This window comes from Rhizobium sp. CB3090, assembly GCF_029714285.1.
GTDB lineage: Bacteria > Pseudomonadota > Alphaproteobacteria > Rhizobiales > Rhizobiaceae > Rhizobium.
The window spans coordinates 3,190,414-3,248,084 of the sequence record NZ_CP121662.1; the positions used below are offsets into that span (position 1 = coordinate 3,190,414).

A 57,671-nucleotide genomic window follows, 5' to 3' on the forward strand; every position below is an offset into this window, starting at 1 on the left:
ATCGGAAGCCAGCTTGTTGCGGCCAAGTGCGACGCCGACGAGAACGCCGGTGACCGAGCCGATGACGAAGCCGATCAACGCTTCTTCCATGGTGACGCCGAGATGATACCAGAGCGAGCCGCTCTCGGTGCCCTCGCTGATCCAATCCCACAGACGCAGCGCAATGCCATAGGGGCTCGAATAGAAGAACGGATCGATCCAGTGCAGATCGGAGGCGACTTGCCAAAGGCCAAGGATGGCGAGCAGAATGCCGATCTGCCAGGCGACGACGATGTACTTGCGGCGGGTGAGCGCTTTCAGCGCTGCGGCTTCGATTTCCGCGTCCGAGGTGCCGGCGCGGAAGATCGGGGCGTTGCCTGCTTCGAGAGCTGTGTTTGCCATGATCAATCCTCCCTTATGCCGCTTCCGCAGCACGGCGATAGCTGGTTTCGACCTCTTCGCGAAGATCGTCCCAGATCGTCTTGCAATAATCGATGAAGTTCTGCTCGTAGCGGATCTCTGAGACGACGCGCGGGCGCGGCAGCTCGATCGTATAGACCGACTTCACCGTCGCCGGGCCAGCCGTCAGCACGTAGACCTTGTCGGCGAGCGCCACGGCCTCTTCAAGGTCGTGCGTGACGAAGACGACCGAAGCCTGGCGTTCGGCCCATAGCTTCAGGAGCTCTTCATGCATCACCGTGCGGGTCTGCACGTCGAGCGCGGAGAAGGGCTCATCCATCAGCAGGATTTCCGGCTCGTTGATGAAGGTCTGCGCCAGCGAAACGCGCTTGCGCATGCCGCCCGAGAGCTGATGCGGATAGTGATGCAGAAACTTCGAAAGCCCAACGCGGGCAAGCCAGTCCTTTGCACTCTTTTCGGCTTCCGCCTTCGATTTGCCGCGAAACAGCGGGCCGGACATGACATTGTCGATGACGTTCTTCCAGGGGAAGAGCGCATCCGTCTGGAAAGCGAAGCCGACGCGTGGGTCGATGCCGTTGACAGGGCCGCCCATCAGGCGAACTTCGCCGGCGCTGGGCTTCGCCAGCCCGGTGACGAGATTGAGCGTCGTCGACTTGCCGCACCCGGTCGGGCCGACGACGGCGACGAATTCACCGCGCTCGACGGTCATGTTGAAATCGCGCAGTGCCGTCAGCGATTTGCCGGTCGGGGATACGAAACGGCGGCTGACATTGATGAGCTCGATCGCCGGCGTGCGGCGTTCATCCTGTTGCATGGTGCTGATCCTGACGCGTGCCTTCGGGGCGTGCACGCAAAGCCCAGTGAACTGCAAAGTCTCTTGAGCTGCCGCTTCCGGAACCGGCCAGAAGCGGCATTATGACTGCTTACTTGACGTTCTTGACGAATTCCGTCGTGTAGGTCTTCGACAGGTCGATCGTCTTGCCTTTGACGTTCTTGGAGAACTGCGAGAGTACCGCAAGAACGGTCTTCGGACCATCTTCCGGCATCACGCCATCGGCGGTGAACATTTCCTTGCCGGCATCGAGAGCCTTGATGTAGCCCTCCTTGTCGCCGACGTAGAAATCCTTCGGCATCTTCTCGGCAATCTCCGCACCGGAATGGGTGTTGATGAAACGCAGTGTCTTGACGAAGGCGTTGGCAAGCTTCTGCACTTCTTCCTTATGGGCATCGACCCAAGCTGCATCCATATAGAGCGACGCGGCCGGATAGGTGCCACCGAGCGCGGCTTCGGTGCCCTTCACGGTTCTGAGATCGACAAGAACCGAAGCTTCGCCGGTCTTCAGCAGGCGCGAGATCGTCGGTTCGGTGGTCATGCCCGCCTGAATGGCGTTCTGCTGCATGGCGGCAATGAAGGTCTGGCCGGCGCCGACCGGAACCGGGGTAACGTCAGCCGGCGACAGGCCTGCCTTGGACGCCATGTAAAGCGTCAGGAAGTTGGTGGACGAACCGAGGCCGGTAACGCCGACGCTCTTGCCCTTCAAATCGGCGAAGGACTTGATTTCCGGATGCTTGGTCGACACCAGCTCGACTTCGCCCGGCGCCTGGCTGAATTGCACGACGGATTCGATGAACTTGCCCTTGGCCTGCAGATCGACGCAGTGATCGTAGAAACCGACGACACCCTGGACGGCACCGGCGAGAAGCTGGTTTTCGGCGTCGACGCCAGCGGATTCGTTCAGAAGCTCGACGTCGAGGCCTTCGTCCTTAAAGTAGCCGAGGGATTCCGCAAGTTTGGCCGGCAGATAGATCTGCTTTTCATAACCGCCCACCATGATGGAGATCTTGTCGGCGGCATGCGCCGCTGTCGCGCCGAGGGATGCGGCGGTCATGACGAGGGAAAGGGCTACGGAATGAAAAAGCGTGCGCGATGAACGCATGAATGTCTCCTCCTGTTAGGATGCCTGCGTCACATGTTCGCGCATGGCATGTGCTTCCTCCACGAAGCTTCACGAGCCTAGCGCGGGCAACCTTTCAGTAAGCTTTCAGCGAAAATTTCGCAGGACGGCATTGCGATTTTTTTCTCGGCGCCGCCTGCGGGCAGGGTCGAAACGGCAAATCCGAGACGATGACCGCCGCCGGCATTTGCCGGAGGCGGCGCGATGCAGCGCCTTACTTGGCGTTCTTGACGAACTCCGTCGTATAGGTCTTCGACAGGTCGATCGACTTGCCCTGAACGTTCTTGGAGAACTCGGAAAGCACAGCGAGGACGGTCTTCGGCCCATCTTCGGGCATCACGCCATCAGCGGTAAACATCGCCTTGCCGTTTTCAAGCGCCTTCACGTAACCCTCCTTATCGCCGACATAGAAGTCCTTCGGCATCTTGTCGGCGATCTCGGCGGCGGAATGGGTGTTGATGAAGTGCAGCGTCTTGACGAATGCGTTCGCAAGCTTCTGCACTTCCTCCTTATGATCCTTGACCCACGACGCCTGCATATAAAGAGACGCGGCAGGATAGGTTCCGCCTAGAGCGGCCCTTGTTCCATCCATCGTGCGCATGTCGATGAGCACCTTGGCCTCGCCGGTCTTCAGGAGGCGCGAGACCGTCGGCTCGGTTGTCATGCCGGCCTGAATGGCGTCCTGCTGCATGGCTGCGATGAAGGTCTGGCCGGCGCCGACCGGGACGGAGGTGAATTCACCAAGCTTCAAACCGCTTTTGACCGCCAGATATTGCGTCAGGAAGTTGGTCGACGAGCCGAGACCGGTCACGCCGAGGCTTTTGCCCTTGAAATCGGCAGGCGACTTGATCTCAGGATGCTTGGCCGACACAAGCTCGACTTCGCCGGGCGCCTGGCTGAATTGCACGACGGATTCGACGAATTTACCCTTGCCCTGCAGATCGATGCAGTGATCATAGAAACCGACGACGCCCTGGACAGCGCCGGCAAGCATTTCGTTTTCCGCGTCGACGCCCGCCGGCTCGTTCAGAAGCTCGACATCGAGACCTTCGTCCTTGAAGTAGCCGAGGGCTTCCGCAAGCTTGGCCGGCAGATAGATCTGCTTTTCATAACCGCCCACCATGATGGAAATCTTGTCGGCGGCGTGAGCCGCCGTGACGCCGAGCGAGCCGGCAGCGATGACGAGGGAAAGGGCTGCGGAATAAAGGAACATGCTTGATGAACGCATTAAATATCCTCCTCTCATTGGATGCCGAGCGCTTGATCGCCACCTCGGCATATGCTTCCTCCCGAAGCGGAACAGACTTGCACGAACAACCTTTCAGTGAGCTGAAAGGGCGTCAGTGACCTTCTGAGCGGGAAAAGCGTTCCGGTTCCCAATGCAGATGTTGCGAGTACCGGTGATTTACAATGCCTGTGCGAGTTGCATCATCGGCAATTAAAGCAGGGGTTTGTGGACGACAGCGGAGTTCTGTTGGATCGTCGTGCCGCCGTGCTTGGACGGCCGGGGCTCGCTGACCCCCCTGCTGTGTTGGCATGGCGGGCCCCGCAAAAAATCAAGAATAAAGGCGGAAAAAAGGACCCGCTGTTCTTGGTGCAGCGGGCCTAAAGACTCCAGCAACTGTCCGGGCGCGGGCACGACCGGACGATGGGCATTAAGACCATCTAATATAACAGGGTCAAGACGCGATTCCGACCAATTTTGGTTATGTCGCTCAACCATTAATAGAGCTGTCGCTTTACGAAATACGCTAGAGCGTTGATTTTATAATTAGAAAATATAACGGAGATCTTTTCAAAAGGAATGAGCTTTGCGGAGAAAAATTTACTTCTAGGCTCCTTCGACTCCTCCCCAGGATGCGCAATTTCCACCTATCCGCACGCTTAAAAAAACTAACGCAGCGTTAGTTGAGGGTAACACAGCAGGCAACTCCTGCAGCCGCGGATAAAAGACCTGAGAAAAATTTTTCCATCGAAAGAACGCGCAACCAGATTTCCGCGGTCTTCTCAAATCCTGAAGCTTTCTCAGGTCGAGCGGAAATATAGTCCAGTGCAGAACCGGTCACGATCCGGCTCCCGCCGGCATGCCTGCCAAGGATAACCCCATGCGTCCTCTGTAAAAATACTGATCGTTCTCAGTCTTTAGTCCAATTGACGCGAAGCTTCTTTTCTGCCGTTTATCTATCTGACGTTTGAAGGAAAAAACTCTGGCGTCAGGACTTTTGGTTGAAAATTATCGATATTTAATACACACTGAACGGGCAGATTGGGGACGTGTCCTTGCCTCTTCCCCGGGCATCTGTAAGGTGGCGCCCGCCGGGGTACCCCCGTTCGAATGAGGAGACTGCGCAGTGAGTGCAAAAGTACCAAATCCGATTGACGCCTATGTCGGCTCACGCGTGCGCATGCGCCGGCTTATGCTCGGCATGAGCCAGGAACGGCTCGCCGAACAGATCGGCGTTACCTTTCAGCAGGTGCAAAAATACGAAAAAGGCACCAACCGCATCGGCGCCAGCCGACTGCAGGCGATCGCAGGAGTTCTAGCCGTCCCTGTCGCTTTCTTCTTCCAGCAGGACAATACGCAACCGCTGACGACAGAAGGGCTGGGCGCGATCACCGGCCTTGAAGACCTGTCCGATTTTCTGACCTCCAAGGAAGGCCTCAGCCTCAACAAGGCCTTCATGAAGATCAATGATCCCGGCGTCCGCCAATCCGTGCTGACGCTCATCAAGTCGCTGGCCAACGCCTCCGAGCCCACGGTCATGAATGCGCCGCCTGCGGCCGAAGTTCCTTTCGGCCTCAGAAACTGATCTCCATGCCTCGCCCTATGAAAAACGGGTGAGGCGCGGATCATGATCGAATGATAGATTGTCCCCATATCGACGATCGCGGCATCCGCAATCGCAGAAAAGGATTGAGCGCGGCGCGTTCGTTCGAACTCGGACGGATGGCTCCGGCTTTTTGAAAAAAGGGCATTCCTTCCGCTTTCAGGCAATTCATCTCAAAGCAGGATGTTCTAGCGATTGCGATAGGATAGCAGGCATCGTAGTGTGAAATTCATGAATCGTAGATGACACCTGTGATCACGCAGGGCGTTGGTGATCGCGAGCGATACCGGAATCGCGGTTGCGATACCGGGACGCTGCTAATGCAGTGGGGACGCATGGATTTCAGGCTGCTGACATTCGGAGACCTACGTCTCGTCGACGGAACAGGCTCTATTGTGCCTTTTCCCGAAAAGGGTCTGCTGTCGATCTGCTTTCTGCTGACGAGCCCCTCGCCGCAAAAGACCCGTGCGGAGCTTGCGGAATTTCTTTGGGGCGACATTCCCCTGGATAAGGCGCTTGCCAATCTGCGGCAGACCCTGTCGCGTGTCAAAAACCGGCAGGACGAACTTGGAGTAGCACTGCTGCTGATCGAGCAGGCGACCGTCAGCATCAATGTCCAAGCCTTCACCACCGATCTCGCACTGCTGAACGCGGTGTCGCAAACCAATCCCCACACCGCGCTGGACGGATTGCTGCAACTCGGCCGCTGGGATTTTCTCGCCCGCACCGAGGTCATCGGCGGCCAGGCTCGCATGTGGCTGCATGCACAGCGCGATCGCATCAAGACACAGATATTGACGACGCTTCGCGATGCCATCGCGGCCATAAGCGAAGATGCGGACGCGACGATTATCAAAGAGGCGGCGCTGCGGTTGTTCGAGGCCCACCCCGAAGATGAGGCGGTCTACCAGCTGCTAAGTGAGACCTATGCCGGCGAACCCCAGCTCGAAAGCGCCCGTCATATTTTCGAGAGCCGCAGAAAATATAAATGGGGCGAATTGCCCGTCGCCCCCGACCCACAGACGCTCAGCGTCGCGCGGCGGTTGTTCGAACGCCAGCGCAGCGTCGCGCCACAGCTTCGGCAGGAAGCAAGCCCACAATTGGAAATCGTTCCGCCGGCGCCGCGCGGGCCGCCCAAGCTTGCGCTGCTGCCGCCCGTGAACCTAGCGCTAGGCCATCAGGCGGCAGTCGTCCTTGCTTCCGCGCTGATGGAAGATATCACGGTCGGCCTTTGCGTCTTGAAGACCGTAACAATGGTGGCGCCCTACACGGCTGAGAAAATCGCGCTCGACTCCGACCGGATCGCGACTCTCGAGAGATACGGCATCAGCTACATTCTGGACACCAAACTCAGCTTTGATGGCGATGCCTATGGCCTGTTTGCGCAATTGATTTACGTCGGCAATGACGAGGTGGTCTGGGCCGAACGCTTCAGTATGGATGCCCATACACTGCCGCGCCAGCACCGCGAAATCGCTCAACGCATCGTCGCGACGGCCGCCAGCCATATCGAGCGCAACGAATTCTCACGGGATTATTTCGAACGCAATCCGGAAGCCTACCATCAGTATCTGCTCGGCCAGCGATATCTGAAAAACCTCGGCCTTCCGGACATCCGCCGTGCCCGCAAGGCTTTCCAGGCGGCACTCAAGGAAAATCCCTATTTCTCGCCAGCCTTGAGCGGAATAGCCCGTACCTATCATATGGAGTGGCTGGTAACGGCACGCGGCGATTCGCAATTGTTGAAGCAGGTGGAAGAAGAGGCTGGCAAGGCGATCGCCGCCGGCCAGGACCTTGCGGCCGGCTACCGTGAATTTGCCGCCGCGAAGCTCTATCAGAATGATTTTGACGAGAGCCTGAAGGCTTTTGACCTCGCCGAAACCATCAGCCCGCACCACGCCGATGTCATTGCCGACTATGCAAACACACTAGTTCATGCTTCACAACCGGCCGAAGGTTTGAACAAGATAGAGAGCGCCATCAAGCTCAATCCACTAAGCCCGGATCTCTATTTCTGGACAGCAGCCGGCGCCAGTTATCATCTGGAGCAATACGAGGATGCCATGAACTACATCGACCGCATGGCCGATCCTGCTCCAGCGGCGCGACTTGCAGCCGCCACTGCCGCGATGGCGGGAGATACGCGCAAGGCCAGAGCTCTTGTGCGCAAGGTCAAAGAGACCTATCCAGATTTCGAGATCGATACATGGCTCTCCATCGTGCCCATCCGCGAACAATGGCAGAGAGACCATTATCGGGAAGGACTGCGACGTGCAGGTTTTTGAGAATATCTTTTGACAAGAGAGGGGACTGAGCATGGCAAATTTCGTAGTAATTGGAATTCCCGGCGATCCGCAACTTTATCTCGCCGATCTCGGCGCAGGCACAGTATCGCCACTCCAGGCACCGGCGGGCACCACTCTCGGTACCGCCGATCAGTTGCGGAATGCTGGCGCAATCATCGTCAAGGGCGTTAATCTCGCCATTACGGTCGGCAGCTCTGCTCATGCCGCCAGTGGCCAATTCGACGACCAAGCCGCAACTATCCAATTCGACGAGGGGCCTGCTTCAGGCCAGTTTGATACCGACGTCAAACCGTGATCACAGCGTTGTCTCCGGCCGCGCTCATGCCGCGCAATTCGGGCCAGCAGGACGTTGCTGTCGGTCCATCCTATTCTGACCGCATCTGCGCGGCCGAAGAGACGTTTCGACGGATAGAACCCTGTCTTGCTAGCCACGGCGTTACTCGCCTTGGCCGGCTGACTGGACTCGACAAAATCGGCCTGCCTGTCTGGCAGGCCGTCAGTCCGAATGCCAGGTCGATCGTCATCAACAACGGCAAGGGCATCACGGATATCGACGCCAAGGTCTCTGCCGCCATGGAGGCGCTGGAACGAACGGTCGCCGGCGCCCCTGCGATCAAGCCCATCTACACCAGCCGACAGGAACTGCTGGCCAAAGAACACCATGCTGACTCGCTTCCGTCTCTCATCGGCCGCGGTCAGGCCGATATCGCCGATGGAGAGGAAATCGCCTGGGTAGAGGGTCACGATCTCATAGCCGGTCGAAACGCCTGGATTCCCTTCGAGGCCGTGACGCTCGACCGCACCCCCCGCAAATCACGCTTCTGGCAATGCTCCGACGGTCTCGCCTCCGGCAATGTCCTGACCGAGGCCATTCTGCACGGCTTGCTCGAACGCATCGAGCGTGACGCCAAGGTGCTGTGGGATATTTCCGAACCGGCCCTACGCGCGGATACGTGCATCGATCCCACCTCGCTTGCCGACCCGGTGATGGACGCACTGATAGGTAAGATTGACGTCGCTGATCTGGCGCTCAAACTATTCGACGTAACGAGCGATATAGGAATCCCGGCCTTCGCCGCCTTTCTCGGCCCGGTCGAAATCGCGCGGGCAAAACATGTCCGTTATCTCGACGTCACCATGGGCAGCGGTGCGCATCCCTCACCGGTGCGGGCGGCGATCCGCGCTGTGACGGAGGCGGCGCAATCGCGCCTCACCTTCATCAGCGGCGCCAGGGACGACATCCGACCCGATGATTTCACCCGGGAGCTGCCGGAAAGCATCCGCCGTTGTTTTGAAGCGGAGCCGAAGCCGGCGGCACGATCAGAGGAAGCCTTGCCGCACGGCGCCGAGCCGCTGTTGCATTTGACTCTAGAACGAATGCGCCAGGCCGGCATCAATTCCGCCATCGCACTTTCGCTCGGCCAAGCATCGCTTCCCTTTGCCGTTGCCAAGCTTATCGTGCCGCAACTCGAAAATCCTGCCGGCGAGCGCAAGCGTCGCTTCGGCTATCGCGCCATTTCCAAGACGTTGCGGCTGCTATGAAGTTCCTGTTCGTAGGCCCGACACTTCCCGACGCCGCCGATATCGCCGGCCCCGACATCATTCTCCGTCCGCCGGCGAGGCAGGGCGATATCGTCGGCGCAATGGAAGAGGGCGCCAATGTCATCGGTCTGATCGACGGCTTCTTCGAAAATGTCGCACCGGTCTGGCACAAGGAAATCCTCTTCGCCCTGTCGAAAGGCGTCCACGTCTATGGTGCGGCCAGCATGGGCGCGCTGCGCGCCGCCGAATGCGCGGCTTTCGGCATGATCGGCATCGGCCGCATTTTTGAGGCCTATGCCTCCGGTGCGATTGCGGACGACTCCGCCGTGGCGCAGATCCATGGTCCGGCCGAACTCGGCCACCTTCCGCTCAGCGAACCGCTGGTCAACGTGCAGACAACCTTGCACGCTCTGGCCGAGGCCGGCGCGATCAGTGAAGCCGAACATGCCGCCCTGCAGGCGCGCGCCGAAGCTATGTTCTTCAAATCGCTCACCTATCGCTCTTTGGCAAACACCGCGGATCTGCCGGATCCGACGCGGCGGCAGGAAATTTACGGTCTCCTGCGTGCCAATGCGGTCAACCAAAAACGCATCGATGCGCTGGAATTGCTTCACGCGGTTGCCGACTGCCCGAACGAACGGCAGCAACCGTCGCGCGATTGGACGTTTCAAGCCAATAGTTTATGGCGTTTCGCCTTTCATCGCCTTGAAATTGAACCGTAAAAGTCGTTTGCAATCCCGCATCGTGTCACGCTGTATGTCACGCGCCAATGCGCACGACATGGATTAAGCTCTTCTCATGTTCCTGGCGATGAGTATCTCGTTCACCAGGAACTGAGGTCATAAGGGGCATGACATGACAGCAATACTTCCCATCGAAATGGCAAGCCAGGATTCAGAGTCGCTGAAAGAGCTGGCGTCGATCGCACGGTTGATCACCTATGCGCGCCAGAGCGCCAAGAGCTTGAACGCCGAATTCCCGGTCTGGTGCCTCGATCTCGCACTCGGCGCCGTATTGCAGGAAATGTACACAAACGGCCTGCAGATGCCGCTTTTCGAAGAGGGTGTAGACAACATGAGTAGGGCTGTCGCACATTAGAGCGGTTCAGCGCTTCACGGAAACGTTGAACCGCTGCATCTTATTTACGCAATTCCGGACGGAAAACCGCTGCGCACTTTGTCCTGGAATTGCTCGAAGCGCAGTTTCTCGGATTTCTGGCGGGGGGCCGGAGAAAGATGCCGGTATGGTTCTTCGGAGCCATGCCGGCATCGCTCTTTTAGAGCAATTCCAGGAAAAGCGCGCAGCGGTCCCTGGAAGGCTGAAACCCTATCGCAGCTTCCGATGCGCCTGCACACCCGCCACGAAGATTGCGATGCACTGACGTAAGTGCCGCAGGCGGGTTTCGCGGTCGGGCCAGTCGTTCAGCTTGCCGGGATGCGAGATCATCGCGCCGAAGATCATATTCATCAGCATGCGCGCACCGCTGATGGCGTCGTCAATTTCGATCAGACCGCGCTTTTGCTGCAGGCGGAGCCAATCGGCCAGCATTTGCCGCGACTGTTCGGCGCCGTGCGTGCGCAACAGTGACGCCATTTCGGGGAACTGCTGCGCTTCGTTCACGGCAAAGTGAATGAAGGCCTCCCGCTCCCGCTCCGCCGCTTCATCGATATCGATCATGAAAATCTGTTCCAGCGCCTCATCGAGCGGCAGATCTTCCTCGGGATCGCGCGGCAAGGCCAACATCGAGGCGCGATGCTCGGCGATAATCGCCATGAAAAGCTCGGTTTTGCTCGAAAACAAGCGATAAAGCGTCTGTTTGGAGATCCTGCATCGCGCCGCGACGAGGTCCATGGTCGTGCCGCCATAGCCGAGTTCATGAAATGTCGCGCGGGCCTCGGCAACGATCTCTGCGCGCTTTGCGTCGTCACTCGCCGTCTTCGGACGGCCGCGTGGGCGGCGAGCGGCAGCTTGATCTGCGTCCCTTCCCCCCATCTCCGTCCGTGCTTCCATCTTCACCTCAAAAAGGCCAAATGAGATTGACATTTATAGCGGTGCCAATATTTTCCGTACTAATTGGTACTGTAATTAAGACAATGGGAAATAGCAACGTGGGAAAGCTCGCCTCTTCTACCGGTATATTCGTACGTCCGGCGACATCCGAACGCCTCCCGGCCGCACGGCTCTCGCTGATCGCAGCAGGGTTCGCCGCCACGTTGCTGCTGGCGGGCTGCAACGAGCAGAAGGCTGCTCAAAACAATGCGCCTGCCGTCAAGGCCGAAGTCAGTGCCATGACGCTGCATCCGCAATCGGTTGCGATCACCGCGGAGCTGCCCGGCCGCACCAGCGCCTATCTGATCGCTGAAGTGCGGCCGCAGGTCGGCGGCATCATCCGCAGCCGCAATTTCAAGGAAGGCAGCGAAGTCAAGGCGGGCGACGTGCTCTACGAAATCGACCCCGCCTCCTATCAGGCCGCCTATGACAGCGCCGCCGCCGCTCTGCAGAAGGCAGAAGGCGCCGTACCGAGCGCGCAGGCCAAGATGGACCGTTACAAGGGCTTGAGCGCCCAGAACGCTGTCAGCCAGCAGGATTACGACAGTGCACAGGCGGCCCTCGTCCAGGCACAGGCCGATGTCGCCTCCGCCAAGGCCGCGCTCGAGACCGCACGCATCAATCTCAATTACACGAAATTACGCGCGCCGATCGGCGGCCGCGTCGATGCCTCGACAGTCACCGTCGGCGCGCTCGTCACCGCCGATCAGACGACGGCGTTGACCACCATCCGCCAGCTCGATCCGATGAATGTCGACGTCACGCAGTCGAGCACCAACCTGCTCGAATTCCGCCGTGCCATTGCGGAAGGCCGGTTGAAGACCAGCGGCAACAACGTCTCGGTCCACCTGACGCTGGAGGACGGCACCGACTACAAGCAGACCGGCAGGCTCGAATTTGCAGAGGCCTCGGTTGCCGAAACCGTCGGGACGATCACCGTGCGCGCCGTCTTCCCAAATCCGGATCGCGTGTTGCTGCCCGGCATGTATGTTCGCGCCAGCATCGAGGAAGGGATTGCGGAAAACAGCTTCCTTGTGCCGCAGCGAGCAGTTACGCGCAATACGAAGGGCGAGCCGGTCGCGATGTTCGTCGGCGACGACAACAAGGTTCAGCAGCGTGTGCTGAAGGTGCAGAGAAGCATCGGCAACAGTTGGCTGGTCAATGAGGGCATGAAGGATGGCGACCGGATCATCGTCGAAGGCGGCCAGCGCGTCCGTACCGGCCAGGATGTCAACGTCGCCGCGGTGACCATCGACGATGCGACTGGCGAGGTGAAGCAAGCGGCCGCCGATGTCAAGCCCGCCGAACAGGTCCAACTGGAAAAGACCGACGGCAAAGCGGCCTCCGGCGCCCAGAAGTAAGGTGGTTTGATGTCTCGTTTCTTCATTGACCGGCCGATCTTTGCCTGGGTCATCGCCATCATCATCATGCTGGCGGGCGCGCTGTCGATCTTCACGCTGTCGATCTCGCAATATCCGCAGATCGCGCCGACGACGGTGCGCATAACCGCAACCTATTCAGGCGCCGATGCCCAGACGGTCGAAAACTCGGTGACCAAGGTCATCGAGCAGGGCATGACCGGCATCGACAATCTCGATTACATGGCCTCCACGTCGACGTCGACGGGCCAGGCCTCGATCTCGCTGACCTTCACCAATAAGGCCAATGCGGACGTGGCCCAGATGCAGGTGCAGAACAAGCTGCAGCTCGTCACCGCGCAATTGCCGCAGTCCGTTCAGAATACCGGCATCACGGTGTCGAAATCGACCTCGAACTTCCTGATGGTCATCGGCTTCGTCTCGACCGACGGCAAACTCAATTCCAACGACCTTGCCGACTACGTCAACAGCACCCTGAATGACACGCTGAAACGTGTCCCCGGCGTCGGTGACACCCAGCTCTTCGGCGCCGGTTACGCCATGCGCATCTGGATCGATCCGGACAAGCTTGCGAAATACCAGTTGATGACATCAGATGTCGTCTCGGCAATCGAAGCACAGAACACGCAGGTTTCGACCGGCCAGCTCGGCGCATTGCCACAAATGCCGGGCCAGCAGCTCAATGCGACGGTGACAGCCAAGAGCCGCCTGCAGACGCCGGAACAGTTCAACAACATCATCCTGAAGAGCCAGTCCAACGGTTCGCTGGTGCGCCTCAACGATGTTGCTCGCGTCGAACTGGGCGCCGACAGCTATACCAGCTCGAGCGCCTTCAACAATCAGCCGTCGGCCGGTCTTGCGGTGATGCTTGCCTCCGGTGCCAACGCCATCAATACGGCCGAAGCCGTCCAATCGACGATCAACAACCTGAAGCAGACTCTGCCGCCGAATGTCGAAGTCGTTTATCCCTACGACACGACGCCCTTCGTCAAACTGTCGATCGAGGATGTAGTCAAGACGCTGTTCGAAGCCATCGTGCTCGTCTTCATCGTCATGTTCGTCTTCCTGCAGAACATCCGCGCCACCCTCATTCCGACACTTGCCGTTCCGATCGTTCTGCTCGGCACATTCGGCGTACTCTCTGCCTTCGGCTACTCCATCAATACGCTCACCATGTTCGGCATGGTGCTGGCGATCGGCCTGTTGGTGGACGACGCGATCGTCGTGGTCGAAAATGTCGAGCGCGTGATGGATGAGGAGGGTCTCTCGCCGCGCGAGGCGACGATAAAGTCGATGCAGGAAATTACCGGCGCCTTGATCGGCATCGCCACCGTTCTGTCGGCCGTGTTCATCCCGATGGCCTTCTTCTCCGGCTCGGTCGGCGTCATCTACCGTCAGTTCTCGGTAACGATCGTGTCGGCGATGATCCTGTCGGTCATTGTCGCGCTCATCCTCACGCCTGCGCTTTGCGCCACCATTCTCAAGAAGCCCGAACACGGCGCCAAGGAGCGGGGCCTCTTCGGCTTGTTCAACCGCAACTTCGACCGCGGCGTCCGCGGATATCAGCGCAGCGTGCGCGGCATCATCAAGGGGACGCCCTTCTTCCTCGTCCTGTTCGTGCTGATCGCGGGCGTCGTTGGTTATCTGTTCAACCATCTTTCCAGCTCGTTCCTGCCGGATGAAGACCAGGGCATCCTGATCACCAGCGTGCAGCTCCCGCCGGGTGCAACGGACTACCGCACCAAGGACGTGCTGGCACAGGTCAGAAAGTACTATCTCGAAAAGGAAAAGCCTTATGTCGACGCCGTCTTCACCGTCGCCGGATTCGGCTTTAACGGACAGGGGCAAAACGTCGGCCTGGCCTTTATCAAGCTGAAGGATTTCACGGAGCGTCAGACAAAGGAAAGCAAGGCGCAGGCGATCGCCGGACGTGCCATGGCGACCTTTTCGAAGATCAAGGACGGCAGCGTCTTCGCACTGGCGCCGCCGGCAATCCCGGGCTTCGGCAGCTCGGCAGGCTTCGACTTCTTCATCAAGGACATCAACGGCGCAGGGCATGAACAGCTCATTGCCGCCCGCAACCAGTTGCTTGGCGCTGCGGGGAAAAACCCCAAACTATTCGGCACGCGTCCGAACGGTCAGGAAGATACGCCGCAATATTCGGTTGTGATCGACCAGGAAAAGGCAAGCGCCCTCAACATCAACCTCTCCGACATCGACACGACGCTCTCGACCGCCTGGGGCGGCACCTATGTCAACGACTTCATCGACCGCGGCCGCGTCAAGAAGGTCTATGTCCAGGCGGATAAGCAGTTCCGCATGCAGCCGGAGGATTTCGGCCGCTGGTATGTGCGCAATTCCGATGGCGCCATGGTGCCTTTCTCCGCCTTCTCGAAGGGCGAATGGACCTACGGCTCGCCGCGTCTCGAACGCTATAACGGCTCGTCCGCCGTGGAAATCCAGGGTGCCGCCGCCCCCGGCGTCTCCTCCGGCGACGCCATGAACGAGATCGACAAGATCATGGCGTCTCTGCCGCCTGGCTTCAGCCACGAATGGACCAGCCTGTCGGCCCAGGAAAAGCTTTCCGGCAATCAAGCGACCCAGCTCTATGCCATCTCCATCCTGGTGGTTTTCCTGGCGCTGGCCGCCCTCTACGAAAGCTGGTCGATCCCGCTCGCCGTCATGCTGTCGGTGCCGATCGGCATCTTCGGCGCCCTTCTCGCCGCCACCATTTTCGGCCAGTCGAACGACGTCTATTTCAAGGTGGGCCTGCTCACGACCATCGGTCTAGCGGCCAAGAACGCCATCCTGATCGTCGAATTCGCGATCGAACAGCAGGCGAACGGCAAGGATCTGATACCGGCGACCTTGGAAGCGGCCCGTCAGCGCCTTCGACCGATCCTCATGACCTCGCTCGCCTTCATCCTCGGCGTCATGCCGCTGGCGATCGCCAACGGCGCGGGCTCCGGCAGCCAGAACTCGATCGGCATCGGCGTCATGGGCGGCATGATCTCGGCGACCGTGCTCGGCATCTTCTTCATCCCCTTGCTCTTCGTGTCCGTACGTCGCATCTTCAAGGGCGGGATGCGGTCGGCAAGCGCCACGGCATCGGAACCAGCGCCGGACACCGCGCACTAGAACATGATCCCAAAAAGTGCGCGGCAGTTTTCCGTCCGGAATTGCGTCAAAACAATAGGGCGTCACCGGCAAGCGGTCTAAGGGAGGAGAATGCTGTGATCAGGGCTTTGATGATCGAGGCGGAAAACGTGACGTGCTTCCACGACGTCGCGGAAGCACCGCTCGGCGCCGGCCAGGTCCGTGTCGGCGTGCGGCACATCGGCCTCTGCGGCAGCGATCTCAACACCTTCAAGGGTCTCAACCCGCTGGTAAAGCTGCCCCGCATTCCCGGCCATGAAATCGGCGGCGAGATCCTTGCCGTCGGCCCCGGTGTCGATCCCGCCTATGCGCCCGGCCGCCGCGTCATCGTCATGCCCTATACCAATTGCGGCGAGTGTACCTCCTGCCGCAAGGGCCGGCTCAATGCCTGCCGTTACAACAAGACGCTCGGTGTTCAGCAAGATGGCGGTCTGGCCGAGGAGATCGTGCTACCGGCTGAAAAGCTGATCCTCAACGATACGCTGCCGCCACGCCATCTGGCCCTGGTCGAGCCGTTATCGGTCGGCTTTCATGCGGTCGAACGCGGGCGTGTCGCGAAAGGTGACCGCGTCATCGTGCTTGGCTGCGGCATGATCGGCATGGGCGTCCTGATCGCCGCCGTTGCCCGCGGCGCCGAGGTCATCGCCGTCGATCTCAGCGAGGAGAAACGCGCGCTCGCCCGGCAATTCGGCGCCGTCGAGGCGATCGATGCCGGCAGCGAGGATGTCGCCGCCAAGGTTAGCGAACTGACAGGCGATGACGGCGTGGACGTTGCTTTCGAGGCCGTCGGCCTGCCCGCGACCTTCACCCAGGCCATCGATCTCGCCTGCTTCGGCGGCCGCGTCGTCTATGTCGGCTATTCCAAGGCGCCGGTCACCTACCAGACGCAATTCTTCAACCTGAAGGAACTCGACATCATGGGTTCCCGCAATGCCCTGATGCGCGATTTTCAAAACGTCATCAGCCACCTCGAGAAGATCGGCGACAAAGCCGACGCGCTGATCTCGAAGGTCTTTCCTTTTGAAGAGGCTGAAAATGCGCTCCCCTATTGGGACAGTCACCGCAATGCACTGAAGATCGTGATTGAGCGCGGCGGCTAATCTATCTATCCGGGCCAAACTCCCATTTGAAAACTCCGCTATCAATGATTAATATGCAATCATTGATGACTGGAGAAGTCCCTTGGCCAGCATGACGATTCGCAATCTCGATGATCATCTGAAGACGCGACTGCGTGTTCGCGCGGCTGCACATGGGCGATCGATGGAAGATGAGGCACGCGATATCTTGCGAGCCGCATTGTCGACCGAGGAAAAACGGCAGCCTAATTTGGCCGAGACAATTCGTCGTCGTATGGCTGCCACCGGTGGCGTCGTATTGGAGATCGCGCCACGTGAACCGATTCGACCGGTCGACCTTGACCCATGATCATTCTCGACACCAATGTCATTTCCGAACTATTGGCGCCATTGCCTTCGCCAGCCGTTGAAGCGTGGCTTGCCTCCCAGCCTCCCCTATCGGTTTTTACGACGGCAACGACACAAGCGGAAATCCTTTACGGCCTCAGGCTGTTGCCCGCCGGCCGACGTCGCAGCCAATTGGAGGCTGCCATTCTACCAATATTCGAAGAGGATTTTGCCGGACGAATTCTGCCGTTCGACAGCGAAGCAGCGGACGTTTACTCTGTGATTGCAGCATCGCGTCGTCAGGCCGGCAAGCCAATCAGCCAGTTCGATGCTCAGATCGCAGCAATCGCCGCATCCCGTGGGGCAGCACTTGCAACCCACAACGTGCCGGATTTTTTGGACACCGGAATTGCGATCGTCAATCCGTGGGACCACCGCGACTGATTCGCTTGCCGCCCCCACTCAGGCCGATGTCGAGGATATCGGCGTCTGTACTTGCTTCTTCGTCGACCATCTGCTGTGCAGCTTGGCCAGCATCAGATAGATGATCGGCGTCGTGTAGAGCGTCAGCACCTGCGAGACGATCAGGCCGCCGACGATGGTGATGCCGAGGGGGCGGCGGAGTTCCGCGCCGGGGCCGGTGGCGATGATCAGCGGAATGGCGCCCATCAGGGCGGCGAGCGTGGTCATCAGGATCGGGCGGAAGCGTTTCATGCAGGCTTCATAGATCGCCTCTTCCGATGGCAGACCGAGCATGCGTTCGCCCTGCAGCGCGAAATCCACCATCATGATGCCGTTCTTCTTGACGATGCCGATCAGGAGAATGATGCCGATGAAGGCAATGATCGTCAGTTCCGTGCCGCTGATGACCAGCGCAAGCAGCGCGCCGAGACCGGCTGACGGCAATGTCGAGATGATCGTCAGCGGATGCGCCAGGCTCTCGTAGAGGATTCCGAGCACGATATAGACCGTCAGGAGCGCTGCCAGGAGCAACAGAGGCTGGCTGCTCGTCGATTGCGTGATGCTGGCCGCATCCCCGGCAAAATCCGCATGCAGCGTATCCGGCAGGTGCATTTGCAACACCGCCTGCTGAATGGCATCGTTTGCTGCTTCCAGCTTCGTATTGAGCGCCAGATTGTAGGAGATGGTCACAGAGGGATATTGCCCTTGGTGATTGACCACCAGCGGCGCCAGGGTCCGATCGATAGACGCCACGGCACTGAGCGGAATCTGGATGCCGCCCGACGCCGGCACATAGAGCTTGGAGATATCGTTGGGATCGCGGGCATAGCTGGGATCGGCCTCCAGCACGACACGATATTGATTGCGCTGGGTATAGATCGTCGAAACCTGCCGCTGCGCAAAAGCATTGTTGAGCGCCGCGTCGATCGACTGGATGCTGACGCCGAGCCGAGAGGCTTCACTGCGGTTGATATTGACCGTCGCCTGCAAGCCGTTCGGCTGCCGGTCGGTGGCGACGTCGGTCAGGCCCGGCAGCGTCTGCATGCGCGCGAGCACTTTAGGCGCCCAATCCACCAGCTCGTCGTAGTTCGCGCCCCAAAGCGTAAACTGATATTGCGACTGCGATTGGCGCCCGCCGGCGCGGATATCGCCCGGCGAAAACAGGAAGGTGCTGAGACCGGGAATGGCCATCAGTTGCTTGCGCAGCCGGTCTATCACCTCCGCGGTGGAAACACGTTCCGATTCCGGCTTCAGAGAAATGAACAATTGCCCGCGATTGATCGAGCTGGAAAAATTACCGCCGCCGACGGACGAGCCGACACCGGAGACGGCGGGATCCTTGGCAACCATATCGGCCGCCTGCTGCTGCAGCTTGACCATGGCGGGATAGGAAATATCCGTCGCCGCCTGCGTGCCGCCCTGGATGAAGCCCGTATCATCCTGCGGAATGAAGCCCTTCGGCACCTTGATGTAGAGATAGCCGGACATGATGACGCAAGCGAGAATCACGAGGACGGAGAGCACGCGATGGTGCAGCACCGCCTTCAGCGTCCGGCCGTAGAAATCGATGATTGCGCCGAGCGTCCCTTCGACGATCCGGCCGAATAAGCCCGGCCGAGCCTCCACGTCGCGCGCCCGCAGCCGATGGCCGCAAATCATCGGCGTCAGCGTCAAGGACACCAGGGTCGAGACGACGATGGTGAAGCCGAGCGTCAGCGAGAAAGTCTGGAAGAAGCGGCCGACGATGCCGCCCATGAAGAACAGGGGAATGAAGGCGGCAAGCAACGAGAGGCTGATCGAAACGACCGTAAAGCCGATCTGTTTTGCGCCTTCGATTGCAGCCCGCATCGGCTTCATGCCGGTTTCGAGATTGGCATAGATGTTCTCGATCATTACGATGGCATCGTCGACGACGAAGCCGACGGAAACGGCGAGCGCCATCAGCGATAGATTGTCGATCGACAGCCCGAAGAGCCACATGGCAGCAAAGGTACCACAGAGCGACAACGGCACGGTGACCCCGGCCGCGAAGGTGGTTGTGGCACGTCGCAGAAAGACGAAGACCACGGCCATGACCAGGCAAATCGTGGCAAGCAGCGTCCATTGCATATCGGTGACGCTGGCATGGATCGTCGTGGTGCGATCCGAGAGAACCGCGATGTGGACGCCGGACGGGATCAGGCGCTGCAGTTCCGGGATCAACGCCTTCACGCCATCGACAGTGGCGATGACATTGGCGTCCGCTGCTCTGGTGATGTTGAGTAGCACCGACGGCTTGCCGTCATACCAGGCATCCGAGCGGCTGTTGCGGACACCAGGCTCGACGGTGGCGATATCGGAAAGGCGTACGGCCGTGCCATCGCCGCCGTGCACGATGATCCGGCCATAATCCTCAGGGGTCCGCAGTTGACCATTCATGGAAATGGAGAAGGCGGCGCTGTTGCCGTCGATCGAGCCGATAGGACCGAGCACATTGGCATTGACGATCGCTGTGCGGATGCTGTCCAGCGACAGGCCCATGGCGGAGAGCCTGTCGGGATCGAGCCTGACGCGCACGGCCGGCTGGTCGGCGCCGCTGACGGTGACGCCGCCGACGCCGTCCACCTGCGAGATGCGCTGCACGACGACGGTATCGGCCGCGTCGTAGATGGCGCTCGGCGATACATTGTCCGATGTCAGCGCCAGGATCAGCACCGGCGCCGCCGCCGGGTTGATCTTGCGGAAGGAGGGCAAGGTCGGCAGATCGCCGGGCAGATCGGTTGCGGCCGCGTTCAGCGCTGCCTGCACGTCCTGCGCCGCGCCGTCGACACTGCGCGACAGATCGAACTGCGCGATGATGCTGCTCGATCCGAGCGAGCTGACCGAGGTCAACTGCGTGATGCCGGCGATGGTGCCGAGATGCCGCTCAAGAGGGGCTGCGACGCTTGCCGCCATGCTGGCTGGATCGGCGCCGGGGCGGCTGGCGGAAACGACGATCGTTGGCAGATCGACGGTCGGCAGGCTCGCCACCGGCAGGAAGCGGTAGGACACGATGCCGAGGATCATCAACCCGATCGCCAGAAGCGTCGTCCCGACAGGACGTTTGATGAACGGCTCTGAGAGGCTCATGTCCCGCTACCCACGACTTCGTCCAGTTCCGGAGCCGGCGTGCCGGTCGGCCGTCCGACGATCCGGGCTCGCAGGCTTTCGAAAGCGAGATAGATCACCGGCGTCGTATAGAGCGTCAGAAGCTGGGACAGTACCAGGCCGCCGATGATGGTGATGCCGAGCGGGATGCGCAGCTCCGCTCCAGTGCCCTGCGCCAACGCCAGTGGCAGCGCACCGAAGAGGGCGGCGAGCGTCGTCATCATGATCGGACGGAAACGCAGGATCGAGGCTTTCAGGATCGCCTCGCGCGGCGCCAGCCCCTCCTTGCGCTCGGCCTCCAGCGCGAAGTCGATCATCATGATCGCGTTCTTCTTGACGATGCCCATCAGCAGCACGATGCCGATGAGCGCGATGATCGACAGGTCCTGTCCGAACAGCATCAGTGCCAGCAGCGCGCCGACACCTGCCGACGGCAGGGTCGACAGGATCGTCACCGGATGCACGGCGCTCTCGTAAAGCAGGCCGAGGACGATATAAATCGTCACGACAGCCGCCAGAATCAGCCACGGCTCGCCGGCAAGCGACGAGGCGAATTCCTCGGCATCGCCGGAATAATTGCGCTGAATCGAACTTGGCATGCCGATATCGCGCTCCGCCGCCTGGATCTCGGTGACGGCCTCACTGAGGGACGCGCCCTTGGCGAGATCGAAACTGAGAGTCACGGCCGGAAACTGCTCGTCATGACTGATGACCAAGGGCGCCGTCATGAACGACGCCGTCGTAAAGGCGTTGAGCGGCACCTGCGTGTCGCCGGCGCCTGCCACATAGAGCTTGTCGAGCGATTTAGGGTCCGACTGATATTGCGGTGCAGCCTCGAGGATGACGCGATACTGATTGGCCTGACCATAAATGGTGGCGATTTGGCGCTGGCCGAAAGCATCGTTCAGCGTGTCGCTGACGGCCTGCATTGAGACACCCAGTCGCGAGGCGGTTTCGCGGTCGACATTGACGAAGATGCGGCCGCCACCCATCTCGACCTCGGAGCCGACATCGATCAGCTTCGGGCTCTGCTGCAGCCGCTGCGCCAGTTTCTCCGCCCAATCCACCACGGTCGCGGTATCCGTGCCGGTCAGCGTGTATTGATAGGGCGCGCGGCTGACGCGCGTGCTGATCGAGATGCCGCGCACGCTCTGGAAGGTGACGTGGATGCCGGGCAGATCGGCGACTTCGCCACGCATGCGGTCGATGATGTCCGCCGCCGATGCCGTGCGTTGGCCCCTGGGCTTCAATATGAGGCTGAGATTGCCGGTGTTGGACGTCAGGTTGCTGGCGCTGGTGCCGACGACCGAGACGATACCGGTGACGTCAGGGTCTTTGCGCAGCCGCTCAGCCACAGCTTCCTGCGTCTGCTTCATCGCTTCGAAAGAGGTGGTGGGCTCCGTCTCGACGACGGCGGTGATGAGGCCGGTATCCTGCGGCGGCAGGAAGCCCTTGGGAATGACGATGTACAGCGCGATCGTGGCGGCAAGCGTCACCACCGTGATTAGTAGCATCAACGCACTTCGGTCCACCACCCAGACGAGGCTGCGGCGATAACCCTCGACCAGCCGCCCCATGCCGCGGTCGGTACCCGCCAACAAACCGCGGCGATGCTCCTTCGGCTTGCGCAGAATGCGGGCACACATCATCGGCGTCAAAGTCAGCGAGATCACCGCCGACACCACCACGGCGATGGTCAGCGTCAGCGCGAACTCGCGGAACATGCGCCCGACGATGCCGGTCATGAACAGCAGTGGGATGAAGACGGCGATCAGCGAGAAGGTGAGCGAGATGATGGTGAAGCCGATCTCGCCGGCACCCTTCAGCGCCGCCTGCATCGGGCTCTCGCCCTCCTCGATATGGCGGGCGATATTCTCGATCATCACGATGGCGTCGTCGACGACGAAGCCGGTGCCGATGGTGAGCGCCATCAGCGATAGATTGTCGAGGCTGAAGCCGGCGAACCACATGACGCCGAAGGTCGCGATCAGCGACAGCGGCAAGGCGACGCCGGCGATGAAGGTTGCCGTCACCGTCCGCAGGAACAGGAGGACGACCAGGATAACCAAGCCGATGCTGACGACGAGCGTCCATTGCACGTCATGGATCGAAGCCCGGATCGTCTCGGTGCGGTCGTTGACGATGTCGAGCGAGATACCGGCCGGCAGCGCCTGTTTGAGCCGCGGAAGCTGCTTCTGCACGCCCTCGACCGTCTGAATGACATTGGCGCCCGGCTGGCGCATGATGTCGAGGATGACAGCCGGCTGGCCCTGATACCAGGCGCCCACACGGTTGTTCTCCAGCCCCTCGACGACGGTGGCGACGTCCTTCAACTGTACCGGCGCATTGTTGCGATAGGCGACGATGACGGATTTGTAGATGTTGGGATCGACGATCTGGTCGTTGGCGGCAAGCGTGAAGCTCTGCTGAGTGCCGTCGAGCGCCCCTTTGGCGCCGGCAACGCTGGCATTGGTAATCGCGGTGCGCAGATCCTCCAGTGCCAGGCCATAGGAGGCAAGCCGCGGAAGGTCGGCCTGGATGCGGATCGCCGGCTTGACGCCGCCCTGAATGTTGACATCGCCGACCCCTGTGACTTCGCTCAGCCGCTGCGCCATCATCGTATCGGCGAAATCGCTGAGTTCGCGGATCGAATAGCTGTTGGAGCGCAATGCCAGCGTGACGATCGGCGTATCGGCCGGGTTCACCTTCGAGTAGGTCGGCGGATAGGGCAGCGTGCGCGGCAATGTCGAACCGGCCGCATTGATCGCCGCCTGAACGTCCTGGGCCGCACCGTCGATATCACGGCCGAGATCGAACTGCAGGGTGATCTGGCTGATGCCGAAGGCGCTCGACGATGTCATCGACGCCAGCGATGGGATCTGCCCGAGCGGCCTCTCCAGCGGCGCGGTCACCAATGCCGCCATCGTATCGGGATCGGCGCCCGGCAATTGCGTCGTCACCCGGATCGTCGGAAAATCCACCTGCGGCAGCGGCGCCACCGGCAGGAAGAGATAGCCTAGAATGCCGCCCAGCAGCACCGCGACCCCGAGAAGCGAGGTGGCGACCGGCCTGGAGATGAAGAGCGACGAGACGTTCATTGCTGTTGCGTCGACGTAGCGGGTGGATTGGTGGAAGCTGCATCGCCCCCGCCGGTATTGGCGTTGGAATTGGCGTCATTGCCGCGGGCACCATCCGCATTCTGCCTGCGGTGACCGCCGTTGCCGCCCCCACTACCGCCTTGGCCATTGTGCTGGCGATGCGGCCGCTGGCCATCGCTGGCCGCATTGCCATTAGGTTGAGCTTGATTGGGTTGAGCTCCGTTTTCGGCAACCGGCTGCCCATCAACCACGGGCGGCGTTGCCGCCGGCGCGGTTGCGCCGGCGCCTGCGGAAACCTGCACTTTCGAACCGTCCTGCAGCCGCGCAAAGCCCGTCGTCACCACCTTGTCGCCGGGCACTATGCCATCCGCGATGACAGCTTGCACATCATCCTGCTGACGCACCGTGACCGGCTTCATGGCAACGGTTTGATCCTGCCGGACGATATAGACGAAGGTACCGTTCGGCCCACGCTGCACGGCGGCCGTCGGAATGACCGTCACGCCCTTCAGCGTCTCGACCAGCAGGCGCGCGTTGACGAAAGCGCCGGGCCACAGCGCCAGCTTGTCGTTCGGGAAATTGGCCTTCAGCCTCACAGTGCCTGTGGTCGGATCGACCTGATTGTCGACCACCGCCAGCGTGCCGTTGTCGATCACCGTCTGACCGTTGCTTGCGATCGCCTGGACGAAAAGTGTCCCCGTCGCGCTCGCTGCGTTAACGCGAGCAAGCTGCTGCTGCGGGATGGAGAACAGGACAGAAATCGGCTTGATCTGCGACAGCGTCACGATGCCCGTCGCGTCCGACGCGCTGACGAGATTGCCGACATCGACATTGCGGATGCCGGTGCGCCCGTCGATCGGTGCCTTGATCGTCGTATAGTCGAGCGTCGCCTGCGCGCTTTCAATAGCTGCCTGATCGGACTGGATCGCCGCGGTATATTGCGCCACCTGGGATGTCGCGGTATCGACCTGCTGCTGGGTGCCGGAAGCGGTCGCCACCATGCGCTGAAAGCGCTCGAGATCGCGTTTCGCTCCGGCCAGCAACGCCTCGTCCTGCGCCTTCTTGCCAACGGCCTGATCGAGCTGAGCCTTGTAAACGGCGTCGTCGATGCGGGCGATGAGGTCGCCCTTCTTGATGTCCTGGCCTTCCTCGAAACCGATTTCGACGATCTTGCCACTGACCTGGGCGCGCACTGTCACCGTGTTCAGCGCCTTCACCGAGCCGACGCCGTCAATGTAGACCGGCACGTCGGTCGATTTCGCATCCGCCGCCAGCACCGGAACCGGGCCGGTGAATTGCGAAAGGCTGCCGCGCCGCCGTCCGCCGCCGCCTTGACCAAAACCTTGCCCCTGATTGCCACGGCGTTCACCTTGGGCCTGCTCACCGGGCGCGGCCGCGCTCTGATAGCCGAGCAGACGTTCGGCGCTGCCAAGCCAGCGATCACGCGTCACATAGGCGCCATAGGCCACGGCGCCAATCACTGCTAGCGACATCAGGACCCGAAATGTCCGAGCCATCAACATACCTTCCTTCACAGCTCCGGCTTCAATGATCTGCCAGTGCGATACAGGCGCGACTTTAGCTTGCAGCTCGCCGTTAAGGAATTTGGTATGGCCATTAAATTTTGTCCATTTTTGTGTGGCTTAGCGCAACAAACTGTTACATTGGACGAAAACCAGGGTTGTGGTTGTAAGTAAGGAAGCGGCAAAACACGTCCTCGCTGTCTTACAAACTCTGGGCAAAGCTTATGGTTCGAGCCGGCGCTCTTTCCGCCAGAGCTTCGCCGCCGGTGCCTTTCGCCAGAGGTGTGAGTGCCGATAAATGGGGTGTATCAGGCGGGCTGATCGTCCTGCAGCCGACAGGACCGCCGGGACGGGCCTCACAGCCCTTCCAGCAGCTCCAGAAGCCCGCCGTCGCTGTTGCGGCGGCCAATGACTGACAGCCCTACCGGTCCGCCATCCATCTTGCCGGCCGGCATGGAAATCTGCGGCAGGCTGGCGTGGCCGGCGATGGAGAGGAGGCCAAGGGCCTGCTGGCGGTAGACTTCGAATATCTCCCGCGATGAATCCTTGTAGGGAGCGGGGCCAGGGGCGGTCGGGATGATCATCACCAGACCGCCGGCAAGGGCTGCGTCCATGGCTCCGGCAATCTCGCGGCGAGTGGAATCCACCCTAGCAAAGATCTCATCGCTGACGGATCGGGCCGCGGCGAAACGCGAGGCGATATCCGGGCCGAGTTCGGCATCATGTGCCTTGACCCAGCCGCCCAGCGCTTTCCATGCATCATAGCCCTGCCAGAAGCGATAGACCTCGGATCGTTCTTCCGGCCCGACGATCGGCAGCGGATCGGTAACGGTTTTGCCGAACCGCGACGCGATCTTTTCCGCCGCCGGCCGCAGCAAGGCGGCAAGCCCCGGATCGACGCCGGTCCAGATATCGGAAGGCAGCCAGGCGACCGAAAATTCCGCCTTGCCGGCAAGACCGAGCGCACGGCCGACGCGAACCAGTGTTCCGGCATCGCGGGCGAACCAGCCGAGCGTATCGAAACCCGGCCCGAGCGGCACCACGCCGCCCATGTCGATCGCCCCATGACTGGGTCGCATGCCGAAAATGCCGTTGAAGGAGGCCGGCAGCCGCACCGAGCCGCCCGTATCCGTTCCCAGCGCGAAATCCACGAGGCCGGCACCAACAGCCGAAGCCGAACCGGAGGAGGAGCCGCCGGGCACGCGATCGGGCGCAGCACTGTTCAGCGGCGTGCCATAATGCGTGTTGGTGCCCATCAGGCTGTAGGCAAACTCATCCATATGCGTCTTGCCGGCAAGCACCGCTCCCTCGGACAGCAGACGGGCGACGATGGGGGCATGCGCTGCCGCCGGGCCATGCGCACGCCGCCAGACCGGATTGCCATTGCCGGTGATCCGCCCTTCGACATCGATATTGTCCTTGGCGGCAAAGGTCAGCCCGGCCAGCGAGCCGCTATCCACGGCGCGAACCGGCTGCGCGAAAAGCTCGATGAAGGCATTGGCGGTATCGATCAGGGGCATGAGTGCACTTCCGGGAAGATAGGAACACCAGGCTAGCCGCATTCCGCCGCGCGGACAACGGCGCCACCTTCAGATGAGCAATCTAGAGCTCACTGCACTAAAGGATACCCCAGCCGCGATAACGCCCGCGTCCGGTCATCTCGCGCACGCCGAGTTCGGCCACCAGATTGAGCGCACCGCGGGAGGTGACGCCGACATGGCGGGCAACCATGTTAGCGGAGACGATAGGCCGCGAAAGAACGATCTCGATGACGCCAGGCAGGCTGCTGTTCGACCGCCGATTCTTCAGCCGCCCCTCCATCTGTATCTTGGCGAGCGACAGGCGATCGAGCTCCTTCAGACCCGCTTCGGCCGATAGTGCCATGGCTTCGAGAAAAGCGGTCAGCCGCGTCATGCCGTCAGGCGAGCGGCGGCGCTCACGCTGGACGGACTTCAGGCCGGTATTGAGGCAGAAGAGGTGTGACGTGACCTTGCCGCGGCTGCGAAGATAGGCACTGACGAGCAGGCTGCCCAGCCAATGCTGCCGGCGCAGTGGCTCGATCCGCTCCCAGGCATCGAACAGCACGGCAGCACCGAAAGCCGGCGGCAGGAGATCGGCCTGATGGATGATGGCGCGCCAGGTCTCCAGTCGCTCGTTTTCGTCCCAATCCTGATCGCGGATCAGGCCGAGCGGGTCGTCCGCGGTCACGACCTTGGCGTCTGGAATCTTTCCATCCAGCACCTGGCCGGAGCGCGCGATGATGGCATCGATCTCGGCAAAATCCATGCCGAAATCATCCTCGTCATCATCATCCTCTTCTGCGTCCGCCCTCTCGACGGAGATGGGGCGCGCAGTGGCGGTCTCCTCGGCATCGCCGACATCGCCGCGCAGGGCGGCAAGACCGGCCATTCCCAGCCCCCAGTCCGGCTCGGCGCTCCATAGCCGCCGCCGGGCGCGCAGAACGGCATGGGCGATGGTCAACTCATGTGTCGGCGCGCGGGCATCCACATGCGCATCATGCAGCACCAGATCCTCGACATGCACCAGTTCGCCGCCGACCCAGAGCGCGCCGACCGCATCGAAAAAATGTCCGCGCTCGCGAAAACCGTTGCTCACCACATGCCGCAAGACCCGCTCATCCAGCCGCGCCAGCATATCCTCCGCCCTCGTCATCGCGGGCAGAAGCGTCGTCAGCGGCAGGGTGGCAAGATCATATCGCATTGGAATCACATGATTGATTCGATCTAACGGAAGTTAACATCCCTGACGGCGCCGGGATAGGAAGTAGCCTCTTTCAATTGTGGACGGCGCTTACCATTTTTCCCTTGACCTTCCAGTTACAGGAAGGTTCATAAGTTTATCCAAAGTCCGCTTCCGGGCGCTGGAGTTCCCATGGCATTGCACGACGAACACGACCATCATCATCATCACGATGCGCCGCAGGATGCGGTCATCCGCGATCCCGTCTGCGGTATGACTGTCGATCCCAAGGCCGGCAAGCCGTCATTGGATTATCGCGGCCATACTGTCCACTTCTGCAGCGAAGGTTGCCGCAACAAATTCGAAGCAACGCCTGAAAACTATCTGACGGCCAAAGACCCTGTCTGCGGCATGGATGTCGACCGCTCAACCGCACGGCATTTCCTGAAACATGAGGGCGAGAAATTCTATTTCTGCTCCGCAGGCTGCAAGGCAAAGTTCGAGGCCGATCCCACCGCCTATCTCGATGGCAACAGGCCGGCGCCGGCGCCGATGCCGAAAGGCACGCGCTATACCTGCCCGATGCATCCAGAGGTCGTCAGCGACCATCCCGGCGATTGCCCCAAATGCGGCATGGCCCTGGAGCCGATGGGGGTACCGGCCGCCGATGAAGGCCCGAACCCCGAACTTGTCGATTTCACCCGCCGCCTCTGGATCAGCGCCGCGCTGTCGCTGCCGCTGTTGATCCTTGCTATGGGGCCGATGCTCGGCCTGCCCCTGCGCGACCGGATCGGCGAGCCCGCCGCCACGTGGATCGAGCTGGTGCTGGCGACGCCGGTCGTGCTCTGGGCTGCCCTGCCCTTCTTCCGCCGCGCGTGGAATTCGGTTCTCAACCGCAGCCCCAACATGTGGACCCTGATCGGCCTCGGCGTCGGCACGGCCTATCTCTACAGCCTCGCGGCAACGCTGGCGCCTGGAATTTTCCCGATGAGCTTTCGCGGCCATGGCGAGGCTGTGCCTGTCTATTTCGAGGCAGCATCGGTCATCGTCGCCCTGGTCTTCGTCGGCCAGGTGCTGGAGCTGAAGGCGCGCGAGCGCACCGGCTCGGCAATCCGCGCGCTGCTCGACCTCGCGCCCAAGACCGCCCGCCGCATCGGCGCCGACGGCAGCGAGACCGATGTGCCTGTCGATGACATCCACACCGGCGATCGGCTGCGCGTGCGCCCCGGCGAGCGCGTGCCGGTGGACGGCTCCGTCATCGACGGACAGTCGACCATCGACGAATCGATGATCACCGGCGAACCGCTGCCGGTCGAAAAGGCCGAGGGCGATGCGCTGACAGGCGGCACGATCAACAAGAACGGCACGCTGATCATGATTGCCGAAAAGGTCGGCGCCGACACGACGCTGTCACGCATTGTCGAGCTCGTCGCGAAGGCGCAGCGGTCCCGTGCGCCGATCCAGACGATGGTCGACCGTGTTTCCGCCGTCTTCGTGCCCGCCGTCGTGGTCGCCGCCATCATCGCCTTCGCGGTCTGGGCCTTTGTCGGACCGGAGCCGAGGTTGGCGCATGCACTGCTTGCCGCCGTCGCCGTCCTGATCATCGCTTGCCCTTGCGCATTGGGGCTTGCAACGCCGATGTCGATCATGATCGCAACCGGCCGAGGCGCGCAGGAGGGTGTGCTGGTGCGCGACGCCGAGGCGCTGGAGCTCTTCGCCAAGGTCGACGCGCTGATCGTCGACAAGACCGGCACCTTGACCGAAGGCAGACCGAACTTGACCGATATTATCCCTGTCGCCGGTATGGATGAGGCCCGCCTGCTCTCGCTTGCCGCCAGCCTGGAACGCGGCTCCGAACATCCGCTGGCCGAGGCGATTGTCGCCGGCGCACAGGAGCGCGGCGCGAACCTCGTCGATATATCCGGCTTCGCGGCAAAGACCGGCAAGGGCGTGGAGGGTCGCGCCGGCGATACGACAATCGCTCTCGGCAATGCCGCGATGATGACCGATCTCGGCATTGCGATCGATGCGCTGCAGGCCGAAACCGAACGTCTGCGCAGGGAAGGCAAGACCGTGATGTTCGTCGTCGTCGACGATCGGTTGGCCGGCATTGTCGCTGTCGCCGACCGGATCAAGCCGACGACGGCGGCCGCCATCAAGGCGCTGCACGACAGCGGCCTGAAAATCATCATGGCGACCGGCGACAATGCTAAGACTGCCACGGCCGTTGCCGCCCATCTCGGCATCGACGAAGTGCGCGCCGACATGCTGCCAGAAAGCAAGAAGGCGCTGATCGACGAGCTGCGGGCCAAGGGCAACGTGGTCGCCATGGCCGGTGACGGCGTCAATGACGCCCCGGCGCTTGCCGCGGCCGATGTCGGCATCGCCATGGGCACCGGCGCCGATGTCGCGATGGAAAGCGCCGGCATCACCCTGGTCAAGGGCGACCTCAACGGCATCGTCCGGGCGCGGCACCTTTCGGAAGCCACGATCCGCAACATCAAGCAAAACCTGGCCTTCGCCTTCGGCTACAATGCCCTCGGCGTGCCGCTTGCCGCAGGTGTGCTCTACCCGATCTTCGGCCTGTTGCTGTCGCCGATGATCGCGGCGGCCGCCATGAGCCTGTCCTCGGTTTCGGTCATCACCAACGCGCTGCGGCTCAGGCTAGAGCATCCCGCCCTCAGGTGGAACCACCTGAAGGCGGATAACATGCCCTAGATTCAAAAGACTAGAGCGACCTTTGTGCGTTCAAGCAAACGCACGGCGCTCTAGCGAAGTAAGGAGAGATCACATGAATATCGGCGAAGCATCAGGCCGCTCCGGCCTGCCGGCGAAGACGATCCGCTATTACGAGGATATCGGCCTGATCCGCCCCGATCGCGGTGACAACGGCTATCGCGACTACGGTCCAGACGACGTGCACAAGCTGCGCTTCCTGCACCGCTCCCGCAGCCTCGGCTTCTCCGTCGACGAGTGTCGGCAACTGCTGGCGCTCTACGAAGACAAAAGCCGCGCCAGCGCCGACGTCAAGGAAATCGCCACCTCGAAGCTTACCGAGATCGACCGCAAGATCCGCGAGCTGACCGAGCTACGCCGTACGCTGGAGCATCTGGTGCATGCCTGCCATGGCAACGAGAGGCCGGATTGCCCGATCTTGGAGGAGCTGTCGGAGGGGTGAGGCTACTGAACCACCCGCCCTCGCTCTTCGAGGCTCCGGCCTGCGGCCTCCGCACCTCAGAGTGAGGACTAATCTTCTCGCCCGCTGCCCTGACCTACCTTTGTTAACCTGAGCCTGCCGAAAGAGGACAAGCCGCAGTTTTAACGCCTTCCACTGCGCCCTCTCCGCCTCATCCTGAGGTGCCCAGACGATGAAGCGTCAGCGGAAGCGACTGGGCCTCGAAGGACGAGGCGGCCACCGCCCCTATCCTCAATTCACCCGCTCCACCGCAATCGCCGTCGCCTCACCGCCGCCGATGCAGAGGGCGGCGACACCCCGTCTCGCCCCCTGGCGCTCCAGGGCATGCAACAGCGTCACGATCAACCGCGCACCGGTGGCGCCAATGGGGTGGCCCAACGCACAGGCGCCGCCATTGATGTTGAGACGGTCGCGGTCGATGCCGAGATCCTTGGCGGCGGCCATGGCGACGACGGCGAAGGCTTCGTTGATCTCGAAGAGGTCGACATCGCCGACCTTCCAGCCGGTCTTGTCCAGGACCTTGCGGATCGCCGGGATCGGCGCGGTCGTGTACCAGGCGGGCTCCTGGGCGTGGGTGGCATGCGCCTTGATCTCGGCGAGGATCGGCAGACCTTCGCGCTCGGCGATCGAGCGCCGCGTAAGGATCAGCGCGGCCGCACCGTCGGCATTGGCCGAGGCGCTGGCAGCAGTGATCGTACCGTCCTTGCGAAAAGCGGGCTTCAGCGTCGGAATCTTTTCCGGCGAGACCTTCTGCGGATGCTCGTCCTTGGCGATCGTCACCGGACCGCCTTTGGCAGCAACGGAAATCGGCGTGATCTCGGCTTCGAAGGCACCTGTTTCGATCGCCTTGCGCGCACGCGTCAACGTCTCGACAGCATAGGCATCCTGATCGTCGCGGCTGAACTGATAGGCCTCGACCGCCATCTCGCCGAATTCGCCCATCGAGCGGCCTTTTTCATAGGCGTCTTCCAGACCGTCGAGCATCATGTGGTCGAAAATGCGGTCATGGCCCAGGCGGTAGCCGCCCCGCGCCTTGGCGAGCAGATAGGGCGCATTCGACATCGACTCCATGCCGCCGGAAACCGCGATCGAGGCGGAGCCGGCGAGGATCAGATCATGCGCCAGCATGGTCGCCTTCATGCCCGAACCGCAGACCTTGTTGATCGTCGTGGCGCCGACGGCATCCGGCAAGCCTGCGCCTCGCGCCGCCTGTCTTGCCGGCGCCTGCCCCTGCCCCGCCGGCAGCACACAGCCGAACAGCACCTCGTCCACCATCTCCGCGGACAATCCGGCACGCTCCAAAGCAGCACGAATGACATGGGAGCCGAGTTCCGGCGCTTGCAACGGAGACAATTCTCCCTGGAAACGACCAAGCGGCGTGCGGGTAGCGGAGACGATGACGACAGGATCGGTGACAGACATGATGGCTCCTCGCAATTTGCAAGTTTAGTGATCAAGACTATTGCTAGCACGTTAAATGATGCGCGTCATGTAAATATGTCGGAAGCTTTTCTCGGAGCGCCCGCTATTGCCCAACCTCGAATTATCGGAATGATTGTGCTCCTCACCGACGTGGTTTATGGATATCCGTAATTAAGTAATTGGATATCCCATGCCTCTCTACATCAAAGACGATTCCATAGACCTATTAGCGCGGCGCTATCAGGCGCTGACGAAAACGTCCACGAAAACCGAAGCCGTGCGGTTGGCACTGCAAAAGGCGCTGGACGAAGAGCTTGCCAAACCGTCGCTTGTCGATATCGCCGTCACCTTCTGTCGTAACCTGAAACAGAAGGCAGCCGCCAAAAAGACAGATCCTCTTCCCGGAGAGGGCGCCTGATGTTCATCGATGCTTCGGTGCTGGCCGCCATGATGACCGATGAGGATGAGGCGCGCGAATTTGCCGCCCGCATGCAGGCTGGGACGATACGAATGACGTCGCCGGTCGCTGTCGCTCAAACGGCGATCAATGTTGCTACCCGTCTTGGCCTCACAATCAGCGAAGCGGGTGATGCGGTCCGGACGTTTTTAGGGTTGATGAACATCCAGCTTCTAGCAATTCCCCCGCGCGCCGCCTTCCTGGCGATCGAGGCCCACGAGCGCTATGGCGAGGGTCGCCATCCGGCAGCTCTCAGCCTCGACGACTGCATGGCCTATGCCTGCGCTCGCTATTACCGCCAGCCGCTTTTGTTCCGGGGCGACGCGTTCGCCCGGACCGATATTGAGGTAGCCTGAACGGTCCTGGCTATACCGCCGTCAGGGGCAAAGCGAGGCCGATCCTGCGGCATATGTGTTCGAGCGCACGCCGACCGAGTTCGGCGCAGCAGCGCATTGCAGCCGGGTCATCGCATCGCCGGCGCGAATCGGACCGGTCACGGAAGGATCGGTATTGATGGTACCGTCGGGGAGGATCGCGTCCTTCGAATGGCCGAAATTGCCGACATCCGCCTGGATCGTATCGACATTGAGGCTCCTGGCTCGATGCTTATGCACCGGCTCCGCCATGGCGGCGCTGGACATTCCGATGACAAGGGCCGAAATAGTAAGAGCTTTGAGCAGCATGAGACTGCCTCCCACGCGAGTTGAACCTCTATGCATATGGGAGCTGGCAAGCCGATTTACAGCGCGGGCAGACCAAATATCGCAAGAATTTGAAAGTCATGGTCGTGTCTTGATGCGATGCTTTGACACCTCCGCACCTGCGTCCGGCGGCAGGCGGAGGAAACGAAGCGACGAGACGATGCCGATCAGGGCGATGACCAGGAACGCCCAGCGGAAATCGATGAGGGAAAGTGCTTCGCCTCCATGGACAGTGCGCGAGAGATTGAGAACGGCGGCAGCGACAGCCACGCCGAGCAGCAACGAAACCTGCTGCAGCATGCTCGACAACGTCGAGGCGGAACTGCGCTGTGCGGCATGAATATCGGTAAAGCCGAGCGTATTCAGCGCCGTGAAGTTCATGGAACGCGACAAGCCAGCAATAAATAGCAGGCAATATATCAGCAGGTCCGGCGTCGACGGAGACAGAAACCCGCAACTGCCGATGCTGGCCGATGAGATCAGGCCGTTGACGACGAGCACATTGCGAAAGCCGAAGGCTTTCAGCATCTGCGTCGTGACCGCCTTCATGCCGAGATTGCCGGCAAAGTAGAACAGCAGATAGGTGCCGGCGTCGATCGCCGTGCGGCCGAAACCGACCTGGAACAGTAACGGGATCAGGAAGGGCGTGGCGTTGATCGCGACCCGGCTCGCCGTACCGGCCGAAAGCGTCGACATGGCGAAGGTCTGCACCTTGAAGGCGGAGAGATCGAGCAAGGGTGCATCGACCCTCATGAAATGCCGGGTGGCAATGATGGAGAAAGCCACGCCGGCGGCGATCAACCCGGCACTCGCTGCAAGACCTGTCGTACCTTGCACGACGAATTCCAGGCCGGCGAGCAGGAAGGTCAGTCCGGCCGCCGACTGGAGGAAGCCGGTAAGATCGAGCCGTGCGACCTTCTCTTCGCGCTGGTCCGGCACGAAGCGCAGGACGAGACCGAGACCGATGATGCCGATCGGGATATTGATCAGAAAGTTCCAATGCCAGGACAGATAGGTGGTGATGAAGCTGCCGAGTACAGGGCCGATAACGGGTGCGGTCAGCGCCGGCCAAGTGATCATCGAAATGGCGTGCACGAGATCGGACTTCCGGGCATTTTTCAGCACGATGATGCGGCCGACCGGGGTCATCAGGGCACTGCCGACACCCTGCACCGCACGGGCGATGACGAATTCGACAAGATTGCCTGACAGGCCGCAGAACAGCGATGCCACCGTGAAAACCGTGATCGACGCCAGGAACACCCGTCGAGCGCCGTAGCGATCGCCGGCCCAGCCCGCCAGCGGCACGAAGGCGGCCATGGTAAGCAGATAGACCGTGATGCCGATGCTCATCGACACCGGCTCGACGCCAAAGGTCGCCGCCATCTGCGGCAGCGAGGTCGTGACGATCGTGCCGTCCAAAATCTGCATAAAGAAGGCGACGGCGACAACCAACGCGATGATGCGGGATTGCCGGCCGAAATTTTCTTCGGAAGGCTGCTCTATGGTCCGGGCAACAGTCATGACATGAAATTTCAGAGATGGCGTTCAAGGAGATCGGGCGCGTTTCCCGACAGCAATCATACGATCAATGAATACGCCCGTGGACGCTGGTTGCAAAGCCGCAACCCCATGCCCGAGCCATCAAAAATTGGTACGGTGACATAAAAAGTCACGGTCTTTGCCGGATTTTCCTTTGGTCGCACCTTCCGCCCGCAGCATCCTGCAGGCGTCAATCGTCCGAATAGCGCTGCTCCCGCCAGGGATCGCCATACATGTGATAGCCGTTCTTCTCCCAGAAGCCGGCCCTGTCGGCGCCGATGAGCTCGATGCGGTTCAGCCACTTGGCGCTTTTCCAGAAATAAAGATGCGGCACGACAAGACGCATCGGACCGCCATGCTCACGAGTCAGCGGCTGACCCTCCCAGGCGGTGGCGAGGATTGCATCTTCGGCAGCAAAATCGGCAAGCGGCAAATTGGTGGTATAGCCGTCATAACTGGTCAGCAGCACATAATGCGCCTCGGCCGTCGGCATGGCGAGATCAAGCAGATCGCGCGTCGAAACCCCTTCCCACCTGTTGTCATACCGCGACCAGGTGGTCACACAATGAATGTCGCTGACGCGAGTGCTTTGTTCGATCGCCTGGAAAGCCGCCCAATCGAGACTGAGCCGCGTCTCCACGAAGCCGAGCACATCGAGCCGCCAGCTCGAAAGCGAAACCTGCGGCTGCTGACCGAGATCGAGCACCGGCCAGTTCTTGACCAGATGCTGCCCCGGCGGCAAACGCTCGGTTTCCGGCCGGCTGATCCGCCCGGTCAGAAACTTGCCCTCCGCCGCCCAGCGGCGCTTGGAGGTAGTGAGCTTGCTGTCGGCGGGGATCTGATCGTCGCTCATGCGGGCATCCTCTCTGCTGCGCAGAAATAGGATAATTGCGGCATGTCCGTGTCAAGTCAAAGAGCGATCGATAGCCGACTATATAGCCTCGATGGCGATACAAAATAGCTGCGCCTTGCCCGAGATCGAGTGTTGCGTGGCGATGTCGTTACAGATAAGCAGGCAATCCCCGCCAGCAAGCGCTGTACCATCGATCTCGGCATCGCCGCGATGGCAACGAACAAGGCTGGTTCCACCTTTGAAGGTGACTTCGGCAGTACCGTCAACGGAAATGCGCTGCACCGAATGCGTGAAACGCCCCCGCCGCGTCATCACGTTGAGGTCCATGATCGTCCCGTCAATCAATGTCGCCGAGGTCGGAGCATCGGCTGCAAAGGATAGCGGCTCGCTTGCTTGAGTCAGGCGTTCACGCTCGCGCCCCTCGATGAAGAGAGTCATGCCCCCGCCATCGAGAATAGATAGCGTGCGATCAATACCCGGAAAGACCGAGAACGGCCCATCCGTGGCAACGGTCGCCATGCTGACACGCCAGTCGAAATCGGCAAGCCCTGCGCCTTCTGGCGAAACAGCGATTTCCACTGTTTCTCCGCCGCCGTTTTTCCAAGGCATGCGCTTGTGATCACTGGCGCGCAGCAGCTTCATTTTAGTTCCCCAAGATTGCCGGCAGGCGTAGGCCCTGCTCCTTGGCGCAATCGATAGCGATCTCATAGCCGGCATCGGCGTGGCGCATGACACCGGTTGCCGGGTCGTTCCAGAGAACGCGCTCCAGACGACGGGCCGCATCATCGGTGCCGTCGGCGCAGATGACCATGCCGGAGTGCTGGGAAAAGCCCATCCCGACGCCGCCGCCGTGGTGCAGCGATACCCAGGTGGCGCCCGATGCGGTGTTGAGCAGCGCGTTCAGCAACGGCCAGTCGGAAACGGCATCCGAGCCATCCTTCATCGCTTCCGTTTCGCGGTTCGGCGAAGCGACGGAGCCGGAGTCGAGATGGTCGCGGCCGATGACGACCGGAGCTTTCAGCTCGCCATTCCTGACCATTTCGTTGAAGGCGAGGCCCAGGCGGTGGCGATCGCCGAGACCGACCCAGCAAATGCGCGCCGGCAGGCCCTGGAAGGCGATGCGCTCGCGCGCCATGTCCAGCCAGTTGTGCAGGTGCTTGTTATCAGGCAGCAGCTCCTTCACCTTGGCGTCGGTCTTATAGATATCTTCCGGATCGCCTGAGAGAGCCGCCCAACGGAACGGGCCAATGCCGCGGCAAAAGAGCGGTCGGATATAGGCCGGCACGAAGCCCGGAAACGCGAAGGCGTTTTCGAAACCTTCGTCCTTGGCGACCTGGCGGATGTTGTTGCCGTAGTCGAGCGTCGGAACGCCGGCATCCCAGAAAGCGACCATGGCTTCGACATGGACCTTCATCGAAGCGCGGGCGGCAGCTTCGACGGCTTTCGGATCGCTCTCGCGCTTGGCTCGGTGTTCGGCCACCGTCCAACCCGCCGGCAGGTAGCCGTTCAGCGGGTCGTGGGCGGAGGTCTGGTCGGTGACGATATCGGGGCGCGGGCCGCCGGCCTTCATGCGCTTCACGAGTTCCGGAAAGATTTCGGCGGCATTGCCAAGCAATCCGACGGACTTCGCTTCGCCGGCCTTGGTCCACTTGTCGATCATGGCAAGTGCTTCGTCGAGGCTCGATGCCTTCTCGTCGACATAGCGGGTGCGCAGGCGGAAATCGATGCGGGTTTCGTCGGATTCGACGGCGAGGCAGCAGGCGCCGGCCATGACAGCCGCCAGCGGCTGTGCGCCACCCATGCCCCCGAGGCCGCCGGTCAGGATCCACTTGCCCCTGAGATTGCCATTGTAATGCTGGCGACCGGCCTCGACGAAGGTTTCGTAGGTGCCCTGCACGATGCCCTGCGTGCCGATATAAATCCACGAGCCGGCCGTCATTTGGCCGTACATGGCAAGGCCCTTCTTATCGAGCTCGTTGAAGTGATCCCAGGTCGCCCAATGCGGCACGAGGTTGGAATTGGCGATCAGCACGCGCGGCGCGTCCTTGTGCGTGCGGAACACACCGACCGGCTTGCCGGACTGCACCAGCAGCGTCTCGTCCTCAGTCAAGGTCTTCAACGTCGCAGCGATGCGGTCAAAATCGTCCCAGGTGCGGGCGGCGCGGCCGATGCCGCCATAGACGACCAGCTCGTTCGGGTTTTCCGCGACGTCCGGGTCGAGGTTGTTCATTAGCATGCGCAACGGCGCTTCGGTCATCCAGCTCTTGGCGCTGAGCTCCGGGCCGCGAGGTGCGCGGACTTCGCGGATATTATGGCGTGGGTTGGTCATGTCATATCTCCAGAGAGGGCAGGATGCCGGCGGATACGGATGCGTTAAGTACGCCGGAAGCAACGAGGTCGCTGGCGGCCTTGAGGTCGTTTGCCATGTAGCGGTCTTCATCCAGCGTAGGTGCTGCGGCGCGGATGGTCGCGATGGCAAGGGTCAGTTCGGGACTGGTGGTCAGCGGCGCGCGCAGCTCGACGCCCTGCGCCGCCGTCAGCGCCTCGATGCCGACAATGCCGAAGAGATTGTCGGTCATTGGCAGAAGCCGCCGCGCGCCATGGCAGGCCATGGATACATGGTCTTCCTGATTGGCGGAGGTGGGCGTCGAATCGACGGAAGCCGGATGCGACATCTGCTTATTCTCCGACATCAACGCGGCGGAAGTCACCTCGGCAATCATCAGCCCGGAGTTCAGACCGGGCTTCTTGGCGAGGAAAGCCGGCAAGCCGTAGCTCAGTGCCGGATCGACCAGCAGCGCGATGCGGCGCTGCGAGATCGCGCCGATCTCGCAGACAGCGATCGCGATCTGATCGGCGGCGAAAGCCACCGGTTCGGCATGGAAATTGCCGCCGGACACCACGGAATTGTCCGACAGGACAAGCGGATTATCGGTGACCGCATTGGCCTCGATTTCAAGCGTGCGGCCGGCCGAGCGCAAGAGATCCAGGCACGCGCCGTCGACCTGCGGCTGGCAGCGGATGCAGTAGGGATCCTGAACGCGCTCGTCGCCCTCGATATGGCTTTGGCGGATCACAGAACCGGCAAGCAGGCCGCGAAGGGCAGCGGCGGTATCGATCTGACCCTTGTGGCCGCGCAGCGTGTGGATATCGGGATGGAACGGCGCGGAAGAGCCCATGGCGGCATCGGTCGACATCGCGCCGGTGATGAGAGCAGCCTGCGCAGCGCGATGGGCGCGGAAGAGGCCAGCAAGTGCGAGTGCGGTCGAGACTTGCGTGCCGTTGATCAACGCAAGGCCTTCCTTGGCGGCAAGCACGACCGGCGTCAGCCCGGCCTTTTTCAGCGCAGCAGCACTATCCAGCCGTTCGCCGGCATAAAAGGCTTCGCCATGCCCCATCATGACGGCGGTCATATGCGCGAGCGGCGCCAGATCACCGGAAGCGCCGACGGAACCTTTCTCGGGGATGACGGGTACGACGCCCTTTTCAAGCATCGCCTCGATCAGCCGCACCAGTTCCAGCCGCACGCCGGAAGCGCCGCGGCCGAGCGAGATCAGCTTCAGCGACATGATCAGGCGAACGACATTCTCCGGCAGCGGCTGGCCGACGCCGCAGCAATGCGAGAGAATGAGATTGCGCTGCAAAGTGGCGACATCGGCGCTGTCTATCTTGATGGAGGCCAGTTTGCCGAAGCCGGTGTTAATGCCATAGACCGGCGCATTGCCGGCGGCGATCTCGGCGATACGTGCAGCGGCTTTGAGAATGCCGGCATCGAAGGAGGCGTCGAGCTTGGCGGGCTCGCCGGTCCAATAGATCGCGGCCAATTGTTTCAGCGAGACGGAGCCAGGATGGAGTGTGACGGTCATCGGTCGAATTTTTCTCCCTTGAAGACGCGGGCATGGAGCGGGTTGAAGCCGATGCGATAGACAAGCTCGGCAGGGCTTTCGATGTTCCAGATGGCGAAATCGGCTGATTTGCCGGCCTCCAGCGTGCCGGTCTTGGCAAGCAGACCGAGAGCCCGGGCACCTTCACGGGTAGCACCCGCGATGCATTCCTCGACAGTCAGGCCGAAAAGCGTTGCCGCCATGTTCATCGTCAGCAGCATCGAGGTCAGCGGCGAGGTGCCGGGATTGCAATCGGTGGCGATGGCGATCGCAACACCTGCCTCGCGCAGCGCCTTGACCGGCGGCTTCTGCTTTTCATGGATGGCGTAGAAGGCACCGGGCAGGATAACGGCGACCGTGCCGGCCGCAGCCATCGCCTTCACGCCGTCCTCGTCGAGATATTCGAGATGATCGGCGGAAAGGGCGCTATAGGAGGCGGCAAGCTTGGCGCCGCCGAGATTGGAAAGCTGCTCGGCATGCAGTTTCACCGGGATGCCAAGCGCCTTGGCGCGATCGAAGACGCGGGCGATCTCAGCCGGCGAAAAGGCAATCCCCTCACAGAAGCCATCGACGGCGTCGGCCAGACCCCTTGAATGCGCCTGCTCCAGACCCGGCAAAACGACGTCGGAAATGTAGTCGCCGTTCCGGCCCTTATACTCCGCCGGCGTCGCATGGGCGGCAAGATAGGACGTGACGACGCGGACCGGGCGGGCATCTTCCAGCGCACGAGCGGCTTGCAGCATCTTCAATTCGGATTCGACGCTAAGGCCATAGCCGGACTTCACCTCGATCGTGGTAACACCTTCGGCAAGCAGCGTCTCGAGGCGCGGCAAGGCGGTCGCGATGAGATCATTGACGGACAGCGCGCGCGTTGCTTTGACGGAGGAAACGATGCCGCCGCCGGCGCGGGCGATCTCTTCATAGCTCGCACCTTGCAGCCGCATCTCGAATTCGCGGGCGCGGTTGCCACCGTGAACGATGTGCGTGTGGCAATCGATGAGACCAGGCGTGACCCAACGTCCCCCGAGATCGACGACTTCGGCATCGCCGGCCTCAGGCGCATCGCTCTCATTGCCAGCGAAAACGATACGGCTGCCCCTGGTCAGGATCGCACCCTTCTCGACGATGCCGAGTCCTGGCCGTTCCCCTTGCAAGGTCGCCAGACGAGCATTGCGCCAAAGGCGGCTTTTGCCGTCGGATCTCACGCTATCCCTGGAAAAATTATTCCCACTCATCAGCTTTACGCCTTTCCTTATGGGCTCATAATGTATATACATATTAAAAGAGCTGACAAGAGGGATTTTGGATTCCGGATCCAAAAGGAAAGAGCTAGGTCATGACGAAACTTCATGCACGTTCGGCGCTGCTTCACGATGGCTGGCGGGAAAATGTCCGGCTGGTTCTGGAGGACGGCTGCATTGCCGGCATCCAGGCTGGCGTTTCAGCAGAGGCCGGCGACGAGCGGCACGACGTTCTGATTCCGGCAATGCCCAATCTCCACAGCCATGCCTTTCAGCGCGCCATGGCCGGCCTTGCCGAGGTCCGAGGTCCGGCAAACGACAGTTTCTGGAGCTGGCGGACCGTCATGTACAAGCTTGCGCTCTCGATGACACCCGATCATGTCGAGGCGGTGGCCGCGCAGCTCTATATGGAGACGCTGGAAGCCGGCTTTTCCCGCGTTGGCGAGTTCCATTATCTGCATCACGACAAGGACGGCAGCCTCTACGCCAATATCGCAGAGCTCGCCGAGCGCATCGGCGCGGCAAGCGCCGAGACGGGCATCGGTTTGACGCTGCTCCCGGTCTTCTACGCCCATTCCGGCTTCGGTGGCGCGGTCCCCATCGATGGACAGCGGCGCTTCATCAATTCGCTCGATCGTTTCGAAACACTGATGGCCGGCTGCCGGACGATCGTTAGCCGGTTGCCGGGCGCCGAACTCGGCCTTGCCCCGCATAGCCTACGGGCGGTAACACCGGATGAGCTGGAAAAACTCGTGACGCTCGCCGGTGATGGGCCGATCCATATCCATGTCGCCGAACAGGTGAAGGAAGTCGAGGATTGCATCGCCTGGTCGGACGCGCGCCCGGTCGAATGGCTACTCGACCACGCTCCCGTCGACGGGCGCTGGTGCCTCATCCATGCGACGCATATGACCGATGATGAAACCCAGCGAATGGCGAAAAGCGGCGCGATCGCCGGCCTCTGCCCGGTGACGGAAGCCAATCTCGGCGACGGAACTTTTCCGGCGCCGCTGTTCCTGGAAGAAGGCGGCCGCTACGGCATCGGTTCCGATTCCAACATCCTCATCTCCGTTCCGGAAGAACTACGGCAGCTCGAATATTCTCAACGCCTGGCGCTGAGAGCCCGCAATGTCATCGCCACATCGGGCGGCTCGACGGCGCGCGCATTGTTCGACCATGCCATTGCCGGCGGCGGCGCGGCGTTGAAGGCACAAGCAGGGCTCGCTGTCGGTCGTTATGCCGACGTGGTCTCCCTCGACGTCAGCGCCGTTCCCTACCTCTCCGGCGACCAGATTCTCGATCAATGGATGTTCGCGGGGGGTGTCGCGGTCGACTGTGTCTGGGCGCAGGGCCGCAAGCAGGTAGAAGGCGGCCGGCACAAGCGGAGGCAAACAATCTCCGCCCGATTCCGCGCCACAATGACCGAGCTAATCGGTTGAAAAAGCACTTTTCCTCGCGACAATGAAATCCTAAATGAACACAGTGGCGATCATCCAGGTCTCACGAGGAAACGGTCGGCAGCATGACCACAGGTAAAGAAGCGACCCTGCATCAGCGTATCCTGAGCGATATCGAGAGCCGCATCGTTTCCGGCGATTGGCCACCCGGCCATCGAATACCCTTCGAGCTTGCTTTGGCAGAACAATATGACTGTTCGCGCATGACGGTGAACAAGGTGCTGACGCAGCTTGCCCGGGCTGGACTGATCGAGCGGCGCAAGCGCTCGGGAAGTTTCGTCACGCAGCCGCAGGCGCAATCGGCGGTATTGGAAATACACGACATCAAGTCGGAAATCCTGTCGCTGAACCTGCCCTACTCCCATAAGATCGTGAAGCGCGCCAAGCGCAAGGGCCGTCCCGACGATGCGCGGCGGCTGCAATTTGCCGGCGCGGTCTCGGTGTTGGACATCACCTGCATTCACTATGCCGGCCGCCGGCCCTTCTGTCTCGAAGACCGCCTCATCAATCTCGATGCCGTCCCCGAGGCGGCTCAGGTCGATTTCGACGAATTGCCTCCCGGACCGTGGCTGATCAATCAGGTGCCGTGGAGCACGGCCGAACACCAGATCCGCGCCGTTCCCGCGGAAGGCGATGCCGCCGCAAGCTTGGACATTGCCAAAGGCACCGCCTGCCTCGTCATCGAACGACGCACCTGGAGCAACCTTGGGCCGATCACCCATGTCCGCCTAACCTATCCCGGCGATCGTCATACATTGGTGGCACGCTTCACGCCGTCGAGCTGAAACCGTAGAGCGGGAAAGCGTTTACTGGCGCTGCACGGGCTCGGTCTGCATCGGAATAAGATTGTCGGACTGACGGATGGGCTTCGCAGGATTGACCAGCAGGATACTGAGCGCAATCAGCACCAGCGCCAGGACAAGGGTAAGGCCGATCAAAAGTGGACGAATCGCGATCATTTCGGTTCTCCAATCTTTCGGTGTCCTACGCTAACGTTACAGGAAGGGGATTTTGAGGCAATCAGCTTTTTTGCGCTCAGACATTGCGCGGAAAACTAAAGTTTCAACCATAATCCCCGAACTGACCGAAGTCTGGACACGGACTTGACAGACACCCTACCGATAGGTAGGCAAATCGGATGAGCAATATTTCGACAAAAGCCGACGAGATCGTCCAATCAGCCCGCGGCCTGATCATCGCCGGCGGCTACAACAGCTTCAGCTTCGCCGATATTTCGGCAGAGGTCGGCATTCGGAAAGCCAGCATACACCACCATTTTCCGACCAAAGCCGATCTCGTCAGGATCGTCGTGGCACGCTATCGGGAGGAGGCGCGCCAGGGCCTCGCTAAAGCCGACGCCGATATTGCCGATCCAGTCGCGCGCCTTCGAACCTATACGGGCTTCTGGGAAGCATGCATCAGAGACAATACCGCACCCTTCTGCATCTGCGCCATGCTCGCCGCCGAATTGCCGGTGCTGCCGGCCGATGTCGCGGCTGAAGTGCGCGGCCATTTCCGCGATCTCTCGGGTTGGCTTGCCGCCGTCATGGAAAGAGGCGCGGCCGAACGCCGTCTCGTTTTGCCCCGCCCGGCAGCCGAGGAGGCTCTGTCCTTCATGGCGACCGTGCATGGCGCCATGCTCTCGGCGCGAGCTTATGGCGACCCCGCGGTCTTTGCCACCATTGTCGAACCGCTGTTCAATCGACTGACAGCTCGCCATTGAAATTACTGATCTTTTGGTGAATTTTAAGGGTAACGCACCTCTCACCCTTGTTTGCTTGGCGAAGCTACCGAGTGGTAGATAGGATCGCCCGCAACCGCCCGCCGCGGGCCTGCCACGCAGCGCTCCATGTTCGGCTCCGTCGCCGATGGAGCGCCGCCACTTTCCCGGCCGTTTGTGATACCATGCAGCCCGGGTTTCCAAAGGGTTCGTTGAAGATTTCGAGAGGAGCCTAGCCATGGCCGACATCGATGCGACCGGCGCACCGCCTGCGCGCCCCCGGACGATCTACATTCGCCGGCATTCGATCGTCACCCGTCTGACGCACTGGCTGAATGTGCTCTGTCTTTCATTGTTGCTGATGAGCGGCATGCAGATTTTCAATGCCCATCCCGCGCTTTATTGGGGCCAGTACGGCGCCAACGCCGATCCCTCGTGGCTGCAGATATCTGCCACCGATGGCGACGATCAGCTCTACGGCACCTTCCGCATCGGCAACCTGACGATTCCGACGACCGGCGTTCTCGGCGCGTCGAAAGAGGACGGCGAATGGACCGACCGCGCTTTTCCCGCCTGGGCGACGATCCCGAGTTACCAGGATCTGGCCGACGGCCGGCGCTGGCATTTCTTCTTCGCCTGGCTCTTTGTCTTCAACGGCCTGATCTATCTGCTCTATGGCTTCATTGCCGGCCATTTTCGCCGCGACCTGGCACCGTCGGGTGCCGAAGTCTCGCCGCGCAATCTCTGGCATGAGATTGTCGAGCATGCCCGCCTTCGCTTCCCGAAAGGCGAGAAGGCAAAACGTTACAATGCATTGCAAAAACTCACCTATCTGATCGTCATCTTCATTCTGTTGCCGCTGATGCTGGCGACGGGGCTCACCATGTCGCCCGGGATCGACGCCGGCTATCCGTTCCTGCTCGATATTTTTGGCGGGCGACAAACGGCGCGCAGCATCCATTTCATCACCGCCTGGACGATTGTGCTCTTCGTCCTTGTCCATGTGGCGATGGTCATCCTATCGGGCCTCTGGAACAACATGCGCTCCATGGTGACCGGCCGATACGCCATCCGCACGAAAGGAGAGGACGCATGAGCAAGTTCGTCAGCCGCCGCCGCTTCCTCATCGGCTCCGCCGCCGGCCTCGGCGCCGTAGGCCTTACCGGCTGCGACGACGTCACCGGGAACCAGAACGTCCAGAAGGTTCTGGCGCTGGCCGAGGACCTGACCATGGGCACGCAACGCCTGCTCGTTTCGCCGCAGACGCTTGCTCGTGAATATACCGACAAGGACCTCTCGCCGACCTTCCGCTCGAACGGCACTGACAATCCCGGCACAGAGGACTATGCCGCGATGGTGGAAAATGGCTTTTCCACCTGGAAGCTGAAGGTCGACGGCATGGTCAACAAGCCGATGGAGTTTTCGTTGGCCGACCTGAAGAAACTACCGTCGCGCACGCAGATTACCCGCCATGACTGTGTCGAAGGTTGGAGCGCCATCGGCAAATGGACCGGCGTACCGCTCGGCCTCATCCTGCAGAGCGCCGGGATGAAACCGGGGGCGCGCTATGTGGTGTTCTACTGCGCCGACGAGTTGGAGCAGACGCTCGACGGCAGCGGCCGCTATTACGAGAGCATCGACTTGATCGATGCCTTCCATCCGCAGACGATTCTCGCCTATTCGATGAACGGCAAGGATCTCGAAGTCGCCCATGGCGCGCCGCTACGTCTGCGTGTCGAGCGCCATCTCGGCTACAAGCATGCCAAATACCTGGTGCACATCGAAATCCGCGACAAGTTCGACGATATCTGGGGCGGCAAAGGCGGCTTCTGGGAGGATCGCGGCTACGAATGGTATGCCGGAATCTGAACCGGCATCGGTTCGGCATGGTCCAATTTGTCGCAGGCCGTTCCAAGCCGGAACACTCATGGCGGGTATGCGTTTGTTAGAAGGGCAATTATGCCCTTTCGGAGGAAATGCACATGCTGAGATCGATTGTGATCGCGGCCGTGTTTGCGGCTGCGGGCGTCGTGCCCGCCTATGCTGCATCTGCGGTGAAATGTGACGATGCTTCCATTTCGGCCTTGCAGACCAAGGTGGATGCAATGACCGACCAGGCCAAAAAGACAGCCGCCACCAAACAGGTGAATATGGCGAAAGATGCCATGAAGGCGCACAAGATGAAAACTTGTGTGACCCACATGGAAAATGCCGAGAAGGGCATGACCAAGATGTAATGGCTCGCCGCCGTTTTGGTGGATTCGGAGGATGAGGCCCGGACTTCCGGGCCTTGAGTTAGCGGCTACCCCCGATATGCCGCGCCGCATCGGCAAACGAAATATCCGACTTGATCTCTCGCGTCGACATCGACGTTACCGTATGCCGCACGCCGGGCAGCCGGTTCAATTCCTGGCGCAGCAGCCGGTCGAGCGCAGCCATGTCGGCGGCCAGTATGTGCAGGAGATAATCGGCCTCGCCCGTCGTCGCGTGGCAGCGCCAGATCAGCGGATGGCAGCGCACAGCGGCTTCGAAGGCATCGAAGCGCTCGACGTCGATCGACACTTGCACGAAAGCTTCCAGACCGAAGCCGAGCTGCGCCGGGTCGAGAATAGTCCGGTAACCTCGGATCACACCGGCCTCTTCCAGCGCCTTCACCCGTTTCCAGCACGGCGTCTTGCTGAGACCGACCCGATCGGCAAGCGCGGCAAAGGAGATGCGGGCATCGGCTTCCAGAGCGGAGACGATTTTGTGGTCGAGCGCGTCCAAGTCCATCATTCTCTCCATTGTCGCATTTGAAGCCATTCGTACTCCCAATTGCCGATTTTGAATGACAATCAGGAACAATGTTCAAGTGAAAACTTCGTATCCTTCCAAAAGGGCGGACATGCCAGCGGCAAAGGCCGGGACAAAGGGAACGAGGATGCAGAAGAAAGACTATTACGCGCACATCGAGAAGCCGGACATGCGCGACTATGGCGTTTACCTGCAATGCGACAAGCTGCTCGCCTGTCAGAAGCCGTTAAACGAGATGGTCAACGGTGACGAGCTGCAGTTCCAGATCGTCCATCAGGTGGAGGAGCTCTGGATGAAGCTCATCGCCTACACGCTGGTCGATGTGATCGCCCTCATCGAGGAAAACAATACCCATCGCGTGGTGACGCTGATGGGCCGCGTTCATCGGCTGATGCGGATGATGACGGCGCAGCTCGATCTGCTCGAAACCATGTCGCCGAAGGAATATCAGCAGATCCGCCTGCAGCTCGGCAATGGCAGCGGCCAGGAATCGCCCGGATTCAAGTTCCTGCTGCGGCTGCCGCCGGATCTCTGGCGGGCCTTCAAGGCCCATTACCTCGACGCACCGGGATTGACGGTCGAGGATATCTATGACGGCAAATACGACCACGGCGACAGCTATGTCGTCGCCGAAGCGCTGGCGGAGTTCGATGAGCTCTTCCAGAAATTCCGCGCCAATCATATCTACCTGATCCAGCGCTCGATCGGTCTCGGCTCGAAATCCCTCAAAGGCCGGCCGGTGGAGTTGTTGCAGGCCGGCGCCCACCATCGCTTCTTCCCTGATCTCTGGGATATCCGTGCCGAGATGACCGACCGCTGGGGCAGCCAATATGGGGTGGTGCGCGATTCCATTTCCAAGCACGACGCGGCGGAATAAGGATCGCGACCCCCGATCATCCCTCGCGCTGCATGGTGCGGCGGAATGCTTTCAGCGTTTCGGCGCTCACGTGATGTTCCATGCCTTCGGCGTCGATCCGCGCCGTCTCGGCGCTAACGCCGAGCCACCGCAGGAACGCTTCGACCGTCTGATGGCGGGCGCGGATGTCCTGGGCGATCTTGCTGCCCGCCTCCGTCAGGAAAACGCCGCGATAGGGCCGCCGCGATACGAGCCCATCTTCGCAGAGCCGTGCCAGCATCTTGGCGACCGTCGGCTGCGACACGCCGAGCCTTGCGGCAATATCCACCTGCCGCGCCTCGTTGCCGTCATCGATGAGATCGGCGATCAGCTCGACATAGTCTTCCACCAGAGCGCCACGGGTGGCCTCCCGCGTATGCCGGAAACCCTCCGAATGCGTCTCGGCATCCGGCAGCGGTTCGTCCCGATGGATCGGCGGTTTTCTCTTCGGCAATGCGTTCGGCTCCCCCGAGATACTGATAAACTCGCTTTTATCTTTATAGCACCGGCTTCAATCTTGAAAGCGGATGATGATTTTTGTGGGCGGCAGCGTGATCGCGCCATTGCAATGCCGATACTATAAAATATAGCCTATTGCATAATGTTGATATCGGGCATATTTATTTAGTCATGTGATAGACCATTCCGGAGCCCCGCATGACGCAGATTCAGGAAGCAGCCGCACCGCCTGCATGGAAATTTGCCCATCCCGATGAAGATGCGCGGCCGAGCCTCCCGGAAGTCAATGCCACAGTTCATGTTCCGCACACCGGCACCTGGGTCCGGCGGCTGATCGCCTTCCTCGGACCGGGCTACATGGTTTCCGTCGGCTATATGGACCCCGGCAACTGGGCGACCGATCTCGCCGGCGGCGCGCAATTCGGCTACACGCTGCTTGCAGTCATCATGCTGTCCAATCTGATGGCGATCCTGCTGCAAGCACTCGCCGCCCGGCTCGGCATCGTCACCGGCCGCGATCTAGCGCAGGCCTGCCGCGACCATTATTCGAGGCCGGTCAATCTGGCCCTGTGGTTTGCCTGCGAACTTGCCATCATCGCCTGCGATCTCGCCGAGGTCATCGGCACGGCGATCGCGCTGCAATTGCTCTTTGGTATTCCCTTGATCGGCGGCGCGCTGATCACCGCGCTCGATGCCTTCTTGCTGCTGCTCCTGATGAACAAGGGCTTCCGCTTCCTGGAGGCTTTCGTCATCGCGCTTCTCGTTGTCATCGCCACCTGTTTCGCCATCCAGATCGCCGCCGCCGCTCCTCCGGTCGCTGCTATCCTCAATGGTTTCATCCCGTCGCCCGAGATCGTCACCAATCACGAGATGCTTTACATCGCGATGGGCATCATCGGCGCGACCGTCATGCCGCATAACCTCTACCTGCATTCCTCGATCGTGCAGACCCGCGCCTATAAGCGCACCGACGAGGGCCGCCGCGATGCGATCAAATGGGCGACGACCGACAGCACCATTGCCTTAATGCTGGCACTTTTCGTCAATGCTTCCATTCTGATCGTCGCGGCCGTCGCTTTCCACAACAGCGGGCATTCGGATGTCGCCGAAATCGGACAGGCTTTCGAACTGCTGTCGCCGCTCCTCGGCCTTGGCATTGCCTCGACGCTGTTTGCCGTGGCGCTTCTTGCTTCTGGTCTCAATTCCACCGTCACGGCGACGCTCGCCGGCCAGATCGTCATGGAAGGTTTCCTGCGCCTGCGCATTCCGCACTGGGCAAGGCGGCTTTTGACGCGTGGTCTCGCAATTATTCCAGTTGTTTTTGTTACCGCATTTTATGGTGAAAAAGGCACTGCAGATTTGCTCGTCCTGAGCCAGGTTATCCTCTCCATGCAACTGCCCTTTGCCGTCATTCCGCTCGTTCAATTCGTCACAGACCGCGGAAAAATGGGCAGATTCACCGTTTCGAGGAGTATTGCCATCCTCTCCTGGTTGGTTGCGGGCGTCATTCTGGCGCTGAATTTCAAGCTGCTTTACGACACCATCATCGGTTGACGAATCGCCCGTAACGCGCGAATCTGCACGCGCTGAAGATCACCGTAATTAACCTATACGTAATATTTGCCCAGATTTTGACATGATTTGCCCTAATTTGGGCCCACCGCAGTCTGCAGGGTTCTTCAATTCATGGTCGAAAGTCCATTGCGCGTCCAATTTCCCGCAGAAGCTGCGATTCAGGCGCGGCCGCATCATGAATTTCATATTCCTTTTCTGCCCCGCTCCGCCCATCTTCGCCATCTGATCGCCATCGGCCTTGCCGGCACTGCCTCGTTCGGCCTTCTTGCGACTGTTCTTTATCCGCTGCTTGCCCGCCACACGATCGAACAGGCCGTACCGGTCCACATCGCCCAGCTCATCCGGTCACAGCCGGCCTTGCCCAAGAGCGAACGGCTTGCGGCGAAACAACGTTTCGACGGCGCCCGTTTTGCGCAGGTGGCGGAAAAGACGTCGAGCGGCGAAACCCGCATCTTCACCTATCACCGCACGACGCTTGTCTTCAAAGCCGAGGATAGCGAACCCTCCGACAGCGATGCCACGGCCATCAATGCGACCTATGACGGCGATGCACAGCCCGAGAACGCTCTCTTCTCAGCGCCGTCGCTTTCGGATATCCGCCCGGGCATCTATCCGCACGCCAATCGTTATGACGCGGTCCGGCGCTCGCGCTTTCCAGTTCGCGGCGTGCCGTTGAATGTCAGCGTATCGAAGGCGACAACGGGCGAGGCCGGCCGCGAGTTTAAACGGCTGGTTTCCATGCCGAAGGACCGGCAGGACCTGCAGGATATCCTCGCCTCCGCCGGTCTCGACGAAAACGCTGGCGACGAGCTGCAGCGGGCCCTGGAAACCGATACGGTTTCGCCCGGCGACAGCCTGGAACTGCTGCTCGAGAAAAAGACCGCCGACGCGCATCCGAAATTGATCATGGCTCGCCTCAGCGGCGAGAAAACACCGGAGCGCATCGTCGCGCGCGACGATGCCGACGGTTTCGTGCCGCTCACCGACGACAGGCTGTTTTCCACGCTTTACAGCGAGAGCCAGGCTGACGCGCCGTCCTCCTCGGAAGTGGCCGCTGTCGACCTCAAGGGCGTCGACAGCAACGACCGGTCGACGATCCGCACCAAGCTGAAGAAGGCGGGGCTTTCCGAGGAATGCGCCGACCAGCTCATCAAGCTCGCCAAGGCAAATGGCGTTTCACTGACGGGTGGCGACGACGCGCCCGACAGTGTCGATCTGCTGTTCCGCAAGGCAGACAATGGCAAAAGCGAATTGATGTTCATCGAGTTCCACACCGATGGCGACACGCACCGCTTCTATCTGCACAAAGACGGTGGCGAAGGCCCCTCGGAATTCTACGACGAGGGCGGTCACTCCGTCGCCAAGGTGCTGACCCACCGCCCGGTTCCCAACGGTACGCTCGGCGACGGATTTGCCTGGCGCATCCATCCGATCCTCGGCGTGAAGAAATTCCACAACGGCGTCGATTTCCGCGCCCCGATGGGCAGCCCGATCATGGCCGCCGGAGACGGCATCGTCGAAAAGATTTCCTGGGAAACGGGCTACGGCAAATATGTCCGCATTCGCCACGATGGTGGCTACGAGACAACCTATGCCCATATTGCCTCGACGCCGTCGGACCTGCATGTCGGCGAGCGCGTCACCCAGGGCCAGGTCATCGCCTATGTCGGCTCCACCGGCTATTCCACCGGTCCGCATCTCTACTACGAACTGCGCGTCAACGGCCGCTACGAAAACCCGCTGACCGCCCAATTGCCGGCCGGCACCAATCTCACTGGTAAATCGCTGGACAGCCTGCGCTCGCAGGTCAGCCACGTCGACAACATCATGACCTATCTCGACGTGCCGTCGCCAAACGAGGCTCGCCCGTTCTCCGCCTTCGACCAGGGGCCGGAGCGAGGGCCAAGCCCGGGCGCAGGCCCGGGTCACTCCGGCAGGCCCTGATTGCCGCGACTACAGCGGCACGCGCCCGGCACGACCAAGATTCCCCAAACAGCGAAGTTTTGATTTGAAGCTGGACAATGGAGCCAGCCTCGGATGCATGTTGGACGATGCGCAGCGGGAGCGCACCGTAACGCCTGTTTGAAATCTCGACACGATCCCGCTTCAAAAAACGGAGGATTTCCAATGGCTGATGCCCGATGCAGTTGCGGCGCTCTTACCCTGACGTTTTCAGAACCGTCAAAATTGGTTGTCGCCTGTCACTGTCTTGATTGCCAACGCAGAACCGGCGCGCCATTTGGCGTAGGCGCCTTTTATCCCGTCGACTCTGTCGCGATTTCCGGAACGTCGAAAGAGTTCACCCGCCAGGCGGCAAGCGGCGGAAAGGTCCACACCTACTTCTGTCCAAACTGCGGATCATCCGTCTATTGGAAGGCCGACAACGTGCCGTCCTTCGTGGGAGTTGCGGTCGGCGCTATGGCCGACCCGAAATTCCCAGGCCCGGCTAGATCGGTCTTTGAGCAGTCGAAACACGATTGGGTTCAAATCGAAGGTGCCGAACACTTTCAGCAAAGCAGTGCGGCAAAAAATTCGAACTGAGATCTCACCAGCGTTTAACGCAGACGATTAGCCGGCTCAGCAGGGCCGCTATTTACATAGATCGCATAGAGAGAGGTCGTGGCGGTGATGTAAAGCCGGTTGCGCTTCGGGCCGCCGAAGCAGAGGTTCGATACGACCTCGGGAACGAGAATGCGGCCGATCAATGTGCCATCCGGTGCGTAAACCCGAACGGAATCGCCGCTGGACGCAAAGATGTTGCCGTGCCGATCGACCCGGAAACCGTCGAACAGGCCGACTTCGCAAGTGGCGAAAACACGCCCCTCACCGAGGCTGCGCCCGTCCGGATTGACGGAATAGGCCGTGATCGTCGGCGGCAGGCCGGGCACATGTGTACCGCCGGTGTCGGAGACATAGAGCACGCTTTCATCCGGCGAGAAGGCAAGGCCGTTCGGCTTGACGCGGTTACCGGCAACCAGCGTCACCGCTCCATCGGCCGGATCGATGCGATAGACGTTAGACGCGTTGATTTCGGACGGCGCGGCAAAGCCCTCATAGTCACTGTCGATCCCGTAGGTCGGATCGGTGAACCAGATCGAACCATCCGATTTTACGACAACATCGTTCGGCGAATTCAACCGCTTGCCCTCGAAATGCTCGGCGAGCGGCCGCCAGCGGCCGTCATGATCAAGCCGGCTGAGACGGCGGCGGCCATGCTCGCAGGCAATAATTCGCCCCTCGAAATCGAGCGTATGGCCATTGTGATAGCCGACAGGGCTCTCGAAGACGCCGGCTGCACCCGTTACCTCGTCGTACCGCAGGATCCGGTCGTTCGGGATATCGGACCACACCACATGGCGCGCGGCCGGCACATAGACCGGTCCCTCGGTCCAACGCCCGCCGGTCCAAAGCTGCTCCAATTGCGCAGAACCGTTGATCAACGCCTTAAAGCGCTGATCGAGAATATCATACTGGCTCATGATGCTCCGCCCTGTTCCTCACAGCCAGCCAACTCCGACCGGCCTCCCATAATCGGAAGCCAGTCTAGTGACAGCAATCATCGGCTGTCAAAAACAAGCTGAAGATATGAGACGCTTTTCACCGAGTCATTGCGTTGCTGGAACAGTTCCATCGTTTCCTCTCCCCGCAATGCGGAGAGAGGGGTAGGGTGAGGAGCCGGGCACAAGACCATGTCAACAGCGGCCTCGCCCGACCGGCAAAATTACAGCAGCTTCTCCAACGTAATCGGCAGCTCGCGTATCCGCTTGCCCGTCGCGTGGAAAACCGCATTGGCAATTGCCGGTGCGACGCCGACGATCGCCAGTTCGCCGACCCCTTTGCCGCCGAGCACGGAGGCGTGTGGATCGGGAATGCCGACGGAGAGCACTTCGATGTCGGGAATATCCGCATTGGTCGGCACGAGATAGTCGCCGAGATTATTGTTGATGACACGAGCGAAGCGCTCATCGACAATGCCCTCTTCCAGCAGCGCCTGGCCGATGCCCATGATGATGCCGCCCTTCCACTGGCTTTCGGCAAGCTTCGGATTGTAGAGCCGGCCGGAATCGAGTGCCGAGACGACACGCGAGACGCGTACGGTGCCGAAATCCTCGTCGACGCGCACTTCGATGAAGTGTGCGCACCAGCTATGCATCGAGTAGTCGCCATCCGTAGGCGACAGCATTGTCGCAATGGTCGAGAAGTTGCGATAGTGATCCGCCTTGCTCTGCCTGTCTTCCGGCAAAGTGTTGCGCAGCACTTCGATGTTGTCGCGGCCGATCTGCCGCAGAAACTCGGCAATGGCGATGCCCTCTCCGCCATCGCGCGGCGGCAGGATGCGGCCCTCCGAAACGGTCAGCGTATTGGCCTGCAGATCGCGAAGCGGAGAATTAGGATCGTTGATCGCCAATCCCACCAGCTCATCGCGGGCGGCGACCGCTGCCTTGTAGACGGCGCCGGTCATCAGATTGGCAAGTTGCGAACCGCCGGCGACCGGCGCGCGCGGCAGGGCGGAATCGCCAAGCTTGACGCGGACCTGCTCGACCGGGATGCCGAGTGTTTCGGCCGCCGTCTGCGCCAGGATCGTGTAGGTGCCCTGGCCCATGTCGATGCCGCTGCTCGCCACTTCCGCCGAGCCGTCGGCGAGGATTCGCACCAGCGCTTCACCCGGCGTCCGGCGTACCGGATAGGTGCCGGCGCCGACACCCCAGCCGATCAGATGCTTGCCGTCACGCATGGAGCGCGGCGCATGCGAACGTTTCGCCCAGCCGAAAGCCTTGGCTCCGGCCTCGAAAGCCTCACGCAGTTGCCTTGTCGACCAGGGCTTGTCGACTTCTTGGTCCCGCTCGGCATAATTCTTCAACCGGATTTCCAGCGGGTCCATGCCGAGTTCATAGGCGAGTTCGTCGATAGCGCTTTCGATACCCCAGGCGCTCGGATTTTCGCCGGGGGCACGCAATGCGCCGGGCTTTACGGTATTCACTGCCACGATGTTCTGCCGCGACGAGAGATTGGGCGTCGCGTACATGATCGAGGTTACGACCCCCAAAGGCTCGACCGCCACGTCACCAATCGACGTCTCGTTGGCGCTGGTATGGACGATGGAGGTGAGCTTTCCGTCCCTGGTCGCGCCAAGAGCGATCCTCTGACGCGTGCCGGGCCGGCCACCGAAGGAGGTAAAGGTCTGCGGCCGGGTGATCACCAGCTTCACCGGACGGCCAAGCACTTTCGCCGCCATGGCGGCGACCGCGCCATGCGGAAGCGCAAATGCCTTCGACCCGAAGCCGCCGCCGATATAAGGCGAGATCATCCGTACATTCTCGAATGGGATGCCGAACCATTCGGCATAGGTGCGCGCCATGCCGTCAATCCATTGGCTTGGTTCCCAGAGGGTCAGCATGTCGCCGTCCCATTTGGCGATCAGCCCATGCGGCTCGATCGGCACGTTATATTCCCGCGGCGTCTTGTATTCAGCCTCGATCTTGACCGGCGCTGCGGCCAAAGCCGCTGCGGCATCGCCCCACTCCCTGGTCATCGGATCGATCGGAAAACCCTCGCCGCTCTTCGGATCGTTGAGGCTGAAGATCGCCGGCGTTTCTTCATAGGTGATTTTGATCAATGCAGCCGCAGCCGTCGCCTGTTCGAGGGTCTCGGCAATGACGGCGGCGATATGCTGGCCGCTGAAGGTGATCTCGCGCAGCAACGGCTGGTAGGGGCCTTCCGGGCCGGGCGTGTCCATCCAGGTGGTTGCCGAATTCAGCGCCATCTGGTTGTCCGGCGTCAGCACCAGCAGAACGCCCGGCGCTTTCTCCGCGGCCGACGTATCCATGCCGGTGATGCGGCCGGCGGCGATCGTGCTTTGCACCATCACCGCATGGGTCAGCCCCTCGAGATCGTGCTCGACCGCATAGTCGGCCTCGCCCTTGATCTTCGCCACTCCATCCAGACGGGACAGCCGCCCGCCAAGCGCGCCGTCGGCGGCGCCACGTTTTCTGGTTTCCATGATGGTCATGCCATTTCTCCCATCGTCAGGATGGCGCGCTCGACGACACGCGGCGCAAGCGCGATCTTGTAGTGATTGCCGCCATGATAGACGGCACCTTGGACGGCGAGCTGGCTGGCGCGCTTCACGGTGGCCGCATTCAGCCGCTGGCCCTTCAATGCGTTTTCGACGGCACGGGCGCGCCAGGGCTTGGTAGCGACACCACCAAGCGCCACCCGGATATCGCGAATCGTCCTGCCGTCAGCCTCCAGTTCGAGCCCGACGGCAGCACTGGCCGCGGCGAACTCGTAGGATTGCCGGTCGCGCACCTTGAGATAGATCGAACGGCGTGCGGCGGCAGAGGCCGGAACGGTGATTGCCGTAATCATCTCGCCCGGTTCGATCGCATGTTCCCGCTCAGGCGTCGTTCCCGGCAATAGGAAGAAATCGTCGATCGCGACCTCTCGGGTGCCGAGATGCACGACCGCATCAAAGGCCACCAGAGCCACCGCCAGATCACCGGGATTGGTCGCGATACAGGCATCGCTCGTGCCGAGAACGGCATGATTGCGCGTGACGCCGCCAATTGCCGTGCAGCCGGAACCGGGCGCGCGCTTGTTGCAGGCAGAGAAGGTCGCTGGATCGCGGAAATAGGGACAGCGCGTACGCTGCAGCAGATTGCCGCCGATCGTCGCCATGTTGCGGATCTGCGCAGAGGCCGCGAGCGACAGCGCCTGCGAAATGGCTGGGAACTGCGCCTTGATATTGGCATCGTCGGCGACCCGGCTCATCTTGGCGAGCGCACCGATCGTAACACCCTGATCGGTGAAAGAGATGGCATCAAGACCGGCAAGATGGCTGATATCCACCACCGTTTCGGGCTCGGCAACGCCACATTTGGCAAGATCGAGCAGCGTCGTGCCGCCGGCGAGCAGCATGGCGGCGGAAGAGGCAGCGGCTTGCCGGGCCTCATCGACAGAGCCGGCACGGAGATAGGAAAAGGCCTTCATCGGGTGGCCTCCGCTGCTTCGCGTACGGCGGCGACGATATGCGGATAGGCGCCGCACCGACAGAGATTGCCGGCCATATATTCGCGGATTTCATCATCGGAGCCTGCATGGCCTTCGCGGATGCAGGCAACGGCCGACATGATCTGCCCCGGCGTGCAATAGCCGCATTGGAAAGCGTCATGCTCCAGAAAGGCCGCCTGGACCGGATGCAGATCGCCGTTTTCCGCCGCCAGCCCTTCGATCGTCGTGACCTTGCGGCCTTCGGCCTGGGCGGCCAGCATCAGACAGGAAAGCACACGTTCGCCGTCGACATGGACGGTGCAGGCGCCGCATTGGCCCTGGTCGCAGCCCTTCTTGGTGCCGGTCAGACTGAGATGCTCGCGAAGGGCATCGAGAAGCGTGACACGCGGATCGAACGAAAGCTCGTGCTCGTGTCCGTTGATATCGAGATGGACGGTAGTCATCAGCTCACTCCCTGTTCGGGTCATCATCTTTTGCAATCATCAGGATCTGCCGGCCATGACATCAGCTCTTGACGTCAGCCTGGCCGGCGCCAG

50 protein-coding genes and 1 pseudogene (1 of these 51 running past the window's edge) are annotated in these 57,671 nt (G+C 61.0%); 25 read left to right on the top strand and 26 right to left on the bottom strand.

Annotated elements, in window-relative coordinates; translation table 11 throughout:
- The 5 genes from QA646_RS15400 to QA646_RS15420 all read right to left on the bottom strand — a co-directional run.
- Positions 1 to 381: the beginning of an ABC transporter permease gene (locus QA646_RS15400; RefSeq protein ID WP_283056285.1), read on the bottom strand. 501 nt of this gene lie to the left of the window's left edge; only the first 381 of its 882 coding nucleotides appear in the window; its start codon is at positions 379 to 381; its stop codon lies off the left edge, out of view.
- Between the two features lie 13 nt (positions 382 to 394).
- Positions 395 to 1,213 (bottom strand): ABC transporter ATP-binding protein, encoded by an 819-nt coding sequence (locus tag QA646_RS15405; RefSeq protein WP_283056286.1) that lies wholly within the window; start codon positions 1,211 to 1,213, stop codon positions 395 to 397.
- A gap of 109 nt (positions 1,214 to 1,322) precedes the next feature.
- Positions 1,323 to 2,336, bottom strand: coding sequence for an ABC transporter substrate-binding protein (locus QA646_RS15410; protein ID WP_283056287.1), 1,014 nt, complete (start codon positions 2,334 to 2,336; stop codon positions 1,323 to 1,325).
- A gap of 232 nt (positions 2,337 to 2,568) precedes the next feature.
- Positions 2,569 to 3,582: an ABC transporter substrate-binding protein gene (locus QA646_RS15415; RefSeq protein ID WP_283056288.1), complete on the bottom strand. Its 1,014-nt coding sequence runs from the start codon at positions 3,580 to 3,582 to the stop codon at positions 2,569 to 2,571.
- A 676-nt stretch (positions 3,583 to 4,258) separates the two neighbouring features.
- Positions 4,259 to 4,420: a hypothetical protein gene (locus QA646_RS15420; RefSeq protein WP_283056289.1), complete on the bottom strand. Its 162-nt coding sequence runs from the start codon at positions 4,418 to 4,420 to the stop codon at positions 4,259 to 4,261.
- 285 nt (positions 4,421 to 4,705) lie between these two features.
- On the opposite strand from QA646_RS15420, the gene QA646_RS15425 reads away from it, so the two are divergent.
- The 6 genes and pseudogenes from QA646_RS15425 to QA646_RS15450 all read left to right on the top strand — a co-directional run bounded on the left by QA646_RS15425 (position 4,706) and on the right by QA646_RS15450 (position 10,128).
- Positions 4,706 to 5,164, top strand: a complete 459-nt coding sequence (locus QA646_RS15425) for a helix-turn-helix transcriptional regulator (protein ID WP_283056290.1) — start codon at positions 4,706 to 4,708, stop codon at positions 5,162 to 5,164.
- A gap of 260 nt (positions 5,165 to 5,424) precedes the next feature.
- Positions 5,425 to 7,467 carry a DNA-binding protein gene (locus QA646_RS15430; RefSeq protein ID WP_283056291.1) on the top strand — a complete coding sequence of 681 codons (2,043 nt, stop codon included), beginning with the start codon at positions 5,425 to 5,427 and terminating at the stop codon, positions 7,465 to 7,467.
- 31 nt (positions 7,468 to 7,498) lie between these two features.
- Positions 7,499 to 7,702: pseudogene (locus QA646_RS15435) on the top strand (hypothetical protein); the annotation flags it as partial.
- Between the two features lie 107 nt (positions 7,703 to 7,809).
- Positions 7,810 to 9,030, top strand: a complete 1,221-nt coding sequence (locus QA646_RS15440; RefSeq protein ID WP_283056293.1) for a YcaO-like family protein — start codon at positions 7,810 to 7,812, stop codon at positions 9,028 to 9,030.
- Positions 9,027 to 9,752, top strand: a complete 726-nt coding sequence (locus QA646_RS15445) for a TfuA-like protein (protein ID WP_283056294.1) — start codon at positions 9,027 to 9,029, stop codon at positions 9,750 to 9,752. The genes QA646_RS15440 and QA646_RS15445 overlap by 4 nt, the downstream gene beginning before the upstream one ends.
- Positions 9,753 to 9,885: 133 nt before the next feature.
- Positions 9,886 to 10,128 (top strand): hypothetical protein, encoded by a 243-nt coding sequence (locus tag QA646_RS15450; protein WP_283056295.1) that lies wholly within the window; start codon positions 9,886 to 9,888, stop codon positions 10,126 to 10,128.
- A gap of 228 nt (positions 10,129 to 10,356) precedes the next feature.
- Here the strand turns inward: QA646_RS15450 and QA646_RS15455 are convergent, their stop codons facing one another.
- The gene (locus QA646_RS15455) at positions 10,357 to 11,040 is read right to left on the bottom strand and encodes a TetR/AcrR family transcriptional regulator (RefSeq protein WP_283056296.1); all 684 of its coding nucleotides are present in this window, start codon (positions 11,038 to 11,040) and stop codon (positions 10,357 to 10,359) included.
- An 83-nt stretch (positions 11,041 to 11,123) separates the two neighbouring features.
- Here QA646_RS15455 and QA646_RS15460 point away from each other — a divergent pair, with 83 nt between their 5' ends.
- The 5 genes from QA646_RS15460 (at position 11,124) to QA646_RS15480 (ending at position 17,464) form a co-directional block, all read left to right on the top strand.
- A complete protein-coding gene (locus QA646_RS15460; protein WP_283056297.1) occupies positions 11,124 to 12,440 on the top strand; it encodes an efflux RND transporter periplasmic adaptor subunit in 1,317 nt (438 codons plus the stop codon).
- Between the two features lie 9 nt (positions 12,441 to 12,449).
- Positions 12,450 to 15,596, top strand: a complete 3,147-nt coding sequence (locus tag QA646_RS15465; protein ID WP_283056298.1) for an efflux RND transporter permease subunit — start codon at positions 12,450 to 12,452, stop codon at positions 15,594 to 15,596.
- Between the two features lie 95 nt (positions 15,597 to 15,691).
- Positions 15,692 to 16,714: a zinc-binding alcohol dehydrogenase family protein gene (locus QA646_RS15470; protein ID WP_283056299.1), complete on the top strand. Its 1,023-nt coding sequence runs from the start codon at positions 15,692 to 15,694 to the stop codon at positions 16,712 to 16,714.
- Positions 16,715 to 16,796: 82 nt separating this feature from the next.
- Complete coding sequence (locus tag QA646_RS15475) at positions 16,797 to 17,042, top strand: plasmid stabilization protein (RefSeq protein ID WP_283056300.1); 246 nt, start codon at positions 16,797 to 16,799, stop codon at positions 17,040 to 17,042.
- Positions 17,039 to 17,464: a type II toxin-antitoxin system VapC family toxin gene (locus QA646_RS15480; RefSeq protein WP_283056301.1), complete on the top strand. Its 426-nt coding sequence runs from the start codon at positions 17,039 to 17,041 to the stop codon at positions 17,462 to 17,464. The genes QA646_RS15475 and QA646_RS15480 overlap by 4 nt, the downstream gene beginning before the upstream one ends.
- Before the next feature lie 18 nt (positions 17,465 to 17,482).
- Here the strand turns inward: QA646_RS15480 and QA646_RS15485 are convergent, their stop codons facing one another.
- The 5 genes from QA646_RS15485 to QA646_RS15505 form a co-directional block, all read right to left on the bottom strand.
- Positions 17,483 to 20,590, bottom strand: a complete 3,108-nt coding sequence (locus QA646_RS15485; protein WP_283056302.1) for an efflux RND transporter permease subunit — start codon at positions 20,588 to 20,590, stop codon at positions 17,483 to 17,485.
- A complete protein-coding gene (locus QA646_RS15490) occupies positions 20,587 to 23,706 on the bottom strand; it encodes an efflux RND transporter permease subunit (protein WP_283056303.1) in 3,120 nt (1,039 codons plus the stop codon). Before QA646_RS15490 ends, QA646_RS15485 begins: the two co-directional genes overlap by 4 nt.
- A complete protein-coding gene (locus QA646_RS15495; RefSeq protein WP_283056304.1) occupies positions 23,703 to 25,223 on the bottom strand; it encodes an efflux RND transporter periplasmic adaptor subunit in 1,521 nt (506 codons plus the stop codon). Before QA646_RS15495 ends, QA646_RS15490 begins: the two co-directional genes overlap by 4 nt.
- Before the next feature lie 362 nt (positions 25,224 to 25,585).
- Positions 25,586 to 26,749 (bottom strand): amidase, encoded by a 1,164-nt coding sequence (locus QA646_RS15500; RefSeq protein ID WP_283056305.1) that lies wholly within the window; start codon positions 26,747 to 26,749, stop codon positions 25,586 to 25,588.
- A 97-nt stretch (positions 26,750 to 26,846) separates the two neighbouring features.
- Positions 26,847 to 27,950 (bottom strand): RHE_PE00001 family protein, encoded by a 1,104-nt coding sequence (locus tag QA646_RS15505; protein WP_283056306.1) that lies wholly within the window; start codon positions 27,948 to 27,950, stop codon positions 26,847 to 26,849.
- Between the two features lie 171 nt (positions 27,951 to 28,121).
- On the opposite strand from QA646_RS15505, the gene QA646_RS15510 reads away from it, so the two are divergent.
- Positions 28,122 to 30,647, top strand: a complete 2,526-nt coding sequence (locus QA646_RS15510) for a heavy metal translocating P-type ATPase (protein ID WP_283056307.1) — start codon at positions 28,122 to 28,124, stop codon at positions 30,645 to 30,647.
- Between the two features lie 73 nt (positions 30,648 to 30,720).
- Entirely contained in the window at positions 30,721 to 31,107 is a 387-nt protein-coding gene (cueR, locus tag QA646_RS15515) for a Cu(I)-responsive transcriptional regulator (RefSeq protein ID WP_283056308.1), read from the top strand.
- Between the two features lie 249 nt (positions 31,108 to 31,356).
- Here cueR and QA646_RS15520 read toward each other — a convergent pair whose 3' ends face one another.
- Complete coding sequence (locus QA646_RS15520; RefSeq protein ID WP_283056309.1) at positions 31,357 to 32,547, bottom strand: acetyl-CoA C-acyltransferase; 1,191 nt, start codon at positions 32,545 to 32,547, stop codon at positions 31,357 to 31,359.
- 190 nt (positions 32,548 to 32,737) lie between these two features.
- Here QA646_RS15520 and QA646_RS15525 point away from each other — a divergent pair, with 190 nt between their 5' ends.
- Together QA646_RS15525 and QA646_RS15530 are read left to right on the top strand one after the other, a co-directional pair.
- Positions 32,738 to 32,965 carry a type II toxin-antitoxin system VapB family antitoxin gene (locus QA646_RS15525; protein WP_283056310.1) on the top strand — a complete coding sequence of 76 codons (228 nt, stop codon included), beginning with the start codon at positions 32,738 to 32,740 and terminating at the stop codon, positions 32,963 to 32,965.
- Positions 32,965 to 33,360 (top strand): type II toxin-antitoxin system VapC family toxin, encoded by a 396-nt coding sequence (locus QA646_RS15530; RefSeq protein WP_283056311.1) that lies wholly within the window; start codon positions 32,965 to 32,967, stop codon positions 33,358 to 33,360. Before QA646_RS15525 ends, QA646_RS15530 begins: the two co-directional genes overlap by 1 nt.
- A 21-nt stretch (positions 33,361 to 33,381) precedes the next feature.
- Here QA646_RS15530 and QA646_RS15535 read toward each other — a convergent pair whose 3' ends face one another.
- From QA646_RS15535 to hutI, 7 genes are all read right to left on the bottom strand, one after another.
- The gene (locus QA646_RS15535) at positions 33,382 to 33,687 is read right to left on the bottom strand and encodes a hypothetical protein (protein WP_283056312.1); all 306 of its coding nucleotides are present in this window, start codon (positions 33,685 to 33,687) and stop codon (positions 33,382 to 33,384) included.
- A 96-nt stretch (positions 33,688 to 33,783) separates the two neighbouring features.
- Positions 33,784 to 35,229 carry an MFS transporter gene (locus QA646_RS15540; protein WP_283056313.1) on the bottom strand — a complete coding sequence of 482 codons (1,446 nt, stop codon included), beginning with the start codon at positions 35,227 to 35,229 and terminating at the stop codon, positions 33,784 to 33,786.
- Positions 35,230 to 35,437: 208 nt separating this feature from the next.
- Positions 35,438 to 36,100 (bottom strand): sulfite oxidase-like oxidoreductase, encoded by a 663-nt coding sequence (locus QA646_RS15545; RefSeq protein ID WP_283056314.1) that lies wholly within the window; start codon positions 36,098 to 36,100, stop codon positions 35,438 to 35,440.
- A 78-nt stretch (positions 36,101 to 36,178) separates the two neighbouring features.
- Positions 36,179 to 36,742, bottom strand: coding sequence for a HutD family protein (locus QA646_RS15550; protein WP_283056315.1), 564 nt, complete (start codon positions 36,740 to 36,742; stop codon positions 36,179 to 36,181).
- A gap of 1 nt (position 36,743) precedes the next feature.
- A complete protein-coding gene (gene hutU / locus QA646_RS15555) occupies positions 36,744 to 38,429 on the bottom strand; it encodes a urocanate hydratase (protein WP_283056316.1) in 1,686 nt (561 codons plus the stop codon).
- Between the two features lies 1 nt (position 38,430).
- A complete protein-coding gene (hutH, locus tag QA646_RS15560; protein WP_283056318.1) occupies positions 38,431 to 39,966 on the bottom strand; it encodes a histidine ammonia-lyase in 1,536 nt (511 codons plus the stop codon).
- Complete coding sequence (gene hutI, locus QA646_RS15565; RefSeq protein WP_283056319.1) at positions 39,963 to 41,219, bottom strand: imidazolonepropionase; 1,257 nt, start codon at positions 41,217 to 41,219, stop codon at positions 39,963 to 39,965. Before hutI ends, hutH begins: the two co-directional genes overlap by 4 nt.
- A gap of 101 nt (positions 41,220 to 41,320) precedes the next feature.
- Between hutI and QA646_RS15570 the strand changes: the two genes are divergently transcribed.
- Both QA646_RS15570 and hutC read left to right on the top strand, forming a co-directional pair.
- Entirely contained in the window at positions 41,321 to 42,664 is a 1,344-nt protein-coding gene (locus QA646_RS15570; protein ID WP_283056320.1) for a formimidoylglutamate deiminase, read from the top strand.
- 83 nt (positions 42,665 to 42,747) lie between these two features.
- Positions 42,748 to 43,467 (top strand): histidine utilization repressor, encoded by a 720-nt coding sequence (gene hutC, locus QA646_RS15575; RefSeq protein ID WP_283056321.1) that lies wholly within the window; start codon positions 42,748 to 42,750, stop codon positions 43,465 to 43,467.
- Between the two features lie 21 nt (positions 43,468 to 43,488).
- Here the strand turns inward: hutC and QA646_RS15580 are convergent, their stop codons facing one another.
- Entirely contained in the window at positions 43,489 to 43,641 is a 153-nt protein-coding gene (locus tag QA646_RS15580; RefSeq protein ID WP_283056322.1) for a hypothetical protein, read from the bottom strand.
- A 179-nt stretch (positions 43,642 to 43,820) separates the two neighbouring features.
- Between QA646_RS15580 and QA646_RS15585 the strand changes: the two genes are divergently transcribed.
- The 4 genes from QA646_RS15585 to QA646_RS15600 all read left to right on the top strand — a co-directional run bounded on the left by QA646_RS15585 (position 43,821) and on the right by QA646_RS15600 (position 46,639).
- Positions 43,821 to 44,405: a TetR/AcrR family transcriptional regulator gene (locus QA646_RS15585; protein WP_283056323.1), complete on the top strand. Its 585-nt coding sequence runs from the start codon at positions 43,821 to 43,823 to the stop codon at positions 44,403 to 44,405.
- A 235-nt stretch (positions 44,406 to 44,640) separates the two neighbouring features.
- Positions 44,641 to 45,498, top strand: a complete 858-nt coding sequence (locus QA646_RS15590) for a cytochrome b/b6 domain-containing protein (protein WP_283056324.1) — start codon at positions 44,641 to 44,643, stop codon at positions 45,496 to 45,498.
- Positions 45,495 to 46,271, top strand: coding sequence for a molybdopterin-binding protein (locus QA646_RS15595; protein WP_283056325.1), 777 nt, complete (start codon positions 45,495 to 45,497; stop codon positions 46,269 to 46,271). Before QA646_RS15590 ends, QA646_RS15595 begins: the two co-directional genes overlap by 4 nt.
- A gap of 107 nt (positions 46,272 to 46,378) precedes the next feature.
- Positions 46,379 to 46,639 (top strand): hypothetical protein, encoded by a 261-nt coding sequence (locus tag QA646_RS15600; protein WP_283056326.1) that lies wholly within the window; start codon positions 46,379 to 46,381, stop codon positions 46,637 to 46,639.
- Positions 46,640 to 46,697: 58 nt separating this feature from the next.
- Here QA646_RS15600 and QA646_RS15605 read toward each other — a convergent pair whose 3' ends face one another.
- A complete protein-coding gene (locus QA646_RS15605; protein WP_283056327.1) occupies positions 46,698 to 47,174 on the bottom strand; it encodes an Lrp/AsnC family transcriptional regulator in 477 nt (158 codons plus the stop codon).
- Positions 47,175 to 47,322: 148 nt separating this feature from the next.
- On the opposite strand from QA646_RS15605, the gene QA646_RS15610 reads away from it, so the two are divergent.
- Positions 47,323 to 48,072, top strand: coding sequence for a tryptophan 2,3-dioxygenase family protein (locus QA646_RS15610; protein ID WP_283056328.1), 750 nt, complete (start codon positions 47,323 to 47,325; stop codon positions 48,070 to 48,072).
- A gap of 16 nt (positions 48,073 to 48,088) precedes the next feature.
- Here the strand turns inward: QA646_RS15610 and mntR are convergent, their stop codons facing one another.
- Entirely contained in the window at positions 48,089 to 48,544 is a 456-nt protein-coding gene (mntR, locus tag QA646_RS15615) for a manganese-binding transcriptional regulator MntR (RefSeq protein ID WP_283056329.1), read from the bottom strand.
- A 203-nt stretch (positions 48,545 to 48,747) separates the two neighbouring features.
- On the opposite strand from mntR, the gene QA646_RS15620 reads away from it, so the two are divergent.
- From QA646_RS15620 to QA646_RS15630, 3 genes are all read left to right on the top strand, one after another.
- Entirely contained in the window at positions 48,748 to 50,103 is a 1,356-nt protein-coding gene (locus tag QA646_RS15620) for an Nramp family divalent metal transporter (protein WP_283056330.1), read from the top strand.
- 132 nt (positions 50,104 to 50,235) lie between these two features.
- Complete coding sequence (locus QA646_RS15625; protein WP_283056331.1) at positions 50,236 to 52,068, top strand: M23 family metallopeptidase; 1,833 nt, start codon at positions 50,236 to 50,238, stop codon at positions 52,066 to 52,068.
- 183 nt (positions 52,069 to 52,251) lie between these two features.
- The gene (locus tag QA646_RS15630) at positions 52,252 to 52,665 is read left to right on the top strand and encodes a GFA family protein (RefSeq protein ID WP_283056332.1); all 414 of its coding nucleotides are present in this window, start codon (positions 52,252 to 52,254) and stop codon (positions 52,663 to 52,665) included.
- 14 nt (positions 52,666 to 52,679) lie between these two features.
- Here the strand turns inward: QA646_RS15630 and QA646_RS15635 are convergent, their stop codons facing one another.
- The 4 genes from QA646_RS15635 to QA646_RS15650 all read right to left on the bottom strand — a co-directional run bounded on the left by QA646_RS15635 (position 52,680) and on the right by QA646_RS15650 (position 57,578).
- Positions 52,680 to 53,603 (bottom strand): SMP-30/gluconolactonase/LRE family protein, encoded by a 924-nt coding sequence (locus QA646_RS15635; protein WP_283056333.1) that lies wholly within the window; start codon positions 53,601 to 53,603, stop codon positions 52,680 to 52,682.
- A gap of 242 nt (positions 53,604 to 53,845) precedes the next feature.
- The gene (locus tag QA646_RS15640; protein ID WP_283056334.1) at positions 53,846 to 56,134 is read right to left on the bottom strand and encodes a xanthine dehydrogenase family protein molybdopterin-binding subunit; all 2,289 of its coding nucleotides are present in this window, start codon (positions 56,132 to 56,134) and stop codon (positions 53,846 to 53,848) included.
- Entirely contained in the window at positions 56,131 to 57,114 is a 984-nt protein-coding gene (locus QA646_RS15645) for a xanthine dehydrogenase family protein subunit M (protein WP_283056335.1), read from the bottom strand. Before QA646_RS15645 ends, QA646_RS15640 begins: the two co-directional genes overlap by 4 nt.
- Positions 57,111 to 57,578 carry a (2Fe-2S)-binding protein gene (locus QA646_RS15650; RefSeq protein ID WP_283056336.1) on the bottom strand — a complete coding sequence of 156 codons (468 nt, stop codon included), beginning with the start codon at positions 57,576 to 57,578 and terminating at the stop codon, positions 57,111 to 57,113. Before QA646_RS15650 ends, QA646_RS15645 begins: the two co-directional genes overlap by 4 nt.
- Positions 57,579 to 57,671 lie beyond the last annotated feature (93 nt).

Coding starts and splice junctions, on each gene's coding strand:
- QA646_RS15405 (WP_283056286.1), bottom strand. CDS start 1,213: ATGCAACAGGATGAACGCCGCACGCCGGCGATCGAGCTCATCAATGTC.
- QA646_RS15410 (WP_283056287.1), bottom strand. CDS start 2,336: ATGCGTTCATCGCGCACGCTTTTTCATTCCGTAGCCCTTTCCCTCGTC.
- QA646_RS15415 (WP_283056288.1), bottom strand. CDS start 3,582: ATGCGTTCATCAAGCATGTTCCTTTATTCCGCAGCCCTTTCCCTCGTC.
- QA646_RS15430 (WP_283056291.1), top strand. CDS start 5,425: ATGACACCTGTGATCACGCAGGGCGTTGGTGATCGCGAGCGATACCGG.
- QA646_RS15440 (WP_283056293.1), top strand. CDS start 7,810: ATGCCGCGCAATTCGGGCCAGCAGGACGTTGCTGTCGGTCCATCCTAT.
- QA646_RS15445 (WP_283056294.1), top strand. CDS start 9,027: ATGAAGTTCCTGTTCGTAGGCCCGACACTTCCCGACGCCGCCGATATC.
- QA646_RS15450 (WP_283056295.1), top strand. CDS start 9,886: ATGACAGCAATACTTCCCATCGAAATGGCAAGCCAGGATTCAGAGTCG.
- QA646_RS15455 (WP_283056296.1), bottom strand. CDS start 11,040: ATGGAAGCACGGACGGAGATGGGGGGAAGGGACGCAGATCAAGCTGCC.
- QA646_RS15460 (WP_283056297.1), top strand. CDS start 11,124: ATGGGAAATAGCAACGTGGGAAAGCTCGCCTCTTCTACCGGTATATTC.
- QA646_RS15465 (WP_283056298.1), top strand. CDS start 12,450: ATGTCTCGTTTCTTCATTGACCGGCCGATCTTTGCCTGGGTCATCGCC.
- QA646_RS15480 (WP_283056301.1), top strand. CDS start 17,039: ATGATCATTCTCGACACCAATGTCATTTCCGAACTATTGGCGCCATTG.
- QA646_RS15485 (WP_283056302.1), bottom strand. CDS start 20,590: ATGAGCCTCTCAGAGCCGTTCATCAAACGTCCTGTCGGGACGACGCTT.
- QA646_RS15490 (WP_283056303.1), bottom strand. CDS start 23,706: ATGAACGTCTCGTCGCTCTTCATCTCCAGGCCGGTCGCCACCTCGCTT.
- QA646_RS15495 (WP_283056304.1), bottom strand. CDS start 25,223: ATGGCTCGGACATTTCGGGTCCTGATGTCGCTAGCAGTGATTGGCGCC.
- QA646_RS15500 (WP_283056305.1), bottom strand. CDS start 26,749: ATGCCCCTGATCGATACCGCCAATGCCTTCATCGAGCTTTTCGCGCAG.
- QA646_RS15505 (WP_283056306.1), bottom strand. CDS start 27,950: ATGCGATATGATCTTGCCACCCTGCCGCTGACGACGCTTCTGCCCGCG.
- QA646_RS15510 (WP_283056307.1), top strand. CDS start 28,122: ATGGCATTGCACGACGAACACGACCATCATCATCATCACGATGCGCCG.
- cueR (WP_283056308.1), top strand. CDS start 30,721: ATGAATATCGGCGAAGCATCAGGCCGCTCCGGCCTGCCGGCGAAGACG.
- QA646_RS15520 (WP_283056309.1), bottom strand. CDS start 32,547: ATGTCTGTCACCGATCCTGTCGTCATCGTCTCCGCTACCCGCACGCCG.
- QA646_RS15525 (WP_283056310.1), top strand. CDS start 32,738: ATGCCTCTCTACATCAAAGACGATTCCATAGACCTATTAGCGCGGCGC.
- QA646_RS15530 (WP_283056311.1), top strand. CDS start 32,965: ATGTTCATCGATGCTTCGGTGCTGGCCGCCATGATGACCGATGAGGAT.
- QA646_RS15535 (WP_283056312.1), bottom strand. CDS start 33,687: ATGCTGCTCAAAGCTCTTACTATTTCGGCCCTTGTCATCGGAATGTCC.
- QA646_RS15540 (WP_283056313.1), bottom strand. CDS start 35,229: ATGACTGTTGCCCGGACCATAGAGCAGCCTTCCGAAGAAAATTTCGGC.
- QA646_RS15545 (WP_283056314.1), bottom strand. CDS start 36,100: ATGAGCGACGATCAGATCCCCGCCGACAGCAAGCTCACTACCTCCAAG.
- QA646_RS15550 (WP_283056315.1), bottom strand. CDS start 36,742: ATGAAGCTGCTGCGCGCCAGTGATCACAAGCGCATGCCTTGGAAAAAC.
- hutU (WP_283056316.1), bottom strand. CDS start 38,429: ATGACCAACCCACGCCATAATATCCGCGAAGTCCGCGCACCTCGCGGC.
- hutH (WP_283056318.1), bottom strand. CDS start 39,966: ATGACCGTCACACTCCATCCTGGCTCCGTCTCGCTGAAACAATTGGCC.
- hutI (WP_283056319.1), bottom strand. CDS start 41,219: ATGAGTGGGAATAATTTTTCCAGGGATAGCGTGAGATCCGACGGCAAA.
- QA646_RS15570 (WP_283056320.1), top strand. CDS start 41,321: ATGACGAAACTTCATGCACGTTCGGCGCTGCTTCACGATGGCTGGCGG.
- hutC (WP_283056321.1), top strand. CDS start 42,748: ATGACCACAGGTAAAGAAGCGACCCTGCATCAGCGTATCCTGAGCGAT.
- QA646_RS15580 (WP_283056322.1), bottom strand. CDS start 43,641: ATGATCGCGATTCGTCCACTTTTGATCGGCCTTACCCTTGTCCTGGCG.
- QA646_RS15585 (WP_283056323.1), top strand. CDS start 43,821: ATGAGCAATATTTCGACAAAAGCCGACGAGATCGTCCAATCAGCCCGC.
- QA646_RS15590 (WP_283056324.1), top strand. CDS start 44,641: ATGGCCGACATCGATGCGACCGGCGCACCGCCTGCGCGCCCCCGGACG.
- QA646_RS15595 (WP_283056325.1), top strand. CDS start 45,495: ATGAGCAAGTTCGTCAGCCGCCGCCGCTTCCTCATCGGCTCCGCCGCC.
- QA646_RS15600 (WP_283056326.1), top strand. CDS start 46,379: ATGCACATGCTGAGATCGATTGTGATCGCGGCCGTGTTTGCGGCTGCG.
- QA646_RS15605 (WP_283056327.1), bottom strand. CDS start 47,174: ATGGACTTGGACGCGCTCGACCACAAAATCGTCTCCGCTCTGGAAGCC.
- QA646_RS15610 (WP_283056328.1), top strand. CDS start 47,323: ATGCAGAAGAAAGACTATTACGCGCACATCGAGAAGCCGGACATGCGC.
- QA646_RS15620 (WP_283056330.1), top strand. CDS start 48,748: ATGACGCAGATTCAGGAAGCAGCCGCACCGCCTGCATGGAAATTTGCC.
- QA646_RS15625 (WP_283056331.1), top strand. CDS start 50,236: ATGGTCGAAAGTCCATTGCGCGTCCAATTTCCCGCAGAAGCTGCGATT.
- QA646_RS15630 (WP_283056332.1), top strand. CDS start 52,252: ATGGCTGATGCCCGATGCAGTTGCGGCGCTCTTACCCTGACGTTTTCA.
- QA646_RS15635 (WP_283056333.1), bottom strand. CDS start 53,603: ATGAGCCAGTATGATATTCTCGATCAGCGCTTTAAGGCGTTGATCAAC.
- QA646_RS15640 (WP_283056334.1), bottom strand. CDS start 56,134: ATGACCATCATGGAAACCAGAAAACGTGGCGCCGCCGACGGCGCGCTT.
- QA646_RS15645 (WP_283056335.1), bottom strand. CDS start 57,114: ATGAAGGCCTTTTCCTATCTCCGTGCCGGCTCTGTCGATGAGGCCCGG.
- QA646_RS15650 (WP_283056336.1), bottom strand. CDS start 57,578: ATGACTACCGTCCATCTCGATATCAACGGACACGAGCACGAGCTTTCG.